Source organism: Tractidigestivibacter sp. (assembly GCF_057241865.1).
The window spans coordinates 1-42,714 of record NZ_DBHHPX010000024.1; the positions used below are offsets into that span (position 1 = coordinate 1).

General features: G+C 64.0%; 63 protein-coding genes and 1 pseudogene. 48 read left to right on the forward strand and 16 right to left on the reverse strand.

The features are described from left to right. Positions 1-211 precede the first annotated feature (211 nt). A complete protein-coding gene (locus ACO59D_RS08530; protein ID WP_485126624.1) occupies positions 212-334 on the forward strand; it encodes a hypothetical protein in 123 nt (40 codons plus the stop codon). Positions 335-417: 83 nt separating this feature from the next. Then, positions 418-822: a hypothetical protein gene (locus ACO59D_RS08535; RefSeq protein ID WP_485126625.1), complete on the forward strand. Its 405-nt coding sequence runs from the start codon at positions 418-420 to the stop codon at positions 820-822. Between the two features lie 138 nt (positions 823-960). Here ACO59D_RS08535 and ACO59D_RS08540 read toward each other — a convergent pair whose 3' ends face one another. After that, complete coding sequence (locus ACO59D_RS08540) at positions 961-1,227, reverse strand: hypothetical protein (protein ID WP_485126626.1); 267 nt, start codon at positions 1,225-1,227, stop codon at positions 961-963. Between the two features lie 492 nt (positions 1,228-1,719). On the opposite strand from ACO59D_RS08540, the gene ACO59D_RS08545 reads away from it, so the two are divergent. The 4 genes from ACO59D_RS08545 (at position 1,720) to ACO59D_RS08560 (ending at position 3,923) form a co-directional block, all read left to right on the forward strand. Continuing rightward, positions 1,720-1,953, forward strand: coding sequence for a hypothetical protein (locus ACO59D_RS08545; protein WP_485126627.1), 234 nt, complete (start codon positions 1,720-1,722; stop codon positions 1,951-1,953). Next, entirely contained in the window at positions 1,950-2,132 is a 183-nt protein-coding gene (locus ACO59D_RS08550; protein WP_485126628.1) for a hypothetical protein, read from the forward strand. The genes ACO59D_RS08545 and ACO59D_RS08550 overlap by 4 nt, the downstream gene beginning before the upstream one ends. 173 nt (positions 2,133-2,305) lie before the next feature. Beyond that, entirely contained in the window at positions 2,306-3,499 is a 1,194-nt protein-coding gene (locus ACO59D_RS08555) for a WG repeat-containing protein (protein ID WP_485126629.1), read from the forward strand. A 61-nt stretch (positions 3,500-3,560) separates the two neighbouring features. Continuing rightward, positions 3,561-3,923: a hypothetical protein gene (locus ACO59D_RS08560; protein WP_485126662.1), complete on the forward strand. Its 363-nt coding sequence runs from the start codon at positions 3,561-3,563 to the stop codon at positions 3,921-3,923. Between the two features lie 217 nt (positions 3,924-4,140). On the opposite strand, the pseudogene ACO59D_RS08565 reads toward ACO59D_RS08560, so the two are convergent. The 3 genes and pseudogenes from ACO59D_RS08565 to ACO59D_RS08575 form a co-directional block, all read right to left on the reverse strand. After that, positions 4,141-4,467 (reverse strand): annotated as a pseudogene (locus tag ACO59D_RS08565) (helix-turn-helix domain-containing protein); the annotation flags it as partial. Positions 4,468-4,617: 150 nt separating this feature from the next. Further along, positions 4,618-4,989 (reverse strand): hypothetical protein, encoded by a 372-nt coding sequence (locus ACO59D_RS08570; protein ID WP_485126630.1) that lies wholly within the window; start codon positions 4,987-4,989, stop codon positions 4,618-4,620. Next, entirely contained in the window at positions 4,989-6,137 is a 1,149-nt protein-coding gene (locus ACO59D_RS08575) for a hypothetical protein (RefSeq protein ID WP_485126631.1), read from the reverse strand. Before ACO59D_RS08575 ends, ACO59D_RS08570 begins: the two co-directional genes overlap by 1 nt. Positions 6,138-6,287: 150 nt before the next feature. Between ACO59D_RS08575 and ACO59D_RS08580 the strand changes: the two genes are divergently transcribed. The 3 genes from ACO59D_RS08580 to ACO59D_RS08590 all read left to right on the forward strand — a co-directional run bounded on the left by ACO59D_RS08580 (position 6,288) and on the right by ACO59D_RS08590 (position 8,220). Further along, the gene (locus ACO59D_RS08580) at positions 6,288-6,491 is read left to right on the forward strand and encodes a hypothetical protein (protein WP_485126632.1); all 204 of its coding nucleotides are present in this window, start codon (positions 6,288-6,290) and stop codon (positions 6,489-6,491) included. A 646-nt stretch (positions 6,492-7,137) separates the two neighbouring features. Then, entirely contained in the window at positions 7,138-7,440 is a 303-nt protein-coding gene (locus tag ACO59D_RS08585; RefSeq protein WP_485126633.1) for a hypothetical protein, read from the forward strand. Continuing rightward, positions 7,441-8,220, forward strand: a complete 780-nt coding sequence (locus ACO59D_RS08590) for an ATP-binding protein (RefSeq protein WP_485126634.1) — start codon at positions 7,441-7,443, stop codon at positions 8,218-8,220. It abuts the gene before it with no gap. Positions 8,221-8,443: 223 nt separating this feature from the next. On the opposite strand, the gene ACO59D_RS08595 is transcribed toward ACO59D_RS08590, so the two are convergent. The 3 genes from ACO59D_RS08595 to ACO59D_RS08605 all read right to left on the reverse strand — a co-directional run bounded on the left by ACO59D_RS08595 (position 8,444) and on the right by ACO59D_RS08605 (position 11,138). After that, a complete protein-coding gene (locus tag ACO59D_RS08595) occupies positions 8,444-10,465 on the reverse strand; it encodes a hypothetical protein (protein WP_485126635.1) in 2,022 nt (673 codons plus the stop codon). 2 nt (positions 10,466-10,467) lie between these two features. Further along, entirely contained in the window at positions 10,468-10,734 is a 267-nt protein-coding gene (locus tag ACO59D_RS08600; RefSeq protein ID WP_485126636.1) for a hypothetical protein, read from the reverse strand. Between the two features lie 128 nt (positions 10,735-10,862). Next, on the reverse strand, positions 10,863-11,138 hold the full coding sequence (locus tag ACO59D_RS08605) for a hypothetical protein (RefSeq protein WP_485126637.1): 276 nt from the start codon (positions 11,136-11,138) through the stop codon (positions 10,863-10,865). 1,462 nt (positions 11,139-12,600) lie between these two features. Here ACO59D_RS08605 and ACO59D_RS08610 point away from each other — a divergent pair. The 37 genes from ACO59D_RS08610 to ACO59D_RS08790 all read left to right on the forward strand — a co-directional run bounded on the left by ACO59D_RS08610 (position 12,601) and on the right by ACO59D_RS08790 (position 34,949). Continuing rightward, positions 12,601-13,218, forward strand: a complete 618-nt coding sequence (locus ACO59D_RS08610) for a zinc ribbon domain-containing protein (RefSeq protein WP_485126638.1) — start codon at positions 12,601-12,603, stop codon at positions 13,216-13,218. A gap of 255 nt (positions 13,219-13,473) precedes the next feature. After that, positions 13,474-14,094 (forward strand): 50S ribosomal protein L3, encoded by a 621-nt coding sequence (gene rplC / locus ACO59D_RS08615; RefSeq protein WP_485126639.1) that lies wholly within the window; start codon positions 13,474-13,476, stop codon positions 14,092-14,094. Positions 14,095-14,139: 45 nt separating this feature from the next. Beyond that, positions 14,140-14,766: a 50S ribosomal protein L4 gene (gene rplD, locus ACO59D_RS08620; RefSeq protein WP_485126640.1), complete on the forward strand. Its 627-nt coding sequence runs from the start codon at positions 14,140-14,142 to the stop codon at positions 14,764-14,766. Beyond that, complete coding sequence (gene rplW, locus ACO59D_RS08625) at positions 14,766-15,068, forward strand: 50S ribosomal protein L23 (protein WP_130812708.1); 303 nt, start codon at positions 14,766-14,768, stop codon at positions 15,066-15,068. The genes rplD and rplW overlap by 1 nt, the downstream gene beginning before the upstream one ends. A 134-nt stretch (positions 15,069-15,202) precedes the next feature. Further along, on the forward strand, positions 15,203-16,039 hold the full coding sequence (rplB, locus tag ACO59D_RS08630; protein WP_130812709.1) for a 50S ribosomal protein L2: 837 nt from the start codon (positions 15,203-15,205) through the stop codon (positions 16,037-16,039). Between the two features lie 29 nt (positions 16,040-16,068). Beyond that, positions 16,069-16,329, forward strand: coding sequence for a 30S ribosomal protein S19 (gene rpsS, locus ACO59D_RS08635; RefSeq protein ID WP_130812710.1), 261 nt, complete (start codon positions 16,069-16,071; stop codon positions 16,327-16,329). Between the two features lie 13 nt (positions 16,330-16,342). Beyond that, positions 16,343-16,702 (forward strand): 50S ribosomal protein L22, encoded by a 360-nt coding sequence (gene rplV, locus ACO59D_RS08640; RefSeq protein WP_485126641.1) that lies wholly within the window; start codon positions 16,343-16,345, stop codon positions 16,700-16,702. Between the two features lie 7 nt (positions 16,703-16,709). Further along, positions 16,710-17,420 carry a 30S ribosomal protein S3 gene (gene rpsC / locus ACO59D_RS08645; RefSeq protein ID WP_130812712.1) on the forward strand — a complete coding sequence of 237 codons (711 nt, stop codon included), beginning with the start codon at positions 16,710-16,712 and terminating at the stop codon, positions 17,418-17,420. After that, on the forward strand, positions 17,420-17,845 hold the full coding sequence (rplP, locus tag ACO59D_RS08650; RefSeq protein WP_130812713.1) for a 50S ribosomal protein L16: 426 nt from the start codon (positions 17,420-17,422) through the stop codon (positions 17,843-17,845). Before rpsC ends, rplP begins: the two co-directional genes overlap by 1 nt. A gap of 5 nt (positions 17,846-17,850) precedes the next feature. Continuing rightward, positions 17,851-18,066 (forward strand): 50S ribosomal protein L29, encoded by a 216-nt coding sequence (rpmC, locus tag ACO59D_RS08655; protein WP_130812714.1) that lies wholly within the window; start codon positions 17,851-17,853, stop codon positions 18,064-18,066. 17 nt (positions 18,067-18,083) lie between these two features. Then, a complete protein-coding gene (gene rpsQ, locus ACO59D_RS08660) occupies positions 18,084-18,350 on the forward strand; it encodes a 30S ribosomal protein S17 (RefSeq protein ID WP_485126642.1) in 267 nt (88 codons plus the stop codon). Positions 18,351-18,431: 81 nt separating this feature from the next. Continuing rightward, complete coding sequence (gene rplN, locus ACO59D_RS08665; RefSeq protein WP_130812716.1) at positions 18,432-18,800, forward strand: 50S ribosomal protein L14; 369 nt, start codon at positions 18,432-18,434, stop codon at positions 18,798-18,800. 14 nt (positions 18,801-18,814) lie between these two features. Further along, the gene (gene rplX / locus ACO59D_RS08670) at positions 18,815-19,132 is read left to right on the forward strand and encodes a 50S ribosomal protein L24 (protein ID WP_242622261.1); all 318 of its coding nucleotides are present in this window, start codon (positions 18,815-18,817) and stop codon (positions 19,130-19,132) included. Positions 19,133-19,234: 102 nt separating this feature from the next. Then, complete coding sequence (locus ACO59D_RS08675) at positions 19,235-19,699, forward strand: Rossmann-fold NAD(P)-binding domain-containing protein (RefSeq protein ID WP_485126643.1); 465 nt, start codon at positions 19,235-19,237, stop codon at positions 19,697-19,699. A gap of 293 nt (positions 19,700-19,992) precedes the next feature. Beyond that, positions 19,993-20,745: a zinc ribbon domain-containing protein gene (locus tag ACO59D_RS08680; RefSeq protein WP_485126644.1), complete on the forward strand. Its 753-nt coding sequence runs from the start codon at positions 19,993-19,995 to the stop codon at positions 20,743-20,745. Between the two features lie 276 nt (positions 20,746-21,021). Next, a complete protein-coding gene (gene rplE, locus ACO59D_RS08685) occupies positions 21,022-21,582 on the forward strand; it encodes a 50S ribosomal protein L5 (RefSeq protein ID WP_130812719.1) in 561 nt (186 codons plus the stop codon). A gap of 69 nt (positions 21,583-21,651) precedes the next feature. Next, positions 21,652-21,837: a type Z 30S ribosomal protein S14 gene (locus ACO59D_RS08690; RefSeq protein ID WP_032110525.1), complete on the forward strand. Its 186-nt coding sequence runs from the start codon at positions 21,652-21,654 to the stop codon at positions 21,835-21,837. An 87-nt stretch (positions 21,838-21,924) separates the two neighbouring features. After that, positions 21,925-22,323 (forward strand): 30S ribosomal protein S8, encoded by a 399-nt coding sequence (gene rpsH, locus ACO59D_RS08695; RefSeq protein WP_032110524.1) that lies wholly within the window; start codon positions 21,925-21,927, stop codon positions 22,321-22,323. Between the two features lie 31 nt (positions 22,324-22,354). Then, positions 22,355-22,891 (forward strand): 50S ribosomal protein L6, encoded by a 537-nt coding sequence (rplF, locus tag ACO59D_RS08700; protein ID WP_485126645.1) that lies wholly within the window; start codon positions 22,355-22,357, stop codon positions 22,889-22,891. 61 nt (positions 22,892-22,952) lie between these two features. Then, positions 22,953-23,321 (forward strand): 50S ribosomal protein L18, encoded by a 369-nt coding sequence (rplR, locus tag ACO59D_RS08705; RefSeq protein WP_130812721.1) that lies wholly within the window; start codon positions 22,953-22,955, stop codon positions 23,319-23,321. A 9-nt stretch (positions 23,322-23,330) separates the two neighbouring features. After that, positions 23,331-23,852: a 30S ribosomal protein S5 gene (rpsE, locus tag ACO59D_RS08710; protein ID WP_130812722.1), complete on the forward strand. Its 522-nt coding sequence runs from the start codon at positions 23,331-23,333 to the stop codon at positions 23,850-23,852. A 2-nt stretch (positions 23,853-23,854) separates the two neighbouring features. Then, the gene (gene rpmD / locus ACO59D_RS08715; RefSeq protein ID WP_032110520.1) at positions 23,855-24,043 is read left to right on the forward strand and encodes a 50S ribosomal protein L30; all 189 of its coding nucleotides are present in this window, start codon (positions 23,855-23,857) and stop codon (positions 24,041-24,043) included. Between the two features lie 11 nt (positions 24,044-24,054). Then, positions 24,055-24,504, forward strand: a complete 450-nt coding sequence (rplO, locus tag ACO59D_RS08720; protein WP_130812723.1) for a 50S ribosomal protein L15 — start codon at positions 24,055-24,057, stop codon at positions 24,502-24,504. Continuing rightward, positions 24,498-25,772 carry a preprotein translocase subunit SecY gene (secY, locus tag ACO59D_RS08725; protein WP_130812724.1) on the forward strand — a complete coding sequence of 425 codons (1,275 nt, stop codon included), beginning with the start codon at positions 24,498-24,500 and terminating at the stop codon, positions 25,770-25,772. Before rplO ends, secY begins: the two co-directional genes overlap by 7 nt. A gap of 62 nt (positions 25,773-25,834) precedes the next feature. Continuing rightward, the gene (locus tag ACO59D_RS08730; protein WP_130812725.1) at positions 25,835-26,461 is read left to right on the forward strand and encodes an adenylate kinase; all 627 of its coding nucleotides are present in this window, start codon (positions 25,835-25,837) and stop codon (positions 26,459-26,461) included. Further along, positions 26,458-27,264, forward strand: coding sequence for a type I methionyl aminopeptidase (map, locus tag ACO59D_RS08735; RefSeq protein ID WP_485126646.1), 807 nt, complete (start codon positions 26,458-26,460; stop codon positions 27,262-27,264). Before ACO59D_RS08730 ends, map begins: the two co-directional genes overlap by 4 nt. Positions 27,265-27,367: 103 nt before the next feature. Continuing rightward, positions 27,368-27,586, forward strand: coding sequence for a translation initiation factor IF-1 (infA, locus tag ACO59D_RS08740; protein WP_075575875.1), 219 nt, complete (start codon positions 27,368-27,370; stop codon positions 27,584-27,586). 124 nt (positions 27,587-27,710) lie between these two features. Further along, a complete protein-coding gene (gene rpmJ, locus ACO59D_RS08745) occupies positions 27,711-27,824 on the forward strand; it encodes a 50S ribosomal protein L36 (protein ID WP_013252436.1) in 114 nt (37 codons plus the stop codon). A 20-nt stretch (positions 27,825-27,844) separates the two neighbouring features. Then, entirely contained in the window at positions 27,845-28,216 is a 372-nt protein-coding gene (rpsM, locus tag ACO59D_RS08750) for a 30S ribosomal protein S13 (RefSeq protein WP_130812727.1), read from the forward strand. A gap of 12 nt (positions 28,217-28,228) precedes the next feature. After that, positions 28,229-28,630: a 30S ribosomal protein S11 gene (rpsK, locus tag ACO59D_RS08755; protein WP_059052952.1), complete on the forward strand. Its 402-nt coding sequence runs from the start codon at positions 28,229-28,231 to the stop codon at positions 28,628-28,630. 18 nt (positions 28,631-28,648) lie between these two features. After that, positions 28,649-29,242, forward strand: a complete 594-nt coding sequence (rpsD, locus tag ACO59D_RS08760; RefSeq protein WP_485126647.1) for a 30S ribosomal protein S4 — start codon at positions 28,649-28,651, stop codon at positions 29,240-29,242. A gap of 23 nt (positions 29,243-29,265) precedes the next feature. Beyond that, a complete protein-coding gene (locus tag ACO59D_RS08765) occupies positions 29,266-30,207 on the forward strand; it encodes a DNA-directed RNA polymerase subunit alpha (RefSeq protein ID WP_130812729.1) in 942 nt (313 codons plus the stop codon). A 33-nt stretch (positions 30,208-30,240) separates the two neighbouring features. Further along, a complete protein-coding gene (rplQ, locus tag ACO59D_RS08770; protein WP_485126648.1) occupies positions 30,241-30,741 on the forward strand; it encodes a 50S ribosomal protein L17 in 501 nt (166 codons plus the stop codon). A 190-nt stretch (positions 30,742-30,931) separates the two neighbouring features. Further along, positions 30,932-31,825, forward strand: coding sequence for a tRNA pseudouridine(38-40) synthase TruA (truA, locus tag ACO59D_RS08775; RefSeq protein WP_485126649.1), 894 nt, complete (start codon positions 30,932-30,934; stop codon positions 31,823-31,825). 28 nt (positions 31,826-31,853) lie between these two features. Next, a complete protein-coding gene (locus tag ACO59D_RS08780; protein ID WP_485126650.1) occupies positions 31,854-32,810 on the forward strand; it encodes a putative manganese transporter in 957 nt (318 codons plus the stop codon). Positions 32,811-32,856: 46 nt separating this feature from the next. Next, entirely contained in the window at positions 32,857-33,648 is a 792-nt protein-coding gene (locus ACO59D_RS08785; protein ID WP_485126651.1) for a hypothetical protein, read from the forward strand. Between the two features lie 218 nt (positions 33,649-33,866). Beyond that, a complete protein-coding gene (locus ACO59D_RS08790; protein ID WP_485126652.1) occupies positions 33,867-34,949 on the forward strand; it encodes a glycosyltransferase family 2 protein in 1,083 nt (360 codons plus the stop codon). A 38-nt stretch (positions 34,950-34,987) separates the two neighbouring features. Here the strand turns inward: ACO59D_RS08790 and ACO59D_RS08795 are convergent, their stop codons facing one another. Further along, positions 34,988-36,142: a glycosyltransferase family 2 protein gene (locus tag ACO59D_RS08795; protein ID WP_485126653.1), complete on the reverse strand. Its 1,155-nt coding sequence runs from the start codon at positions 36,140-36,142 to the stop codon at positions 34,988-34,990. 149 nt (positions 36,143-36,291) lie between these two features. On the opposite strand from ACO59D_RS08795, the gene ACO59D_RS08800 reads away from it, so the two are divergent. Next, positions 36,292-37,299 (forward strand): glycosyltransferase, encoded by a 1,008-nt coding sequence (locus tag ACO59D_RS08800; RefSeq protein ID WP_130812735.1) that lies wholly within the window; start codon positions 36,292-36,294, stop codon positions 37,297-37,299. A gap of 85 nt (positions 37,300-37,384) precedes the next feature. Here the strand turns inward: ACO59D_RS08800 and ACO59D_RS08805 are convergent, their stop codons facing one another. The 8 genes from ACO59D_RS08805 to ACO59D_RS08840 all read right to left on the reverse strand — a co-directional run bounded on the left by ACO59D_RS08805 (position 37,385) and on the right by ACO59D_RS08840 (position 41,955). Next, positions 37,385-37,981, reverse strand: a complete 597-nt coding sequence (locus ACO59D_RS08805) for a DUF3592 domain-containing protein (RefSeq protein ID WP_485126654.1) — start codon at positions 37,979-37,981, stop codon at positions 37,385-37,387. 37 nt (positions 37,982-38,018) lie between these two features. Then, positions 38,019-38,615: a DUF3592 domain-containing protein gene (locus tag ACO59D_RS08810; RefSeq protein WP_485126655.1), complete on the reverse strand. Its 597-nt coding sequence runs from the start codon at positions 38,613-38,615 to the stop codon at positions 38,019-38,021. A 73-nt stretch (positions 38,616-38,688) separates the two neighbouring features. After that, positions 38,689-39,021: a hypothetical protein gene (locus ACO59D_RS08815; RefSeq protein ID WP_485126656.1), complete on the reverse strand. Its 333-nt coding sequence runs from the start codon at positions 39,019-39,021 to the stop codon at positions 38,689-38,691. Between the two features lie 10 nt (positions 39,022-39,031). Continuing rightward, positions 39,032-39,331: a DUF4176 domain-containing protein gene (locus ACO59D_RS08820; RefSeq protein ID WP_485126657.1), complete on the reverse strand. Its 300-nt coding sequence runs from the start codon at positions 39,329-39,331 to the stop codon at positions 39,032-39,034. 66 nt (positions 39,332-39,397) lie between these two features. Continuing rightward, positions 39,398-40,831 (reverse strand): hypothetical protein, encoded by a 1,434-nt coding sequence (locus tag ACO59D_RS08825; RefSeq protein WP_485126658.1) that lies wholly within the window; start codon positions 40,829-40,831, stop codon positions 39,398-39,400. A 47-nt stretch (positions 40,832-40,878) separates the two neighbouring features. After that, a complete protein-coding gene (locus ACO59D_RS08830; RefSeq protein ID WP_485126659.1) occupies positions 40,879-41,169 on the reverse strand; it encodes a hypothetical protein in 291 nt (96 codons plus the stop codon). A gap of 43 nt (positions 41,170-41,212) precedes the next feature. Then, positions 41,213-41,494, reverse strand: a complete 282-nt coding sequence (locus ACO59D_RS08835) for a barstar family protein (protein ID WP_485126660.1) — start codon at positions 41,492-41,494, stop codon at positions 41,213-41,215. Positions 41,495-41,502: 8 nt separating this feature from the next. After that, the gene (locus tag ACO59D_RS08840) at positions 41,503-41,955 is read right to left on the reverse strand and encodes a ribonuclease domain-containing protein (RefSeq protein WP_130813130.1); all 453 of its coding nucleotides are present in this window, start codon (positions 41,953-41,955) and stop codon (positions 41,503-41,505) included. A gap of 171 nt (positions 41,956-42,126) precedes the next feature. Between ACO59D_RS08840 and ACO59D_RS08845 the strand changes: the two genes are divergently transcribed. Then, positions 42,127-42,672 carry a transposase gene (locus ACO59D_RS08845; RefSeq protein WP_485126661.1) on the forward strand — a complete coding sequence of 182 codons (546 nt, stop codon included), beginning with the start codon at positions 42,127-42,129 and terminating at the stop codon, positions 42,670-42,672. Positions 42,673-42,714 lie beyond the last annotated feature (42 nt).

Consider the following 42,714-nt stretch of genomic DNA (forward strand, 5'->3'; position numbering starts at 1 on the left):
AGGTGGCGCTGGGGGGGACTGGCAGGCTCGACGGGATGGCCTGCGACGCGGCGGGCGGGACGCTCGCCCTGCCGCCCCCGACGCGTGGGGGTGGGAGGACGGGGCCTGGCGCCTGGAGCTGCCGCGGGAGAGGCTCGGCGCCTGCGCGGCCTTCGTCGCCTCCGGGCAGTGGCGCCGGTCGCTGCCCGCGGGGGCCAGCCCCTCGCGCGTGGTGTCCGGCATACGCTTCGCGCTCCCCATCACCGAGAGCTGCGCGAGGCTGCTGCGCTCCGCCGCCGACCAGCCCGACGACCGGCTGGGCGTGACCTTCGAGGTGTCGACGGGGGACGCCTGACGCGGCGTCGCGCGTCAGGCAATTGGCTCACAAGTGACCGCGACGGCCGGTAGGGCGGGAGCCCGCGGCGGAAGGGGACGGACATGGCAAGGGAGAAGAAGGCAAGGAGCTACGACTTCACGGGAAGCGGACTCGGCCTGCGGGTGAGGGTCATGGGCGGGCTCTCGCTGGCCGCCGGGGTGGCGTACCTGGTCGGGTTCTTCGTGCTCCTGCTCAACAGACTGGGCACCAACGGCGAGCTCCAGTTCATAGCCGCGGTGGGGGTGGGCTTTCTGGCGATTGGCTGGCTCCTGCTCCTCATGCCGTCCAGGCCGGCCATGGCCGAGGGGGTCAGGTTCACGGTGGTCTACACGCTCGTGATCTGTGTCCTTGTGCTGCTGCTGGGGCTGACCGAGGACGACTGGGGCATATTCGCTGCCTTCGCCGTCGTTGGCACCGCCTTGGCGGTCGGCACCTTGCTTTTGATCAGGGAGGGCAGGACGGACTGACGGGGTGTGCGTGTGTCCGGGGCGGCGGTCCCCGGCGCCGACGGCGCGGCCATGCGCTGCCCGGCCCAACGCCTGCCCATGCATGGTTGGTGGGCAGACATATGGCAAGCATTGCCGTTGCTGTCTGCCGCGCTGGGGCTAGGTCGTGTTCACATGGCGCTCGACGTGCTCCGCCGGCGTCAGAATCTCCGGGCTGTCGACCTTTGCGGCGTCGAAGTCTTGGTCACCCGTGACCAGCACGTCCGCGCCCGTCAGCATTGCCGAGCAGGGCACCGGGTAGCCCTTGGAGTCGCGGATGTCGAATAGACCGCCCTTCGGCTCCAGTGGCGTCACCACGAGCTCGTAGGCAAGGGATTGCAGGAACTCCTCGAGGGCGTGCGCGCGAGCGGGCCACTTGCGGGCCACGATTTCGCGCAACCCCTCTCACGTGGGTGGACAAGGCCAGCTCGCTATGCTTCGACATGTCATCGAGCACGGCCCCGATGGTGGGGGAGGCAGGGGTCGCCCCTGAGAGGATGACGTTCGTGCCCGGCGCGACCCCCATCCCCCAGCCCTTCTCTCGGCGCGCATCTCCCGGGCCATGGCCACGGTGTCCTCCTCGGCCTCGAGGCCGGCCTCCTCTGCCGCGTCCTCCATGGCCTTCCGTAGGCTCTCGAGGGCCTGGGCGTTTGCGTTTCGCATCGTGACCGTGCCGTCGGTGCTCTCGTTGAAGGAGGTCTTGTCGCCGACGCGGGGCCCCAGCACATCGCGTATGGCCTTGGGGGTCGTGGCCTGGGGCGGCCTCGTCGCCTTGCTACGACGAGAACGGCTACCAGCGCCGAGGGCCCCGACATCGCCGCCGACTCGTGCCATGGTTACGGGAGGCTGCGCTCGAAGCCCAAGTCGTACGTAGAGAGCGTGGCATCATTCGACGGCGACACAAGGCGCGAGCTGCTCGACGGGTCGGCCATCAAACCGGGACAGGTGAAAGGCCGCGAGCTGCGTGTGGTCGTGCCCGGTGCTGGGCTTAGCGAAAACCAAGTGCGAGCGTTCAACGCAACGAAGGCGGATGCGGATGCGATGGGTGTTAAGCTTAGCTTCACCATGGGGAAGTGGAGAGCGAGGGCTCTTGTATGGGCACGGTTTATATGAACCTGTACTTCAGCGAGGCCCGCGGCTACGTCGTCGAGCCCTATGCTGACTCACCAGGCACGATTGGCTCGATAAAGGCCATGCGCCCGCCGCACACCTTCAGGCTCCCGACGGACGCCGGCGCCTGGGCCCGCGAGGCGCTGCTGTCCGTGGTGCGCACGGCCAGGGTCGCGCGGTGATGGGCGGCTCGCCGTGGGTCTCGGTCGGCCCGGGGGGCGCTGCGCTGACGCGGCGCGGCCTCCTGCTCGGCTCTGCCGCCGCGGCCGTCTCACTCGCCCTGGCGGGTTGCGCCGGGAAGGCGGGCAGGCCTTGGGAGGAGGAGCCGTCTGACACCTCGGGGCTCTGGGGCTACGTGGACGCCTCGGGCGAGTGGGCGCTCGGCCCCAGGTGGGAGCGTGCCGGCGGCTTCCAGGACGCGGGAGCCCTCGTCGCCTGGGGCGGGGAGGCGGAAGGCGCCCGGCAGTCCCTCTGGGCCACGGTCGTCGGCGCCTCGGGGGCCATGGGCTTCGAGCCCGTGCACATCAGCGACATAGGCTCGCGCGCGTCCAGTGCCGCGTCGTTCAGCTGCGGGCTCGTCCCCGTCACGGACGCCTCCGGCAGCCGCACCTACATGGACCGCTCGGGCGGCTTCCCCGTCTCCCTGGGCGACGGCTACGCGAGGGGGCTCTGGGACGCCCGGGCGTTCAACGAGCCCGACTGCTTCCTCGGCTCCCCGTACGCGCCCGCCTGGTACGGCGGCGACGCCTGGGGCCTCCTCGGGACGGACGGGTCGTGGCTGATCGAGCCGAGCACGGCGTTCCAGGACGCTCCGTCCTCCGGCGTCGGGGCCGGCACGGGCGTGGCGCTGCTGCCCATGCGCTCGTTCGGCGGGTGGGGCTACGTCGCCCCGGACGGCTCGTGGGCGATCAGGCCCGCCCTCGGCTCCGCGCAGGGGTTCTTGGGCCCCATCGCCCCCGCCTGCGACTCCGACGGCCTCTGGGGGGCCCTCTCCGCCGACGGCTCGTGGGCCATCGCGGCGGCTCACTCGGCCCTCTCCGCCTTCGACCCGTCCGGCTCGCGCGCGCTCGCGCGCGACGGCCCCTCGGGCCTCTGGGGTGTGGCTGACGGCTCGGGCTGGGCGTGCGGCCCGTCGTGGTCCGACGCTCGGGCCCTCGGCGATAGCCTGCTCGCGGCGGAGGATCCCCCGACGGGGCTGTGGGGCCTGGCCTCGCCCGACGACGGCTCGTGGCTGGTGGGGCCCTCGTGGCCCGGCGTGGGGGACGTCGCGGGCGGCTCCCTCTCCGGCTGCGTCCTCGCCCGCGACGCCTCCTCGGGGCTCTGGGGGGCCGCGGACTGCTCCTCGGGCGAGTGGGCGCTTCCCCCGACGCTCGCGGCCCAGCCGTACTACGTCGGGGCGGACCGCCTCGCCGTCGCGTCCGCGGACGGGCCGGACGAGCCCCTGGGGCTCGCGGACGCCCTCACCGGCGAGTGGGTCGCAGGACCGCGCTTCGCCAGCGTCTCGTCCTTCGCCGACAACGGTCTCGCCTGTGCGCGGAACGGGGGCTGATTGGCGTCGTGCCCCAGCTTGCCGGGAGGCGGCGTGGCCAGTTACAGGTAAGGAGACCCCTATGATGATGACAGGAAAGAGCTTGCCCCGCCCGCGCGCAGCAGGGAGGCATGCGCTGCGTCTGGCCGTGCTCGCTACCGATGTGGCGTCCCCCGCCCTGTGGACGCGGCCCTCCGGGGGCGCGGTCGACGAGGATGGCTACTGTTACATTGGTGAATCTGACTCCTGGGCGGTCGGCTCCTCGTTCTCCGACGTGGGGCTCTTCTACGACAGCCTTGCCTTGGCATCCGCAGCCGTAAGCGCGGGGCCTGGCACCGTGGCCTACGCGGGCGGCACGCTCGTCCCCAGGACAGGGAACTGGTCCTCGCCGCTGCAGAACAATGAGAAAAGGGACCTGGGGCCCAGTCACGGGGAGGCGAAGTAGGGTGCGTGACAGGGGGTGTGCCGAGGGGGCTCGGTCCGCAGGCAGCTGGACGAGGCCGAGGGGTGGGCCTGTCGTCGTCGAGCGCCGTGCCCCGCCTGGAGAGCCCCATGTTGGTCGTGATCATGAGGCTCCTCCTCCCGCAGCAGGGGGGGGGGTGGTACCGCTTTTCCGAAAGCAAGACTTGACTAAGCACACCGTTGGAGCCCCGCCACACCTCGCTGGAGACAGCTGTATGGGAGAGCCCCAGTTCGGAGGCTATGGAGCGCATCGACCTGCCTTGCCTTGTCCCCTCCTGGATCGCGGCCCTGTCGGCGAGGGTCAGCCTCGAGCGGGGCGAGGTCCTCGGCTCCCTCCCCGTGGCGAGCACGGACTCCACGGTAGCCACCGCCTTCCTGGGCCTGCCCGGCCCGAACCCGAGCCCCGCCGCGCAGGCCCACCTCTGGGCGGTGCGGCGGGGCATCCCGACCTCCTTGGCGGCCTTGCCGGCGTGCGAGCCCTCCCTGACCAGGTCGACGACCCTGTCGCACACTTCCCTACCGTACATTGCATCACGTCCTCTCGCGTGGTGCAACGACCGCTTGAATTCGCCCTGCCTGCTCGTCTGTTTGTAAAACTTGTTGAAGCCTCGCCATGCGGCGGTGCCCTGGATGGGCCGCTTGGAGCTGGAGGTGTAGGGGGTGCTGGTCCTGGCGAACTAGTCTCCCAGCATGACGAGGTACGCATTCCTAGCCCCCTCAGGGCTGCGATGCCTGAAGAACCCGACGATGACGACCTGACCGATCTCGTACTCGGACACGTCTGCTTCTCCCTTCTTGAAAACGAAGCGCACTGGGTTCTCCGGGAAATAGCCGTCGTCGTTGCCAGCTGTCACGTCGACCGACAAGGCATTCGCGTCCGGCTCAACCTCGGTCACGAGGCCACGCACGTAGTAGAGGTGCGCCTTCCCTCCGCTCGTCAGCGACTCATGGTTATGCAGAAAGAGCGTTGCCACGAGTACGGTTGCCAGGGCAACTAACCCACAAACAACCGTCACTCGCAGCACGACGCGATGCTTTTTCATGTCCATCAAGACCTAGTGAAGTGCGTCCCGTAGGTGTCGGTGTACCTGGAGTAGGCAAAGTTCACATGCCTTGCCGCGTATCCCCACCCGTCAGCGACGATTAGGGCCTGCGTGGTGTCTCCGGTATCTTTGCCCTTGATAGTCTGATAGCCAAAGACGGCCATCGAGTGTCCCTCACGACCGTTATCGGTTTTTATGCCAAGGGACACGATTGACGCGTTCTGTGAGTCTGCAATGCTTGTGAAGTCTGAGAATGATGGGCTCAACTCATGTTTATAGGATACGGGACAGTGTATGGTTCCCAAGAACGATGTCAGTGCGAGACCGATTTCGCTGTTGTTGGTTGATCCATATGTGATTTCGCGTCCAGAAGATAAATTCTTTCCTGTGTGGTCGACTTTCGTATCGCTTAGGGCCCACAGCGTGATATACGTCTGAGAGAGACTCTGGTTATAGAAGTCCATTTTGAGGTATGAGGCGGCGACATTTGTCATTGCCGTGACGGCGCAGGCATAGCGTCCTGTCTCATTTTCTATCTCGCCTTCGCCGAATGAAAAGAATTGTTCTCCGAAATGGTTATCACTCAGAATTTGATAGTTTCCGCTATAAGTTTCGTCAATGAAAATCCCATCCCATGTGCCTGGCTTCTTCGAAGACGCCGTCGGCGAGACATGCATGATGCTTCCGGTCGAGCTGATTCCTCTGGACGTTCCAGAGACAACTACGGCATATGTGTAGGGTGACGTTCTTACGGCTACAAGGTCATCGTTCTGTCCATCCGACGGAGATGCCCCGGGCATTCGTGCGACCCCTCGCACATCCGCCGCGCTCTTTGCCGCCGCATATGGGCTGATTACATTAGAATCAAGGGAGTATTCCTCGACAAGCGACTCGTCGATGTTGTCTAGGACGAGGTAACCATGAGGACTGTTATCTTCCGCTGAGACATAGTCGACGATGTACCCGATTGCCTGTCCACTCTCGTCGTATAGCTGTGTCGCGCTCGCCGCCTTGAAAGTCCCCGTGTCATCAAGTGAGTCTGCGAAGTTCTGGGCAATCTCAAGTGCCAGTTCCCTCGTAAGCAGAATCTTGCCATCATTTGCTCCCTCAGCGGACGCAGGACATACGAACGTTAAGGTCGCAATGACCGTCATAGCTATGCATGTCAATCTGATCAAAAGATTCCGTTTCATTGCCAGCCTCCGCTCATCCAGCCCAGCGCGTCTCGGAATCAAAGACTCATTTTCAGGAGATTTTCAAATTTTCCCATGGTGTCGCACATACTTTTGGAATAGGTTCGGCAAGTGGCAGGAATTTCATGGTATGTGGGTGCCTCGTCCTACTCCTGGCGGGCGGACTTCGCCCCGGGGCTCGCCACCGCGCGCGACCCCGGGAGCGGCCTCTGGGGTGCCGTGGACGCCTCGGGCTCCTGGGTCCTGGCGCCCTCGTTCGCCGAACTCGGCTCCCCGGGCGACGACGGGCTCGTGCCCGCGCGCAGCGCCGGCTGAGCGCGCCGCCGGCCAATCCGCAGGAGGGAGCGCCTCACGAGGGGCTCCCGCAGGCCAAGCCATTCGACGGTGTTTTCGCTAGGCTAAAACTGAACACATCGCTGATATCGATCTGAGCACTTCGATGGCGGACATGCCGACCACCGCAATCCGCTAGCTTGGTCGTTGCCGGTGAGTATTCGACCGAGGAGGCAAGAAGGGATGACCGGCATGCACAGACGTATTCTGTGCGGCAGTTGAAAAGGCGGGGCGACTCCGTCGCGGAGATAGCGCGGAAGGTGGGGGGTGTCGCGCAACACCGTGTACGACCACCTGGCGAAGGAGGACCCATCTCCCAGGATGCCGACCATCAAGGAGCGCGCGAAGCTGCTCGACCCGTGGAGGCCGCTCATCGCCAGCTGGCTCGAGGGGGATTGGCTCTCGTGGCGCAAGCGGCGCCACGCCGCCCACCGCGTCTGGGTCCGCCTGCGCGAGGAGGGGGGGCGTCGGGTGCGGGGGGTCGACGGCGCGGCAGTACGTCCGGGCGCCGAAGGCGGGGCTCGCGCCCTGCGACGGTGACGATTGCCTCGATCTGGAGTGGACGCCAGGCGGGGCGCGGGCCGACTCCGGCGAGGCCGACCCCCGCATCCGCGGCGTCAGGGCGCGCATGGGCCACTCCGCGCTGACGCTCCCCCACTCGAGCGTCGGCATAGCCCAGGTCTTTCCCGGCGAGAGCGCCGGGTGCGTCTGCCAGAGGCTGCGCACCGTGTCCGGGTTCGCGGGAGGCGTGCCCTCCCGCGCCGTGCTCGACGACGCCACCGGTGCCGGCCGCCGCGTGTGCGAGAGGGTCCGCACCACCGGGCCGTCCCCCGCGTCCGCCGCGCGCATCGCCGGCGGATCGGTCGTCTACGACGAGCCGGTCGACCTCGCCGAGTACGACCGCATGGCCGGCATCGGGGAGGCGGCCTGAATGGCGACACGCGACAAGGGCGCCGCGGCCGACTTCCGCGGCCTGGCCCGGAGCATGTCCTTCCCGGACGAGGCCGCCGACGCTTCCCCCGACATGGCAAGCGCGGCCCAGGCCCGGTGCGTGGCCGACTTCACCGGGCGCGAGATGGAGGTGCGCGAGCGCAACAAGCAGGCGCGGCCCTGCAGGCGCGCGAGGCTCCCGCAGCCGAAGTCCTTCGACGGCCACGGCTTCTCGCAGGTCGCCCTCCCGGACGGCTGCACCGCCGGCGACCTGCGCTCGCTCGCGTCCGTCAATGACGCGCGGGACTTCGTGTCCCGCGGCCAGGCCGGGCGGGGCAAGACCCACCTGGCGATGGCGGTGGGATCGGCTTGCGCCCAGGCCGGTATGGCGATGCGCTTCCTCACCACGGCCGGGCTCGCGCTCGCGCTGTCGGAGGCGGCCCGCGAGCGCTCGCCCGGGTCGCTCATGAGGGAGCTGGCGCGATGCGACCTACTGGCCCTCGGCGAGTTCGGCTACGTGCCGCCCGACGCCGAGGGCGGCAGGCTGCTGTTCCAGGTGGTGTCGGCGTACTACGAGCGCCGCAGTGTCATCCTCACCACCGACGTCGAGTCCGGCAGGTGGGGCACAGTGCTCGGCGATGACAGACTAGCCTCCGCGATGATTGGCCGCGTGGTTCGCCACGGGCGCCTCGTCGAGCTCGGAGGGCCGCGCCGCCGCCCGACAGGGCCGGCACCCGTCCATCGAAGTGCCCGAATCGGTCACATCGAAGCGCTCACATAATTCTTGACGAAAACACGACGGTTACGACTGCTTGCAGGTTGCCTCCTCCGACGGGTGTGGGCCGAGGGAACCACTGCCATTCCCGGTACTTCCCCCGCCGCGCCACCCTACTCGCCCCCCGGGAAGGCGGGGACGTAGTCGGGGTAGGTGCTCGGGTCGCACATGTACTGGAACCAGGACGGCACGTTCGCGCCCTCCCACCCCACCGACGGGTCGTCCCTCCTCACCAGGCCGCAGCCCGTCCCCGGGTCGTAGGCGGCGCCATTATCCCTTGCCTGCCAATCGAGAAAGTCGGGGTATTCGCGTAGCTGCCCCAGTATCCAAGAACTCTCCGTGTCTTGGCAGAGGTCTCTGAGCACCGGTATGTCGCCTCCTCTGCCAGGTCTCTTCCGGTGATGGCAAAAGAGAAGTTCATCGACAGCATCTCCCTCATCTTTCCTCCCGTGACTGTCTTGCCGGTTTCTGAGGCGTATTCGTTGGCAAGGTCGTCGAACACCCTGTCGACGGTATCCGTGGTGTACACGCCATCCGGATTGGTGAGAAGTCTGCCGTAGTCCGGCTCGCCGCTCAGGTCAAATCCAACCCCGACCTTTGTCATGATGCCTTTGCTCGCGTTGGTGGCGACGTCCGTCTCGATGCCTGTGATCGCCCCGTCCTGAACCGACTCGACGTAGTCGACGAAGTCATCCCACGTGCTGCTGAGAATGTCAATGGAGGTGCTGATCGCCTTCGAGACGGCTTCCATGTCGGCGGCGGAGGCCGCGAGGGCCTGCGTCAGCACCTTCTCGATCCCGTCCCCGCCACTGCGTATGATGTGCTTCTTGAGGGCGTCGGTCGCATGGTCTGCAAGCGACGATTGCACGTCGAAGTTGGCCTTGCTCTTGCGGATGCCCTGCAGCATCTTAACTGCGTCCGTGGCATTGCCGGCCACATACGTATGCGTGCGGGCAGGCGTTACTGAATAGGCGAGACCGTCCAGGCCGGGCAGCACGAAGCAGATCACGACTGCCGATGCCGTGGTGTAGGACTGCTGCTCATCGGCCACGTTGACGGCACGCAGCACCGTGAGGTCGATGTCCGCATGGTCCGCCGAGGTGCTGCGCACCAATGCGGCGTTGTCATCGCTGGCCAGGCCGGAGATGACGTTCGCCCCCTGCACGCGCATCCAGTACCCGGGGTCGTCCGCGTCATCCTGCTTCAGGAGGCCATCGGCCGCCTTGGCCATCCTGCCCAGGAGGGAGCACCTCTCCATCCCGTACGTCGTGCCGGTGAAGTGGGGATCCTGGTAGTCGGGGCCCTTGTACGCCTTGGAGAGGTCCACGCTCTCCCCGTTGGGCAGGTATGAGCACTCGAGAAGCCTGTCGATGCTGCCGGTGTCGGAGCTCCCGTCCATGCTCGCCCACATGCGCAGATAGGCGCCGGCGGCAGCCGTGACATCGGAGTCTGCCACGAGGTCGTCCGGCAGGTGCGCGAGGGCCGAGTACAGGCTGGCGTCGAAGCCGTGCGAGTCCTCCCCGTATATGTCGTCGGCAGACAGCGCCCCATCCGCCAGCGCGGCCGCGTAGGCCACGCACTGGTCGTCCGAGCCGTTGTCCCGGAGCCAGTCGAGCGCCCGCGCATGGACATAGCGCGTGTCGACGTCCTGGGACCAGTCGCCTATGGTCGCGAGCGACCAGCCCTGCCCGGGCACGAAGCTCGCGGAGGCGACGTCGTCGCTGGCCTGTGCCATGCGCTCGGCCTCCTCCTGCGCCTCCGAGTAGAGGGAGGCCGACGTCGACGCGTATTGCATCGTGGCGTCGATCTGCGCCTGTATCCCCTGGGCGGCCGAGTACAGCCGCAGCGCGCGCATCTCGTTCCCCGTGCCCTGGAAGCACGGGTCGTCCATCTGGTCCTCGAGCTCCTGACGGCGACGGTCCAGCTCGTCCTTGTCGCCAGCGAGTTCGTCGGTGTCTATGACGCCGCCGGCGTCGCCGGTCAGGGCCTCGAGGGCGGCGATGTTCGACGCGTTTGCCAGGGCCAGGGACTCGTAGGCCACCACATGCTGCTGCAGGGCGGGAAGCCTGAGCCTGCGCACGTACTCCGCAAACGACGTATAGCCATCGCCGCTCAGTCCCGCCGACTCCCCCATCTGGGACAGCGCGCCCTCGATTGCGGACACCCTGCCGGCTGCCTGGTCGCCTTTGGTGGCAAGCTCCGCGTTCTCGTCGTTGAGAAGGCGAATGGCCTCTGACTTCCTGATGATCATGGTCAGGACCCTCCCTGCCGATACTGCCTGCGGAGCCTCTCGAGCCCCTCGTCGTAGTCCCTCTCTATCCGGTACCGCTCCTGCCTGGCATCCTCGAGCGCGTCATCCAGCCTGTCCATGACCTCGCGCGAGTCCAGGAGGTAGTGTTGAAGCTCGTCGGCAACCAAGGAGGAATCGAGGCCCTGCCTGCATGCGGCCCGCTCCGCCAAGGCCACGATGCGCGGGTATGACAGGCCCTCCTCGTCCCTTTGGGCGTCGAGCCTGCGCATCCTCGCGTCGTTCGCCTCGACGCGTCAGTCGTAGAGCGCATCGAGACGCCGCCGCTGCTCCACGTACTCTTCCTCGTAATCCATCGTTGGCATCGCAGCTACCCCCTTCGGTCAACCCGCCGTGGGCATCAGCCGCCCAGGATGGCCTGCGCAAGGGCCTGGTCCTCCTGGTCGAAGGCCCGGCCGATCGCAGACAGGGCCTCCGCGTCCCTCTCCACGGCACCCTCCCAGGATGACATGCCTGCGCAGACGTCCGCCACCACCTCGTCATGCGCGGGGCCGGAGCCGGGCGCGTCTGCCGCAAGCGACTCGAACGAGAGCGACGCGTACTCCTCCTCGCCGCCCACAAGCGCAGACGCCGCCTCATCGCTCAGCGATGAGTCCGATGCGATCTCGCCGACCAACGCCACCACCTCCACCTTGGAAGTGTCCTTCGAACCTCGTCAGAGGCCCTCGGGCCTTGATGGCATGAAGGGTATCACAACGACCCGTGATAGCCCCTCGGACCTCGGTGGAAGCTGTCAACCGCAGCCTCGGTGCACGGGGCCACGACCGCTTGAGTAAGATGGGGATGGGATAGCCAAGGCAGGGGATGGGCAACGTCACCATCGACGGGGGCGTTCGTGGGTGCCGGAGGCCCTATTCGGCGGTGAGCGGGTGATTCTCTGGGACAGACGTGCCCTCTCGCGCGTTGTCCACAGGCTCCCCATGCCGACGGTCCCAAGCCTCGTCCTTGCGCTCTTCCTGGCCCCGGCTGGGTTGGTGTTGCCCAGGGCGGACGTCGACAACGTCGACGCCTTGCTCGTCACCTGCACGAACGACATCGCGGGCCCGCGCGGCCGACGCGGACGTGGACGTGTCTAGCCCAGAGGCCGCCGCGGACGGCGCTGACAATGGCCCCGAGCAGGGCTCGGCTGCGCGCAGGAGGGCCCAGTTCGATTGAAGTCACCAGGCCCGACGGGACAACCATGAAGACTCGAGGGGATGCGATTGCCGTCGATGCGGACGAAAACGGCAATGTGACAAACGCCTATATCCAGGAGTACAAGTCTTCGGAGGCTGCGTCGTTAATCAGAATGGTGCTCTGCGACCCGCAGGTTGGCCCTGCCGTACAGTGGGAAACCTGTGGCTTAGGTGCAGTTGGCCATGGATGTTGCTGAGAAAACCTCAGGCCACGGGATTGCGCTCTTCTCTGGGCGCGCAAGTAAGGCGCAGATTCCCGTTGGGGGGTCTGCCAAGTGACGAGAACGCGCGACTGGCGGGACGGCTGCCTGTGCTGCTCGGCGAGGGCCATTCCCGATGGCAGGATTCCGCCATCGTGCGTACGCACGACAGGGACTATCTGCCAATCCAGCCCTCCAAGAGCCCGTTTCTGGCAGAGAACCGCCATCGTGCGTACGCACGATGCCGACTTGCTGCCATGGTCCTCCCGGCCAACTGGGGAGACGCCGGGGGCTTGGCAGAATTCCTGGGTCATGCGTACGCACAATCCCCCTCCGTTGCCACGACCTCCCGGCCAACTGGGGAGACGCCGGGGGCTTGGCAGAGAACCGCCATCGTGCGTACGCACAATCCCCAATTGCTGGCCAGCGGAGGGCGCCTCGGCGGCCTGGTGGCACTACCTGGCGAGGTGACAACCTCGCTACCTGCGGTTCCTCTCAGCGATAAAGGCCGCAGACAGAAGTGGGACCGCAGATTTGCCGCCGGAGGCCAGCGCTTGGCCAGCGCCTGCGCAAGCACGCCTCGCGCCTCTTCATCGAGGACCAGTAAGGCCAGCAAGGGTTGATGAGATTGCAAAGTCCGCGTGGCTAGGGTAGTCTCTATGGGTACTGCCTATGCGATGGATGCCCAAACGAGGGGGGTCGCATGTTTTGTCCTCAGTGCGGAAAGAGGCTCGCTGGAACCGAGAAGTTCTGCCCCAGTTGCGGCTTCAACCTTGCCGTGTCCCCTAACAGCGTGTCCACCGGCAGCGCTGCGGGCGCTCGGCCCGCTACGCCTGGTCCGACCCAGCAGCCAGCGCGTACCTCCGCTCCCGTTGTGGCCTCAGAGCTCGTGACGCTCACTGCTGCATTGCTCATAGGCATCGCCGCCCTCATGCCGTTCCTTGTGTCCTCGGGCTTCGGCTACGACTACTCCGTGGCCCTCGCCGATGCCCCCGACGGCACCGTGCTGGTATTTCTCGCCATCGCAACTGCGGTGCTGTCCATGGTGCACAAGCGCGTTGCCACACTCGTCCTGTCTTCCGTCACTACGGCGCTCGCGCTCTTTGAGATTTGCTCGATCTCTCTCATCATGATGCGCTCGACGTACTCCATAAGCTACGTGAACCTTGGGTCTGGCTTCGGCCTGCTTCTGGTGGGCATCGTGGTGGGGATAATCTCCATCGTCCTCCTCTCGGTGGACGTTAGGCGCGAGAAGCGCGAGCGCGCATGGGCCATGGGTACGTTCATTCCCGCCAACGGAAACCCCCCGTACCAAAAGTAGGGGACCCATGCCGCCTCTGGGCCTAGGTGACCCATGGATACGCCCGACGGCGCGGAATTCGAATCCCCAGCTCTTGGGGTCAAAAAAATCTGCGGAGACATTGTGAATGCCCTGTCTTGTATGTAAACTAGACAGGCTGCGCTAAGGGGGGAGGTGTGTCTCGCCCCCGTGTGGAGCACATACAGGACGTGGTCCGCTGGGGAGGGCAGAGGAGCTGCCCCGATGTCCCATGACCACCGAAGGTAAGGAATGAGCATGGTCAGCACGATCCTTGGCCGCAAGCTCGGAATGACGCAGGTGTGGGATGAGGACGACAACGTCGTGCCCGTCACCGTCATCCAGGCTGGCCCCTGCACCGTCTCGCAGGTGAAGACGAAGGCGACCGACGGCTACGACGCCGTCCAGATTGGCTTCGGAGACATCAAGTCCAAGCATGTCAACAAGCCCATGGCTGGTCACTTTGCCGCCCACGGCGTCGAGCCTATGCGCTACCTGCGCGAGGTCCGCGTTGAGAACGGCGAGGAGCACCACACCGGTGACGTTGTCACTGTTGCCGACTTCACCGACGTCAAGGCCGTCGATGTCATCGGCACCTCCAAGGGCAAGGGCTTCCAGGGCACCGTCAAGCGTTGGAACTTCTCTCGCGGTCCCATGACCCACGGTAGCCGCAACCAGCGCAAGCCTGGCTCCATCGGCCAGTGCGCCTACCCCGCCCGCGTCCGCAAGGGCCTGCACATGGCCGGCCACATGGGCGACGAGCGCGTCACCGTCAAGAACCTCAAGCTCGTTCGCGTCGACGCCGAGCAGAACCTCATGCTCGTCAAGGGCGCTGTCCCCGGCGGCAAGAACGCCCTCGTCCAGGTCCGCATGGCCTAAGGGCCCACGCGAGTAGGCACACACTTAGGCTAACAAGGAGGACTCATGTCCAAGTACGACATCAAGAACGTCGAGGGGCAGGCGGCCGGCCAGGCCGACCTCTCCGATGACGTCTTCGGCATCGAGCCGAACATCCCGGTCATCCATCAGGTCGTGGTCTGCCAGGACGCCTGCATGCGTCAGGGTACCCACTCCACCAAGAACCGTCACGAGGTCTCCGGCGGCGGCCGCAAGCCTTGGCGCCAGAAGGGCACCGGCCGCGCGCGCCAGGGCTCCATCCGCGCCGCCCAGTGGACCGGCGGCGGCGTCGTCTTTGGCCCCACCCCCCGTGACCACTCCAAGCGCGTCAACAAGAAGATGGTCAAGCTCGCCATGAGGTCTGTGCTCTCCGGCAAGGTCGCCGACTCCGAGCTCGTCCTCGTCGACGCCCTCTCCTTCGAGAAGCCCTCGACCAAGCAGGCCAAGGCCGTCCTCGACGCGCTCGGCGTCTCGGGCAAGCGCGTGACCGTGGTCATTCCCGACGACGACGTGAACAGCTACCTCTCCTTCCGCAACCTGGAGAAGGTCAACTGCATCGCCGTCTCCGAGGCCAACACCCGCAGCCTCATCGATAACGGTGCCCTCGTCATGCCCACCGACATCGTGAAGCAGCTCGAGGAGGTGCTCGCATAATGCAGTCCATCTACGACGTCATCATCCGCCCCATCGTCTCCGAGCGTTCCTACGACCTCATGGAGCAGGGCAAGTACACCTTCGAGGTTGCCAAGAAGGCCCCCAAGGAGGAGATCGCCGAGGCCGTTGAGAAGCTCTTCAATGTCCACGTGGTCAAGGTCAACACCATCAACGTGCGCGGCAAGGCCAAGCGCGTCCGCTATCAGGTCGGCATGACCCGCAGCTGGAAGAAGGCCGTCGTGACGCTCGCCCCCGGTGAGCAGATCGAGATCTTCGCCACCCAGCAGGCTGACGCAGAGTAGCAATTCGGCCCGGCCCCCTCGGGGTCCGGGCTGTCATGCCGCGCATGATGGATACGCGCGGTACCGTGGTAATCCGGCGTCACCCAGCCAATCCCTGAGCGGGGTGGCCAACGGAGACAGAAGGGAAAGAAGTAATGGCAGTCAAGCACCTCAAGCCCACGAGCGCTGGCAGGCGTTTCCAGACGGTCTCGGACTTCTCCGAGATCACCGCCTCCAAGCCCGAGAAGTCGCTCCTTGAGCCGCTGCGCAAGAAGGGCGGCCGTAACAACAACGGTCGCATCACCGTCCGCCACCAGGGCGGCGGCAACAAGCGCATGTATCGTCGCATCGACTTCAAGCGTCTGAAGGACGATGTGCCGGCCAAGGTCGCAACCATCGAATACGACCCCAACCGCTCGGCGCGCATCGCACTTCTCCACTACGTCGACGGAGCCAAGGCCTACATCCTGGCCCCCGAGGGCCTCAAGGTCGGCGATACCGTCATCTCCGGCAAGGCCGGCGTCGACATCAAGCCCGGCAACTGCATGCCGCTCTCCGAGATCCCTGTCGGTACGCTCGTCCACAACGTCGAGTTCCAGCCCGGCAAGGGTGCGGCCATGGCCCGCTCCGCCGGCACCTCGGTCCAGCTCATGGGCAAGGACAACGGCTACGCAGTCCTGCGCCTCCCGTCCTCCGAGCTTCGCCGCGTGCTCCTCACCTGCCGCGCCACGATCGGCGAGGTCGGTAACGCAGAGCACTCCAACATCGTCATCGGCAAGGCCGGCCGCAACCGCTGGGCAGGCGTCCGTCCCACCGTCCGTGGTACGGCCATGAACCCTGTCGACCACCCGCATGGCGGCGGCGAGGGCAAGAACCACACCTCTGGCCGTCCCTCCGTGACGCCCTGGGGCAAGCCCACCAAGGGTTACAAGACGCGCGACCCCAAGAAGGCCTCCAACAGGCTCATCATCCGTCGTCGCAAGTCCAAGTAGCAGCACACGAGTAGTAGGAGAAAGAAAGCATGAGCAGAAGTCTCAAGAAGGGCCCGTTCGTGGAGACTCGCCTCCTCGCGCGTGTCACCGCTATGAACGAGGCTGGCAAGAAGGACGTCATCAAGACCTGGTCCCGCGCTTCCACCATCTACCCCGAGATGGTCGGCCACACGATTGCGGTTCACGATGGTCGCAAGCACGTCCCCGTGTACATCACCGAGTCCATGGTCGGTCACAAGCTGGGCGAGTTCGCTTCCACCCGCACCTTCCGTGGCCACAAGGCTAACTAGGGGGTAAGCTCGAATGGCTAACACCGATTCCAACGAGGTCAGGGCCGTCGCACGCTACGTGCGCATCGCCCCGCGCAAGGCCCGCGTCGTCGTAGACCTCATCCGCAACAAGCCCGTCGACAAGGCTCTCGAGATTCTGCAGTTCACCAAGCGTGCGGCTGCCTATGACATCTCGAAGGTCCTCCGTTCCGCCATCGCCAACGCCGAGAACAACAACGGCCTCCGTGGCGACGACCTGTACGTGAAGCGCTGCTACGTCGACGAGGGCCCCACGCTCAAGCGCATCCGCCCCCGTGCCAAGGGCTCCGCGTCGCGCATCAACAAGCGCACGAGCCACATCACCGTCATCGTCGCTCCCCGAAAGGAGGCGTAGGGAAAGCATGGGTCAGAAGGTTCAGCCTACAGGTTTCCGTCTCGGCATCACCGAGGACTGGCGTTCCCGTTGGTACGCCGATAAGAACTATGCCGAGAAGCTCGGCAACGACCTCGAGATTCGCAAGTTCCTCGGGAAGCGCCTCGAGAAGGCAGCCCTTTCCCGCGTCGACATCGAGCGCGCTGGCGACAAGGTGAAGGTCACCCTGTACACCGCCCGTCCGGGCATCGTGATTGGCAAGAAGGGCGCCGAGATCGACGCCCTGCGCTCCGGCCTCGAGAAGGTCGCCAAGGTCGGCAAGGGCCAGGTCGCCGTTGACGTCGTCGAGGTCAAGCGCCCCGAGCTCGATGCCAGCCTCGTCGCTCAGTCCGTCGCCGAGCAGCTCGAGCAGCGCGTCGCCTTCCGTCGTGCCATGCGCAAGGCGGTCCAGTCCGCCCGCAAGGCCGGTGCCAAGGGCATCCGCATCCAGTGCTCCGGCCGCCTGAACGGCGCCGAGATGGGTCGCCGCGAGTGGTACCGCGAGGGTCGCGTGCCCCTGCACACCCTGCGTGCCGTCATCGACTACGGCACCGCCACCGCCCGTACCACCATGGGTGCCTGCGGTATCAAGGTTTGGATCTATCAGGGCGAGAAGCTGCCTGGCCAGCCCAAGCCCACGCCGGCTCTCGAGGGCTCTTCTCGTCCCCGCCGCGCCCGCAATGAGAGGAGGAGCCGCTAATGCTCGCACCGAAGCGCGTTCTTCACCGCAAGGTCCAGCGCGGTTCCATGAAGGGCCACGCCAAGGGCAACACCAAGCTCTACTTTGGCGATTACGGCCTGAGGGCCGAGGAGGCTCATTGGATTACCAACCGCCAGATCGAGGCCGCCCGTGTCGCCATCACCCGTGAGATGAAGCGTGGCGGGAAGATCTGGATTACCATCTTCCCGGACAAGCCCATCACCAAGAAGCCGGCCGAGACCCGCATGGGTTCCGGTAAGGGCAACCCCGAGGAGTGGGTGGCCGTCGTGAAGCCGGGCCGCATCATGTTCGAGATCTCGGGCGTCGATGAGGCTGTTGCCAAGGAGGCCCTGCGCCTCGCCCAGTACAAGCTGCCCATCAAGACCAAGATCGTCACCCGCGCCGACCAGGACGGGGAGGAATAGTCACCATGAAGTACAAGGACATCCAGGCCCTCTCGGACGAGGAGCTTGCCAAGAAGCTGGACGACGGCAGGGCCGAGCTCTTCAACCTCCGCTTTCAGATGGCCACCAGCCAGCTGGACAACACCGCTCGCGTCAAGCTCGTGAAGCGCGACATCGCTCGCGTCCAGACCGAGATTCGCGCCCGTCAGATCGCCGCGGAGAAGTCCGCCGCGCAGAAGTAGCAGGAGAGAGATAAGACATGGCAGAGACCAAAAGCAGGAACGCCCGTAAGGTTCGCACCGGGACCGTCGTCTCGCTCTCCGGCGACAAGACCGTGACGGTGAAGATTGCCTACCGCAAGCACCACCCCAAGTACGGCAAGATGATGACCAGTACCAAGAAGCTCCACTGCCACGACGAGAACAACGAGTGTGGCCTGGGCGACACGGTGAAGGTCATGGAGACCCGCCCGCTGTCCAAGACCAAGCGCTGGCGCGTCGTCGAGATTGTCGAGAAGGCCAAGTAAGTAGCGAACACCCAGGGTTCCCCATGTGCGTCGCCTGTGTGGGCGCACCTCTGGCGGGATATAGGTTCGGAGGAACATCACATGATTCAGATGGAGACCATGCTCAACGTCGCTGACAACAGCGGCGCCAGGCGCGTCAAGTGTGTCAAGGTCCTCGGTGGCTCCAAGCGCCGCTACGCTGGCCTCGGTGACGTCATCATCGGCGCGGTCCAGGAGGCAACTCCCGGCTCCAGCGTCAAGAAGGGCGACATCGTGCGCTGCGTCATCGTGCGCACCAAGAAGGAGGCCCGCCGTAAGGACGGCAGCTACATCCGCTTCGACCAGAACGCCTGCGTCCTGGTCGACAAGGAGGGCGAGCCCAAGGGCACGCGCATCTTCGGGCCCGTCGCCCGCGAGCTGCGCGACCGCAAGTACATGAAGATCGTCTCGCTCGCACCCGAGACGCTGTAAGGAGGCCTGGACACATGCCTAAGATGAACGTCAGGAAGGGCGACAAGGTCGAGGTCATCACCGGCAAGGACAAGGGCAAGCAGGGCGAGGTCCTGCGCGCCATGCCGAAGGATTCCAAGGTCATTGTCGATGGCGCTGCCATTGTGAAGCGTCACACCAAGCCCACCGCCATGAACCAGCAGGGCGGCATCATCGAGAAGCCTGCCCCCATCCACGTCTCCAACGTCATGCTCGTTTGCCCCGTCTGCGGCAAGCGCACGCGCGTTGGTCACGACGTCGATGACAATGGTCGCAGGGTTCGCGTCTGCAAGAAGTGCGGCGCGAAGTTCTAGGCCATAGGGCGCAAGGCACGCACGAACCACGAGCCCGATTGCCGCTGCCGCGGCGGTCGGGCTCGTTCCTATCGAACTGCTTTGCAGACAAGGGGAGGATGCATGCCAAATGTGGGACGGGTGCTGGTAAGGATCCCGGTCACACCGGGAGAGGCCAGGGCGACGGAGGAGGCGATGCCAACCGCGTCGTTTGACTTCGCCGCCTTTGTGGGAGACACGAGCAAGCTTCCCAGGACTCCCGAGGTTGACCTGGCGGTTGAGCGCGTGTCCGAGGCGGACGTCATCATCGGCAACGTGGCGCCCTCCCTTATCTGTGCCTCCCCTCGGCTCCAGTGGATACAGCTGGGGTCAGTGGGTTTCGAGGAATACCTTGCCGAGGGTGTGCTTGACCCAAAGACGTTGGTCGCAAATGGCACGGGCGCGTACGGGCCAACCGTTGCGGAGCACTCGCTCGCGATGGTGCTCTCGCTGATGAAGCGCCTGCCCGCCTACCATGATGACCAGCGTGCGCACGCTTGGGCAGACGAGGGAATGGCATCCTCCCTGGACGGGGCGCGCTTGACGTGACCTGCCCCCGAGCCCCTTCCCGCAGACGACCCCCTGTAGGATGCGCCCAACCTCATCATCACGCCTCACGTTGCAGGGTTCTGGCACCTGCATGCCACCCTCGAGCGCGTGGTGGCCATAGCGATAGGCAACCTCGGCCGCTACGCTAGGGGAGAGGAACTCACAAACCTCGTGCGCGGCTAGGCAATGCGCCCTATACTACTATGGGTGTACCCGCGTGGGATCCGCGTCCCATCGCCCACGGGGTGCGTATACATCGGACGCGCAAAGTCCGACCAACGGAAGGGAGCACAATGTACGGATACGGATATGGCTACGGCAGCCCAAGCTATGGTTATAGCCTTGGCAACGCGGGTGGGATCTTCGGCACCCTCATGGTGATCGCGTTCGTCGTGGCAATCGTCTTGGCGGTCCTTGGGTACCGCAAGTACGCAAGCGACGGGGCCGAGCGGAGCTTCAGCATCAAGGACAGCAGCACGTGGGGGCCATTCCTGCGCTTCGACAAGCTTGTCATCGACAAGATCTTGAAGGCCCTCTACATCTTCACCGCCATCTTCATCGCGCTGCTCTTCTTGGCGCTTGCCCTTGCCTCGCTGGCGGCTGGAGTCGTGGTGTTTCTCGTCACGCTCGTCGTCTGCGTGATCCTCTGCGTGATCTGCGAGCTCCTCGTGCGCGTGGGGTACGAGTCAGTCATGTTGAGCGTCATCATCACGCGCAACACCTCTGACATCAAGCAGATGCTGCGCAACCGTCCGGAGTCGCAGCTGCCACCCTTCGGTACGACCCCGGTGCCGCCGACGAACCCGGTGCCGCCTGCGGAGCCCGTGACCGAGGCACCTGCTCCCGAGGCTCCCGCAGCAGCCGCTCCCGCAGCGCCTGTGGTCCCCGTGCCTCCCACAGAGCCCAAGGACGAGTCCGCTCCGGCCCCCGAGTCTCCCGCTCCAGCCGAGAAGGCTGACGGCGGCGCTGCGTTCTGCCCCGAGTGCGGCGCCAAGGTCGAGCCCGGTGCCCGCTTCTGCCCTGATTGCGGGACCAAGCTCAACTGAGCCAAGCCACACAGGCTCGATTGATTGCTTTGCGACGGCCCTTCTCGCGCAGGCGGGGAGGGCCTTATCGTGTTGATACTGAGGAGAATTTCCCAGCGTGAAAGGCGAACGTGCCCACAGCTGGCACAAAAAAGCCGGAAACACTATCATTTGACCTCGCGTCGCTGGCAGGGGCTATGCTGTCTCGTGGCGTGGTACATGGCCCCTGGGGTTGCCAACCCAGGGGGTGCGAGAAAGAAACCCCGCACGTAAACCACCAAGATCAAAGGAGTGAACATGGCAGAGGAGAAGTACGTGCCCCGCCTCAAGCAGAGGTACTACGACGAGGTTCGCGATGAGCTGCAGAAGCAGTTCAACTACGCGAACGTCATGCAGATCCCTCGTCTCGAGAAGATCGTCGTGAACATGGGCGTTGGCGAGGCCGCAACCGATTCCAAGGCAATCGACGGTGCCGTTGCCGACCTGCGCGTCATTACCGGCCAGCAGCCGCTCGTCACGCACGCCCGCAAGTCCATCGCAACCTTCCACCTCCGTGCCGGCCAGGCCATCGGCGCCAAGGTCACCCTTCGCGGCGACCGCATGTGGGAGTTCCTCGACCGCCTCATCGCCGTTGCCATCCCGCGCATCCGCGACTTCCGTGGCCTTTCGCCCAAGAGCTTCGATGGGCGCGGCAACTACTCCATGGGCGTCACCGAGCAGCTGATCTTCCCCGAGATCGACTACGACAAGATCGACCGCACGCGCGGCATGGACATCACCATCGTGACCACCGCTCCCACCGACGAGGAGGGCAAGGCGCTTCTCGGCGCCTTCCATTTCCCGTTCAGGGCGGAGTAGACCAAACCATTGCAATGACCTCGCCCGGGATAGCCCCGGGCGGTCAGGATGCACCATGAAGGAGGATTTGTGGCTAAGACATCGATGATCGTCAAGGCGAACCGCGAGCCGAAGTTCTCGACGCGCAAGCAGAACCGCTGCCAGCGTTGTGGGCGTCCCCACTCCGTCTATCGCAAGTTCGGGCTCTGCCGCGTGTGCTTCCGCGAGCTGGCGAGCAAGGGCGAGCTTCCTGGCGTCCGCAAGGCGAGCTGGTAGGACGCAGGGCTCCGGCGTCCAGGCGCCCATGCCATGGGTTTGGGCGAACCGGACACGCAGGTTCATCATGACGAAGGAGAAGGATCAATGAAGATTACCGATCCCATTTCAGACATGCTGACGCGCATTCGCAACGCGAACTCAGCGGGCAAGGCCGAGGTCTCCATGCCCTCGACCAAGGTGCTCGTGGAGATTGCCCGCGTCATCAAGGAGGAGGGTTACATCGAGGGCTACGAGGTGGAGGACACCAAGCCCCAGAAGACCCTTCACATTACGCTTAAGTACGGCAACAGGCGCGCCCGCGTCATCCGCGGGATTCGCCGCATCTCCAAGCCGGGCCTTCGCATCTACTCCCAGGCAGACAAGCTCCCTCGCGTCCTGGGCGGCCTCGGCACCGCCGTCATCTCGACTTCCAAGGGCATGATGTGCGACCGCGACGCCCGCAAGCTCGGCGTCGGCGGCGAGGTCATCGCCTATATCTGGTAGAACTCCCGCTGAATCAAGATAGGAGGAGACAATGTCTCGTATTGGTAAGAAGCCTGTCCAGATTCCGGCTGGAGTCACGGTGACCATCGACGGTGCCACCGTCTCGGTCAAGGGCAGCAAGGGCGAGCTCACCCGCACCTTCTCCGAACTCGTGAGCGTTACTCGGGACGGTGACGTCCTTACGGTCTCCCGCGTTGACGAGTCCAAGGAATCCAACGCACAGCAGGGCCTCGTCCGCACCCTCGTCCACAACATGGTCGTGGGCGTCTCCGAGGGCTTCGAGAAGAAGCTCGAGCTTACGGGCGTTGGCTATCGTGCCGCGCTCAAGGGCAAGGACCTCGACCTCTCCCTCGGCTATTCCCACCCCGTCATCTTCGCCTGCCCCGACAACATCTCGTTCGAGGTGCCCGACAACACCCACATCACGGTGAAGGGCATCTCCAAGGAGCAGGTGGGCCAGGTTGCCGCCGAGATTCGCGAGAAGCGTCCGCCCGAGCCGTACAAGGGCAAAGGCATCCACTACGAGGGCGAGCACATCCGCCGCAAGCTCGGCAAGGCCGCCAAGTAGCACGTAGGACCAGGCACAAGACCATCACCCCGTCAGGTGATGGCGTGACTAAGGAGAAGGAATGAACAAGCAGCAGAAGAAGGCGGCGGGTCTCGCGCGCCGCAAGCGCCGCGTCCGCGCCAAGATCTTCGGTACCCCAGAGCGTCCTCGCCTCTGCGTGCACCGTACCAACGCCAATATCTATGCGCAGGTCGTCGATGACACCGTGGGCAAGACCCTGTGCTCTGCCTCGACCCTTGACCCTGAGTTCCGTGCGACCGGCAAGGTGGGTTCCAACAAGGAGGCTGCCGAGTTCGTGGGCCAGCTTGTTGGCAAGCGTGCCCTCGAGAAGGGCATCACCACGATCAGATTCGACCGTGGCGGCCGCATCTATCACGGCCGTGTCCAGGCTCTGGCAGACGGTGCCCGCAGCGCGGGCCTGAAGTTCTAGGAGGATTCAATGGCACGTGATCGTAAGCGCCAGCAGGACACGGACCTTCAGGAGCGCGTCGTCTACATCCACCGCGTCTCCAAGACCGTCAAGGGCGGCCGTCGCATGTCCCTCGTGGCTCTTGTCGTCGTCGGCGATGGCAAGGGCAACGTGGGTCTGGGCATGGGCCGCTCCACTGAGGTGCCCCTGGCAATCCAGAAGGGCGTCGAGGACGCCAAGAAGAACATGTTCAAGGTCCCCATCACCGATGCGGGCAGCGTCCCCCACGCGATCGAGGGCCACTACGGAGCAGGCCGCGTTCTCATAAAGCCGGCTATCGAGGGTACTGGCGTCATTGCCGGCGGCCCCGTTCGCCCGCTCTTCGAGCTCGCAGGCATCACCAACGTCCTTTCCAAGTCTCTCGGCACCAACAACGCCATGAACATCATCAAGGCCGCTGCCGAGGGCCTCAAGGAGCTCTCCAGCCCCCAGGAGACCGCCGAGCGCCGTGGCATCACCGTCTCCGAGATGTTCGTCGGGAAGGAGAACTAGCGATGGCAGAGAAGAAGCTCACCGTCACCCTCGTCCGCAGCGCCGTGACGCAGGTGAAGAAGGACCAGACGGCCACCTGCCGCGCCATGGGCCTTCGCAAGATAGGCGACGTCGCCGTCCTGCCCGACAACCCCAGCGTCCGAGGCATGATCTTCAAGGTCAAGCACCTCGTGACCGTTGAAGAGAACTAGGAGTCACCCAAATGCAGCTCAATGATCTGCGCCCCGCAGAGGGCTCCAGGAAGAACCGCAAGCGCATTGGTCGCGGCAACTCTTCCGGCCACGGCACCACCGCCGGTCGCGGCACCAAAGGTCAGCTCTCCCGCTCTGGCGGCGGTAAGGGTGCCGGCTTCGAGGGCGGCCAGCAGCCGCTCGCCATGCGCCTTCCCAAGCTCCCTGGCTTCAGGAACCCCAACCGCGTCGAGTACGCACCCGTCAACGTCGCCCGCCTCCAGGAGGTCTTCGAGGATGGCGACACCGTCGACGCCGAGTCCCTGGTTGCCAAGGGCATCATCAAGCGCACCTATGTTCCTGTGAAGGTCCTCGGTGACGGCGAGCTCACCAAGAAGCTCACTGTCAGGGTGGACAAGGTTTCCGCCTCTGCCAAGACCAAGATTGAGGCGGCCGGAGGAAAGGTCGAGCCGGCGTGCTAAACGGAATCGCCAACGCTTTCCGAGTGCCGGAGCTGAGGAAGAAGATCCTCCTCACCGTGGGGGTCCTCGTCCTCTATCGCTTCGGTGCGTACCTTCCCGTGCCCGGAGCCCCGTTCCAGGAGATGCTGAGCGCGTATGCCGCCGGCGTCTCCAGCGGGGCCATGGCAGTGCTCAACCTGTTCTCGGGCGGCGCGCTCTCGCGCATGTCCGTGTTCAGCCTGGGCATCATGCCCTACATCACCGCCCAGATCATCCTTCAGATGTTCCAGGCAGTGGTGCCATCGCTGGGGGAGCTTGCCAGGGAGGGTGAGTCGGGGCAGCGCAAGATTACGCAGTACACCCGCTACCTCACCATCGCCCTGGCGCTTCTCAACGCCATCGCCTACCTCTTCTACTTCAAGAGCTATGGTGTGACGTTCTCCCAGATGGGGATTCCCGAGGCACTCGAGAACGCCATCGTGGTCTTCACGATGCTCGTGGGCGCAGTGATCATCATGTGGCTGGGCGAGGTCATTACCCAGCGCGGCGTTGGCAACGGCATGTCGCTCATCATCTTCGCGAACATCATGTCGGGCCTGCCTTCGGCGCTCATCTCCTCGGTGACCACCAACGGCAACGCCCTCCTCACGGCCATCACGCTCGTTGTGATCGTCGCCATCGTCCCGCTCATCGTGTACATCGAGCGCGGTCAGCGTCGCATTCCCGTGCAGTACGCCAAGCGCGTGGTGGGCCGTAGGGTCATGGGCGGGCAGAACACCTACCTGCCCATCAAGGTCAACACGGCTGGCGTCGTGCCCATCATCTTCGCCTCTGCCGTGCTGTACTTCCCGGCCCAGATCGCGGTGTTCTTCCCTGGCATCGACTGGATCCAGACGGTCGCCAACGCGCTCTCCTCGGGCTGGCTCAACTGGGCCCTCTCGGTGGTCCTCATCGTGCTCTTCGCCTACTTCTACACCTCGATGGTCTTCAATCCCGAGGAGACGGCCGACCAGCTGCGCAAGCAGGGCGGCTTCGTCCCGGGGGTCAGGCCTGGCGCAGCAACGGCGGCCTACATCAAGAGCACGATCGACCACGTCACGCTTCCTGGTGCGCTCTTCATGGCCGTTCTCGCCGTGGTGCCCACCATCATCTTCTGGTTCACCAACGACACGCTCATCCAGTCGTTCGGCGGAACCTCGGTGCTCATCATGGTCGGCGTGGCCATGGACACCATCGCGTCACTCGAAAGCCAACTCAAGATGCACAACTACGAGGGCTTCTTTAAGTAGGCAAACCGTAGCGCTGGGTGCCGGCCATGGGGCCGGCACCCTTCTTTCGAAGGAGGATGCACATGAACATCGTATTGCTCGGTGCACCGGGTGCGGGCAAGGGCACGCAGGCGCAGAAGCTCGTGGAGGAGTTTGGCCTCGTCCACATCTCCACTGGCGACCTCCTACGCGCTGCCGTCAAGGCGCAGTCCAAGCTTGGCCTCGAGGCAAAGTCCTACATGGATGCCGGCAAGCTCGTACCCGATGCGCTCGTCATCAACCTCGTGAAGGAGCGCCTGATGGCCGACGATGCCCAGGCCGGCTTCATTCTCGACGGCTTTCCCCGCAACACTGCGCAGGCCGTGACCCTTGACTCCGAGCTCGCGGCCATGGAGCGCGACCTTGACGCCGCGCTTCTCGTCGACGTCAAGCCCGAGGTCATTGTCACGCGGCTAAGCTCCCGCCGCACCTGCCGCTCTTGTGGCTACACCGCACCTGCGGGTGTCGACGTGTGCCCGCGCTGTGGCGGCGAGATGCACCAGCGCGACGACGACAAGCCCGAGACGATCCAGAGGCGCCTTGATGTCTATCAGACGCAGACGGCCCCCCTCATCGAGTACTATCGTGGACACTCGATTCTCAAGGAGGTCGATGGAGACAGGCCGGTCGACGAGGTCTATGCCGACGTCAAGGCGCTCCTCACCGCATGATCCACATCAAAGAGCCTGAACAGATCGAGCAGATGAAGGCCGCCGGGGCTGTGTCCAAGGCGGCCCTTCGTCGTGCCGGGGAGATGGTTCGTCCCGGCGTCACCACGAAAGAGATCGACCAGGTGGTCGAGAGCTACATTCGCCTGCACGGCGCAACCCCAACGTTCAAGGGATACGGTGGCTTTCCCGCAAGTATCTGCGCCTCGGTGAACGAGCAGATTGTCCATGGCATCCCGTCGCCTGCCGTTGCGCTGCAGGACGGTGACATCATCTCGATTGACACCGGGGCCACGCTTGGTGGCTGGGTAGGAGACAACGCCTGGACGTTCTATGTTGGCAATGTCTCTGATGAGAGCAAGGGCCTCTGCGAGGTTACGCGCGACTGCCTCCGGGCGGGCATCGAGCAGGCCGTTTTGGGCAACCGCCTTGGCGATATCGGCGCTGCCATCCAGGAGCTCGCCGAGTCCCATGGCTATGGGGTGGTTCGCGACTACGTTGGGCACGGCGTGGGCCATGTCATGCACGAGGACCCCAACGTCCCCAACTTCGGCAAGCGTGGACGCGGGGTTCGCCTGCAGGTTGGGATGGTCATCGCCATCGAGCCCATGATCACCATGGGTGCCTACGACTCGCATACGCTCTCGAACGGCTGGACAGTGGTCACCGACAACCACCTTCCGGCCGCGCATTACGAAAACACGGTTGCCATCACCAAGGATGGGCCCATCATCCTCACGGCTGACGAGATCGGGCCGTGGTGCAACATGCAGGGCGGGGATGGGACGTCTAGCGCCCTCTCGTAGCGCAGATCTGCGCCTACGTTGTGCGATTTGAGTGCAACGTGGACGTTTGTGAGGATTTTAGGTAAGATATTTGGTCGCTGTCACAGCGTTGAGAGGGTTGAATTTGAGCAAACAGGATGCTATCGAGCTTGAGGGCAAGGTCGTCGAGCCACTGCCTAACGCCATGTTCAACGTCGAGCTTGAGAACGGTAAGACCATCCTCTGCACCATCTCGGGCAAGATCCGGATGAACTACATCAGGATTCTTCCCGGGGACAAGGTCGTGGTGGAGATCTCTCCGTATGACCTCACGAGGGGCCGCATCACCTACCGCTACAAGTAGGCGTTGCGCGCAGCGATTGGTTATTCACGCCTGCGGCTGGGCGAGAAGATATAGGCCAGGCAGCACCACCTGCCGGGCATGATGCACTACCAGTACAGGTACTTACTACTGGAAGGAAAGACACATGAAGGTACGTCCTTCGGTCAAGAAGATGTGCGACAAGTGCAAGATCATCCGTCGCCATGGCAAGGTATACGTAATCTGCGAGAACCCGCGCCACAAGCAGCGTCAGGGCTAGTAACTGAGAGGAGATTCACGTTGGCCCGTATCAATGGCGTCGACCTTCCGCGTGACAAGCGCGTCGAGGTCGGACTTACCTACCTTTACGGCATCGGCCAGACCAGCGCTACCAAGATCTGCGCGGCTACCGGTGTTAATCCCTCCACTCGAGTCAAGGACCTGACGGAGGACGAGGTCACCAAGATCCGTGACTACATCGATGCCAACTACACCACCGAGGGCGACCTTCGCCGCGAGGTGAGGCAAAACATCGCCCGCCTGATGGAGATTGGCTGCTACCGCGGCCTTCGTCACCGCAAGGGCCTCCCCGTTCGCGGCCAGCGCACCCACACCAACGCTCGCACCCGCAAGGGCAAGAAGCGTCAGATCGGTGCAAAGAAGAAGGCGTAAGGGGATAACACAATGCCGCAGAAGAAGAATGCCCGCACCACCCGCGTGCGCCGCTCCGAGCGCAAGAACATCGCGGTTGGCCAGGCTCACATCAAGAGCACCTTCAACAACACCATCGTCTCCATCACCGACCCCCAGGGCAACGTGATCTCCTGGCAGTCTGGTGGCACCGTTGGCTTCAAGGGCTCCCGTAAGTCCACCCCGTTCGCGGCGCAGCTCGCCGCCGAGGCCGCTGCCAAGGCAGCCATGGAGCACGGCCTGCACAAGGTCTCCGTGTTCGTCAAGGGCCCCGGTTCCGGTCGCGAGACGGCCATCCGTTCCCTCCAGGCTGCTGGCCTTGAGGTTTCGGGCATCCAGGACAAGACCCCCATCCCGCACAACGGTTGCCGTCCGTGCAAGCGTCGTCGCGTGTAGCTAGGAAGGACACCACTAATGGCAGTTGACAGGACGCCTGTCCTCAAGCGGTGCCGTCAGCTCGGCATCGATCCCGTCGTCATGGGAATCAACAAGGAATCTCACCGCCAGCCCAGGCAGCGCCGCCGCCAGGAGAGCGAGTACGGCACACAGCTCCGCGAGAAGCAGAAGGCCAAGTTCATCTATGGCGTTCTCGAGAAGCAGTTCCGCAGCTATTACAGGCTGGCTCTTAAGCGCGAAGGCATCACGGGCGACAACCTCATGGCCATCCTCGAGTCCAGGCTCGACAACGTCGTGTTCCGCCTTGGCTTCGCCCGCACCCGCAAGGAGGCCCGCCAGACCGTGCTCCACGGTCACATCACCGTGAACGGCCACCGCGTGGACATCCCCTCCTGCCAGGTGAGGGCCGGTGACGTCATCGCCGTAGCACCCAAGGCCAAGGACCTTCTCCCCATCAAGGAGGCCCTTGTCTCCTCCGAGCACATGGCTGTGCCGGCCTGGCTTGAGGTCGATATCGAGAAGCTCCAAGGCACCGTGCTCCAGCTTCCCAGTCGTGACCAGATCGACCTCGACATCGATGCCCAGCTCATCGTCGAGCTCTACTCCAAGTAAGCCGGCACAGTTTGGAGGTAGTAATGTCCGAGTTCATCCGGCCCACAGTGTCGGTAGAAGAGATCAATGACAACCTCGCACGCGTGAGCGCGGAACCGCTCGAGCGTGGCTATGGTGACACGCTGGGCAACTCGCTGCGCCGCGTGCTGCTGTCCTCTCTCGAGGGCGCAGCCGTCGAGGCCATCCAGATTGATGGCGTGCAGCATGAGTTCACCACCGTGCCGGGTGTCTACGAGGACGTCACCGATATCGTCCTCAACGTGAAGGGCCTCGTGTTCCGTGCGATGGGCACCGGCGAGGAGGCCACCGCCTCCATCAACGTCGATGGCCCCATGACGGTCACCGGCGGGGACTTTGACATCCCCACGGAGTTCACGCTTGTGAACCCCGACCACGTTATCTGCACCCTCGGCACCGACGCGCACCTCTCCATGAAGATGCGCATTGGCATTGGCCGTGGCTACGTCTCTGGTGACGACAACGAGCGCGAGAGTGACCCCATCGGGATCATTCACGTCGACTCGCTCTACTCGCCCGTGCGCCGCTGCGCCAAGTTCGTCGAGCCCTGCCGTGTTGGTCGCCACACCGACTACGACCGCCTGCTGCTTGAGGTCGAGACCAACGGCTCCATCAGCCCGCGTGACGCCATCGTCGAGGCCGCCAATATCATCAACCAGCATATGACGGCCTTCATGGGCCTTGCGGACGTCGACGAGCCACAGGAGGACGAGTCGATCTTCGCGACGGGCGCCGAGGAGGACAACGCCGAGCTCGACAAGCAGATTGAGGACCTGGACCTCTCCGTCCGCTCCTACAACTGCCTGAAGCGCGCCGGCATTCACTCCGTACGCCAGCTCGTGGAGTTCTCCGAGAACGACCTTCTCAACATTCGCAACTTTGGCGTCAAGTCCATCGAGGAAGTCAAGGACAAGCTTGAGTCCATGGGACTGTCCCTCAAGGCTTAGGCTGCCGCTCGCATCGCATAGGAGAAGCTAGACATGAGGCATAACAAGAAGAGGGGCATGAAGCTCGGCACCGATGCCAGCCATACCAAGGCAATGAAGAAGAGCCTGGTCTCTGCCCTGCTTGCCAACGATCGCATCAAGACCCTTGAGTCGCGCGCCAAGGCCATCCGTCCCGACGTGGACAGGGTCATCACGTGGGCCAAGAAGGGCGACCTGCACTCGCGCCGCCTTGCCATCGCCAAGATCGGCGACAAGGAAGTCGTACGCGAGATCTTCGAGAAGGCCGCTCAGGGCATGTGGGCCGACCGCAACGGCGGTTACACCCGCATCATGAAGCTTGGCCCCCGCAAGGGGGACGGCGCTGAGGTCGTCATCATGGAGCTTGTGACCGAGGCCGTCGCGCCGAAGGCCAAGGCTGAGCCCAAGGCCACGGTCACCAAGGTTGCTCCCGCACCCGCCCCTGCCGAGGAGCCCAAGGCCAAGGAGACCAAGGCCGAGGAGCCTGCCTCCGAGGCTGAGGAGAAGTCCGAGTAGGGCATCCTCCCATCGAGGCGATAAGGGTCCCGTCCAAATTGGCCGGGACCCTTTCAGCTAGTTGTCGGGAAGGTGCACGACGATGGGATAGCTCGCAGAGGGGCTGGGGTCCCTGCCCTGCCTGGGGAGCGTGCGTCTCGTGGTAAGCTCCATGCGTTGCAATCGTCTGCCGAAAGCGGGGCCCAACCACATGACAGGTGCACTACCCAGCCACCCGAGCGCCGCTCCGTGCGCGCCACCCACGCACAGGCCCGACCGTACCGAGCGGGACGTCCCCCTGGTGGAAGGGGTTCCTGCCGCAGGGACGCTCGTGCTTCTCGTGGGATATCGCGGCACTGCGTTTGCGGGGTTTGCCGAACAGCCCGCCCAGCGAACCGTTGCCGGAGAGCTGCGTCGCGCCCTCTCGACCGTCCTTCGTCGCGAGGTCGAGCTGGTCTGCGCCGGACGCACGGACTCTGGCGTTCACGCGTTGGCGCAGTACGCGAGCGTTCCCGTAAGCGAGAGGGAGCTTGGGCTTGCGGGGCATGCGCTCTCTCGCTCGATTGTGGCGTTGACGCCCGACGACATCTCGATACGGTGCCTCTACCGCGCCGATGCGCGCTTCTCGGCGCGCTTTGATGCGGTTTCGCGCTCATACCGTTACCGCATTGCGACGGGCGACGCACGCCCCGTGCTCGCATGGGATCACGCGTGGTGGCACCGGGGGAACCTGGACGCGGACGTCATGCACGAGGCGGCGGCCTGCCTGGTGGGGGAGCATGACTTCAGGAGCTTCTGCAAGGCCACCTCGGCCGAGGGGAAGTCCACCTGCCGCTACCTCGAACGGGTGGAGGTCTCGCGCATCGAGGAGGCGGGCGAGCCCCTTGTCGCCATAGACGTTACGGGCAACGCGTTCCTTCATAACATGGTACGCACGATTGCCGGCACGCTCGTCGAGGTTGGAAGGGGGCATCGCGAACCCTCGTGGGTCTCCCAGGTGCTTGCCGCTCGCGACCGAGTTGCTGCGGGACCGTGCGCTCCGGCGCAGGGGCTTACGTTTGTTCGAGTAGAATACCCCGATGGACTTCTTGCGCCCTGGGTGTAGCCCAGTGCCCTCTCATGGAGGATGCGTCTTGGACATATTCGTCGACGTGATCATCGAATCGGTGCTCGACACGCTCGAGCTGGTCCCGTTCCTGTTTGTGACCTACGTGGCCATGGAGGCCCTCGAGCACTCCGCCGAAGGCCGCATGCAGGGCCTGGTTACCCGTGCCGGCCATGCGGGCCCCGTGGCGGGTTCCCTTCTCGGTGCCATCCCGCAGTGCGGCTTTTCAGCCATGGCCGCCACGCTCTTCTCGGGCGGCGTTGTGACGGCGGGCACGCTGGTGGCCGTGATTCTCTCGACCTCGGACGAGATGGTGCCCGTGTTTCTCGCTCACCAGGAGCCCGTGGGGCGCCTGCTCTCGATCGTGCTGCTCAAGGTAATCGTTGGCCTTGTCGTGGGCCTCCTGCTCGATGCGGTGATGCGTGCCGTGCGCCATGTGGGCAATCCCGAGCCGCGCATTCACGAGCTCTGCGAGCGGGCCCACTGCCACTGTGATGACGATGGGGGCGAGGAGAGCGACGCCGTGGAGGAGGCCAGGCAGGGCTCTGGCGAGGTGCGCGGCTGCCACCATCACCACGGGCATGGCCGCTGGGGCATCGTACGCTCTGCTGCTATCCATACCGTGCAGGTGACCGGCTTCATCCTGTTTATCACCTTCCTCTTCGGCCTGCTCATCGAGGTCATGGGGGAAGACGTCCTCGCACGGCTTCTGGGCAGCCACCCCGTGCGCGCAACGTTGCTGGCCGCCCTTGTCGGGCTGATTCCCAACTGCGGAGCCTCTGTGGCCATCACCGAGCTCTACCTCGATGGCGTCCTGAGTGCGGGCCCCATGGTTGCGGGGCTTCTCGCCTCCGGGGGCGTTGGGCTTCTCGTGCTCTTCCGCACCAACGACAACCTGCGCCAGAACGTCGCTATCACCGCGTTCGTCTACGCGGTCGGGGTTGTCGTGGGACTTATCGTCTCCGCATCAGGTATTCTCTTCTAAACGCCGGGATGCCCGGCTCCATGCGTAGGCTAACGAAAGGGGTTCCATGGCTAGGCAGCGTGAGCGATTCGAGCGAATCGACGTACCTCGCGACAACCCGCATCGCAACCTCATTGCCGCCATCGTGCTTGTCGTTGTGTTTGTCGCCTGCGGGATTGTGGTTAACACGGCTTGGCAACGAGCCCAGGCGCAGTCGCACTTGGGAGACAGGGGCCTAAGCTCCTCGGTGAGCAAGACCTCTTCCATCTCGGATCTGGGCTATACCGTCTCGGAGCACAGCTTCATGGGCGTCCTGCTCCTCACGACGGACAGCCTGGACGCGTCCCAGAGCGGTGGTGCCAACCTCTCCTCGGCAGAGCTTCTGGTCTACGACAAGACCGCTGCTACGGGTACGCTCGTCTCCATCCCCACCAACGTGAGGGTCTCCTACAACGGGCAGGACACGACGCTGGCCGAACTCTTCAACAGCGCGGGTGCGGCTGCGTGTGTCTCGCCGCTCTCGACGGCCGCGAACCTGCCGGTCACGCATGTGATTGTCTCTACGAACTCGGTGTGGGACGAGGTGCGCTCGCTCGCCGGCGTGGGGGTCAACTCGCTGATAAGCCGTGCCTCCGAGTTCCTCTCGTCCATCCGTACCGACATGTCTACGCAGGAGATCCTCGATCTTGCCGAGAAGGTCCAGTCGGCAGGGACCGATGGCCTCTCGAGGCTCGACGCTCCGGTTACGGACGAGACGACCACTGACGAGAGCGGCAACAGCGTCTCGACAGGCAACAGCGTGATTGACCAGGTATCGCTTGGCCTTGCCGTGGGCACGCTTGTGAGCAATGGGGAATAAAGCGATTCGGGCGTGAGCCAAGCGCTCCGATTGGGGCGGCGAACGGTGGCAAGGAGCCACAGACTGTGTCCCTCTCCTGCACATTGTTTGTAGTAATGGTAGTTGCCCGGGTTTGTCACGCAGGCTTCACGAACGGCTGATACTCTTTCCTCAACATTTGATGGGGCTGTTACGTAGTCCACCAAAACGGTCTTCGGGGAGGAGAGTCGCGCCAGAATATGCCAGGCTCTGTGCACAGAGAACCCGTTGTCTCGGTTGTCGTCGCCACATGCGATAATGCCGCCACGATTCGGCGAGCCCTCGAGAGCATCCAGAACCAGACGCTGAGAGACCATGAGACCATCGTGGTGGACGATGGCTCGACGGATGGGACGCCGAGCGTCGTCGACACCATCGCGGAGCGAGACCTTTCCATTTCGCTGGTGCAGGCCGATGGGTGCGGCCTGGCAGGGGCCCTTGACCTTGGTGTGTCTCGTGCCCGTGGCCACTATCTCGTGTTCTTTGACGCGGGCGGATGGGCAAACCCTGACATGCTTGCCGACCTCGTGAGTCTTGCGGAGGAGTCCTCGCTCGAACTTGCCATCGCGGGCTTCTCGGCATCTGTCCTGCGAGACGGGCGACGCCAGGATTCCCTCGAGGCAGGCCAGCCTCTGCACGTCTTCCCAACCCAGCATGACTTCCGGGCTGGTGCCTGGCAGCTCTTTGAAGGCAATCTCCTCTCGTCGCCCTGCGCAAAGCTGTTCCTGCGCTCGCGCGTCCAGCAATTGGGCCTCTCGTTTGCCGACGGGGACGGCGATTGCAACGACGCCCTCTCGTTCATGGCCGGCTACGTGCGCGACGTCGAGCGCGTTGGCCTCACCGGACACATCAACTACTACGTCGAGGGCCGCTCGCCACAGCGTCTGCCGGGCTTCTCGGTGCGGGACTATCGCGCACTCGAGCGACAGTACGGAACGCTCGTGGGCCTCTACCACCACTGGGGACTCGACGGGGATCCCACCAGCATGGGTCTCATCCAGAATCGCTATTTCGAGTGCCTCGTTGACTGCGTCACCGGGGTCTTCTCGGACAGGTCGGGCCTCTCCGCCGAGGAGCGGCGGCAGCTGGTGGGGGAGATGGTCTCCTCTGACCGCGCGCGTCTTGCCGCCGATGTGGCGCGTCCGCGCGGCGTGGGCGCAAAAGCGATGCAAGGTCCCATCAGATCCGGCAATGCGGGGCTCGCCTACACCGAAGGCTTTCTCGCCTCGTTCATGAGGCGCGGTGGCGAGAGGGGCTTGGGCCCGTTCTGCACGTCGCTATGAGACAAGGGGACTGCCCCCTTGTCTCATAGCGTCATCCACTACCCCTTGCTGCCGATGCGCCCCCGTCGGTGTCGCATGAAGCTCGCAATCGAGAACCACGTGTAGCTGGGGCTTGTGTGGCGCAGGCGATACCATACCTCGCCGGCCGCCGCGGGCAGCATCGAGAGCCGCCCAACCTGTGGGTCGGGCCTGCCCGTGAACTCGCAGAAAAGCCGCTTTGCCGCTGGCGTCACCAGCGGCTGCCCCATCACCAGGCCGTAGTCAAGCCTCTGGTATGTTTGCGCTATCGCCTCGCGCACGCCGGGATAGCCAAGGCCAACCGCGTCGATGGTAAGGCCGCAGTAGCTGATGGCTCGCTTGGCCTGCGCCGAGAGGACCCGCTCGTCTGTGACCCCAAGGCGCTCGACAATGTCTTGCATATCGTTCCAGCGCTCGATGGGCAGCAAGGGGTCGCGCCGCGTGGATGACACGAGCTTCTCCTCGGTGTCCTCGCGGTAGTTGTAGTAGGGGCGATTGACGTATGCAATGCGATCCGTCTGGCAGAGGGTCTCCACCAGGAACGGGTTGTCGGCCCAAGCGGCCCCAGGGTACTCGCGGAAGCGAATGCCGCGCCCATCGAGAAAGGCCTTGCGATACAGGGCCGTCCAGATCGAGGGGTGATGCTCGAGCAGGGCGACGCCGTCCCCAATGGCAAAGGGCTGGCGCGGCGGATTCACGCGGTCCTGGTACAGGCAAACCGTGCGCAGCTCATGGGGGGTCCCTGCGTTAAAGATTCGCCAGTAGGATGACTTCACGATGTCCACTGGGCCACCATCGAGCGAGTCGGCAAAGTCGAGAAGGTCGCCAAACATGTTGCCGGTGAGGTAGTCGTCTGGTTCGACGATGGCCACGTAGTCACCAGTGGCACTATCAAAGCCGGCATTGCATGCCGCTCCGTAACCGGCGTTGGGCTTGTCGATTACGCGCACGCGGGGGTCTCTGGCAGCATGCTCTTGCATGATGCCGAGCGAGCCGTCGGTCGAGCCGTCATTCACGCAGATGACCTCGACGTTTGCGAAGGGCTGCATCTGGATGCTTGTGAGGCACTGGTCGAGGTAGCGCTCAACGTTGTAGGTGGGCACCACAACCGACACCTTGTGCGCAAAGCGCCTCTTGCCCCTGGGTGCCCTGCTGCCTGCATTCGTGGCTTCCACGTGACCTCCCTGCCGCCGACCGCCACGGTGGGTCCGCGGCCGTACCTTATAATACAGTGACTTGAGCGGTTCGGTGTCGGCCTGCCACGTGGTCCCCTGCCGAGACACGCCTCGCATATCGCACTGACCACCGCGACCTTGGATGGCACATGGATCGTCTCGCAATCGTGATAGTCACCTTCAAGCGACAAGAGCTCCTGGGGCGTCTCTTTGACTCGATCGCGGAGCTCACCGTTGCGCCATGGCGCGTTGTGGTGGTGGACAACGAGGATTCGGCCAAGACGGCCCAGATGGTTGCGGACTTCTCGGCGCGCGTTGCCTCGCAGTGGGGCGGGACCTCTTCAGAGCCCGACTCTGCGGGCGGGACGACACGAGTGGTCTACGACCCGCAGGAGACCAACACTGGGGGATCTGGTGGCTTCTCAGAGGGCGTGAGACGTGCCTTCGAGCTTGGAGCAGAGTGGTTCTGGGTCATGGATGATGACGTGGCTGTGCTTCCCGATGCCCTAGAGCGTCTTGAGCCATGGTCGGCCAGGTATGATGTGGTGCAGGGCCAGCGCTACGACTATGATGGCACGCCCTTCTTCTGGCAGCACCATTTCCTGACGTCGCTGTGCATCTACAATCCGCTTTCGCGTGCTGGCTTCAACGGTGCGGACCATATAGACGTAAACGTGATGTGCTTCGAGGGGGCGCTCTTCCGGCGCTGCGTTGTTGAGAAGATAGGCCTGCCCGACTACCGCTTCTTCATCTACTACGATGACGCCGTCTACGGCTACCTTGCCAGCAAGGTGTGCCAGCCCGTGCTGGTGCCAGACTTTGTGCTGAGAAGAACGCGAGAGGTACGTCACCAGGAGGTCGGTGCGTCCGGCATGCGCCAGATCTCTTCAACCTCTGATATGACCCGCTACCACATCATGCGCAACCGCGGCTACATGGCGCGCTACTTCATGCTGCACGGTGACTACAACCCCGTGGGTTACGGCTTTGGCACGTTCCTCTCGTTTGCCAAGGAGTTCCTGCGCTTGGCCCTGGTTGACCGCGGGCATTTCGGCCCCAGCTGGGCAAGGCTTTGGGCGGGCTACAAAGACTCCAAGGAGGCCTTGCGCGACCCTGCGTGGGAACCGATGCCGCCGCTGGGGCAGGGAGTGCGGTAGGGGGTCGTGAGTACGTTGTGCGGGCTTCGTCACGCGGCGGCAATGGCTCTTGTCCTCCTTTCCCTTCCGCGGGTGCGGGCCGCGATTAGGCAATGCTGACCGCAAGCCAAGCAAAGAATGCGCCCAAGGCGGCCAGCCCTATCACCCAGATGCGGAGGTTCATGATCCCCACCCGGTACCTGCGCACGGGCCTCTGCACGTAGGCGCGCGAGGGGTCGGAGGGGTCGTACCACACGTCCACGCCCGACCCCACCGGGTAGAGGGCGGAGAGCGCGCTCATGGCGTACCAGCCGTCGTTGGAGCGGGTGTCCACGAGCCTGTCGGCTATGGCCGGCCCCCTGAACGTCCTCGGCAGGCCCTCCCTGCTCGTGCAGTTGCACCTCATCCCGGGCGCGAAGGTGCCGGACTCGAACCTGGGGCCCTCCACCTCGTAGCGCACGCCCCCGACCTCGTAGGCGCACCTGGGGATGAGGTTGTTGCCGTAGGCGACGTGGCCTCCGCCCACGACGGTGCCCACGGCGTGGGCGGTGCAGCCGGCCGACTCGTCCTGCCTGCGGAGCATCCAGGCGAGCGGCACGGCCAGGGCGGCCGCGAGGGAGAGCATGACGATCGCCGTCAGGCGCATCTCCTCGGGCGATGCGCCGGCCGCGAGGAAGTGCGCGATTGCATGTGCGTCTGGCATATCGTCCTCCCACTCCCAAACCCTCGTCGCACGGCAGTCATGCCGAGAAGATCGATATCCAGAGAGAGAACAGCCCCGCGGCGGCCAGCCCTATCACCCAGCCCCGGAGGTTCATGATCCCCACCCGGTACCTGCGCACGGGCCTCTGCACGTAGGCGCGCGAGGGGTCGGAGGGGTCGTACCACACGTCCACGCCCGACCCCACCGGGTAGAGGGCGGAGAGCGCGCTCATGGCGTACCAGCCGTCGTTGGAGCGGGTGTCCACGAGCCTGTCGGCTATGGCCGGCCCCCTGAACGTCCTCGGCAGGCCCTCCCTGCTCGTGCAGTTGCACCTCATCCCGGGCGCGAAGGTGCCGGACTCGAACCTGGGGCCCTCCACCTCGTAGCGCACGCCCCCGACCTCGTAGGCGCACCTGGGGATGAGGTTGTTGCCGTAGGCGACGTGGCCTCCGCCCACGACGGTGCCCACGGCGTGGGCGGTGCAGCCGGCCGACTCGTCCTGCCTGCGGAGCATCCAGGCGAGCGGCACGGCCAGGGCGGCCGCGAGGGAGAGCATGACGACCGCCGTCAGGCGCATCTCCTCGGGCGAGTTCCCGGCAGCCAGGAAGTGCGCGATTGCATAGGCGTCTGGCATATCGTCCTCCTAAAGATAAGGGAAATTGCAGCAACAAAGTTAGGCATCGTCGAGCATCCAAAAGGGGCATGGGTTAGGCGCTATTGATAATCTCAATCCCAACTTGTGCATACATCCTGTCTAGACTCTCTTCGAGGTCGAGGCGAGCGGTGTTGATCTGGCTCTCAAGTGAGGAAAGCTCGTCGGGGAAGTATCTTCCCAAGGCGTACGACAGCTCTTCGATGTCGGAGAGCACGTGCCTTGCCGACGATTGGACCTCTTCGTTTGCCGCGGCTACGTTGTTGCGAGCGGCAACAAGCTCGCCAATGCGCCTCTCGGTATCGGCACGTGTCCTGCTCGGGAGCACTTCTGACGAAGAGTTGGAGTGTGCGTAGTGCGCATTTGCACCAGCGATTGCCTCTGGCATCGTCACTCGATCATCGTGCCGCGATGTTGCCATCGTTGTCGACATAGAGTTCCCCAAGTTGGCTGAGCTGCTTCTTGAAGGCAAGCTCCTCCTCGTCCTGGAACCCAATGAAGAAGACGGTGTCAATTGCGCTGTGGTCAAAGAAGTAGAGGGAGTCCACACCGGTCAGCCCCTCTGGGAAGAGGCATCCCGAATAGTCGTAGACATGCGTGTCACCACGTCTGGCCTGCACGCGGCCGGTAATCATAAGGCGCTTGTTACCATCTTTGAGAAGGACAACGGATCCAACTGGTAGGAGGTCCTCGTACATTCCAATCCGTCCTTTCTGACTGAGCCCAGCATGTTCAAGGAAACTAGATAGTGCAGGAATCGCAGGTTAATGGAATACGCTGTTCCAGCATTTTACAGAGTAGTCCTTCACTGCGGCAGGGAAGCCACCCCAATCGATATTTACGGATAAGCCAGCGCCCACACCTGCCCCTGCCCCAATTTCGAAGCCCGCCGAGTGCCGGGTGACCTCTCCTCCAGCCTTAACGCTTGCTCCTCCGGCCCCTCCCTCGGCCTTGACATCTAGCTTTATGCCGAGGACGGTGACTCCCCCAGAGAGTTCGCCTTTCACGGCGTAGGCACCGGCCTCGGCCTTTGCCGTGACCCCACCTGTATCAATTCGAGCGTTTGCTTTCGCCTCGGCGGTGAGAATCTTCATATTGCCATTGGCGTGTACGTTATTGTGCTTGTCGCCAGCTTGGATGTTACCTCCCATATCAAAGACGGATCCGGAGATCTTACCACCAGCATAAAGGCTGGGACGAATGTTCCCTTCGTCATCGAAGAGAGTACCGCCAAGCTCTCCCTTTGCAGTTCCCGTAAGAAGTTTTCCCTCTGCGTCCGCCTTCGCCCCATTGGTCTCTAGGGCGGCCTTGCCATGCAGCCACGTATATTCACCCTGTATATATGCGCCTGCTTTCGCTTCTGGTTTCCCCTCTCCGGTAAGCTTGAACTTTCCAAATGTTCCCGCTTTTGCGCTTGTGTCGTTTATTGCCCCGCTCAGCGTTCCCTTTACGGCCCCAACGCGAAGGCCAACCGACTGCATGTCGGATTTCTTGAGCGTCACGTCATTAGTCAGCAGGTCACCAACGGTCTCAAAACCTTCGTAGAGCTTGGCTTGGTCGACAGGGAGATACGCCTCGAGCCCCCGCACTCCCCATGAGTGGGTTGCGTTGTAGGAGGAGACTGAGAGTTGTGCCGTATCGAATGGCGCTCGATCCACCCCCTCGTAGATGCGCTGGGCCGCCACTCCGTAGGCGTCGTAGGCCTCTAGGATCGACTCGTAGTGATGAATGATGAGGTTTTGTGCCTCGATCAATAGTGAGTAGTAGGCACTGATTGCAGAGTCGTCTATGGTGATGACACTGCAGAGCATGCTTGCCCTATTGAGGTTGTCGATGGTCTCGTCGCGCTCGTCCTCAAGCCGACGAATTTCCTCCCGGGCCTGGTCAATGCGGTCCTGTGCCTCGTCCGTATCAAGGACCCCAGGGCTTGTCTCCGGCAGACAATCAATCTCGGATGCATTGTCCTTCTCTGCCTCCCTGAGTGACTCAAAGAAGACCTTGTACGCATGGAGAACGGGAACCTGTCCGCGAATCTGGGAGATAAGTGCCAGGGGCGCCTTTCCTGAGAAGCCCGCGAGGTGGATGCTGTTGAATTTGTCTATCTCTGCATCGCAACGGTCAATCTGCTTGTCTAGCTCGGTCACGTTCCTTTCAAGCACATCTGTTGCAGCCGTTTTATTGATTCGCATGAACTTCACCGGACTTCGTACCGTGGCGGGTGAGACACTTGGAGGCGAGCGCCCAATCAAGCCGTTGGCTGGCTGGAGAGCATGTTGCTCGCGGCAGCGTTATCGGCCTCCTGCAGCTGGGCGTATATCTGGTTGACCGCATCAGCGTTGCTGGAGACGGTCTGCTCCCACTGCGACAGGGCAGTTGGAATCTCCGCGCACACATCGTCATGAATCGCCGAGGCAGGGACCTGGACATCGTTGCAGATCTCCGTGAGGGTGAAGCTGACGAACTCAGCCTCGTTGCTCATCAGCTCTGCGACAGCAGATTGGGCAGCGGCGGCGCTGGCGATGATTGGAACCCCCATGGCTCCCCCCAAGGTATCGATCGATAGGATTTTTCGACTCACTTTAGCACTTCTCGTACATCGTGAGATGCACGTTGGGGTTTTCCAGGGCTACGCGAGCAACCACCGCGCAAAGCGTCCCAAAGAAGGCGCGGCGCTTGGGATCGGGGTCATCGCGGTAGCGCACCACGTCGACGCGGGTGCTCTCGGTCATGTCGCCAAGACAGTCCTCAAGGGCTGCGAAGTTGTTGCCAAAGTAGTCGGGGAACCTGAGCTTCTTTGCAATCTGCTGGAATATCTCCTGCTCGGAGGCGGGGCCCGCCTCGCGGATCTTCACGGTTGCCACGTCTTCTCCTAATAGAGCTGCTCGAAGGTCTGGTAGTGGTCCGGCGTGTAGTATATGAGCCCATCGTTCGAGTACACGATGCGCTCGGCTCCCCGTCTTCCACCCTGATAGTTTATGTCACACTCATGCCATGTTCGGTCTGGGGCGTCTGGCAGCAAGTGATCGTCGTTGTAGAAGACGCTTCCGCCGATGCTCTTGCCGGGGCACACCTCGTCAAGATTGCCCTTCTGCGGGTCCCAACCGGCCTTGCGCGCCCTTGTCTTTGAGATGAAGTTCTGTGGCAGCTCCCCATAGGTATGCAGGTAGAGGGCTACGTCTTCCTTGCTCGTGTAGCTGCCGTCCCGCTCAATGGCGGTGGCGGAGGACGAGACGCCCCCCTCGCTTGCCCCGGTTTCGCTGCAGGCGAGAAGGGCAGCGCCAAGTGTGGTTGCCAGCAGCACCGCCAGCAAGATGTGAGCCATGTTGCGAAGCTGTCCCAAGCAAAGGTCTCCGTAGTCGTGTGTGTCTTCGCGATTGTACGCTGCCAGGGCTCGCGGCGTCCTCCTAATGTGGCTGGCCAAATCTAGACACGCTTGAGCATGAGCTGCCGAAAGCCCGACAATGTGCCAGGGGGCACGGGAGGGGCTTGTTGCATGAACAAGACAACGAGAAAGAGGTACGGCCCCAAGTTCAAGATGCGGGTCGCGCTCGACGTGGTCAGGGGTGACAAGACGCTGTCCCAGGTGACGAGCGAGAGCGGCGTGGTGCCGTCGCTGGCGGCCGAGTGGCGCGACCAGCTCCTGGATGAGGGCGCCGCCGACGTCTTCGGCAAGGCCCAGAGGGCGCGCGAGGGGAAGGCGAGGGAGGAAGCCGCGAAGAGGGAGCACGACGAGCTGCCGGGGACGATCGGGCAGCCCGCCGTCGAGCGCGACCTCCTCCGCCGGTCTTGCGACGGGTGCGGCCACGACCCGGGAGAGGTCCCTGGCGGCCGCCGGCAGCCACGACGGCCTCACGCGCAGGCACGCCTGCGAGCTGCTGGGCGTCGCCAGGAGCAGCGCCTACTACGAGCGCGGGGACAGCGGCAGCGCGGCCCCCGCGGACGACGGGCGCCTGATGGCCGAGATAGACCGCGTCCACGTGGACAACCCCCCTACGGCGCGAGGAAGGTGGCGCTGGTCCTGCGCACGGAGGGCTGTTAAAGTCAACCCTAAATCTGCCAATCAGGGCAATACATCTGCACC

Coding starts and splice junctions, on each gene's coding strand:
- ACO59D_RS08535 (WP_485126625.1), top strand. CDS start 418: ATGGCAAGGGAGAAGAAGGCAAGGAGCTACGACTTCACGGGAAGCGGA.
- ACO59D_RS08550 (WP_485126628.1), top strand. CDS start 1,950: ATGAACCTGTACTTCAGCGAGGCCCGCGGCTACGTCGTCGAGCCCTAT.
- ACO59D_RS08560 (WP_485126662.1), top strand. CDS start 3,561: ATGATGATGACAGGAAAGAGCTTGCCCCGCCCGCGCGCAGCAGGGAGG.
- ACO59D_RS08570 (WP_485126630.1), bottom strand. CDS start 4,989: ATGGACATGAAAAAGCATCGCGTCGTGCTGCGAGTGACGGTTGTTTGT.
- ACO59D_RS08575 (WP_485126631.1), bottom strand. CDS start 6,137: ATGACGGTCATTGCGACCTTAACGTTCGTATGTCCTGCGTCCGCTGAG.
- ACO59D_RS08585 (WP_485126633.1), top strand. CDS start 7,138: ATGGGCCACTCCGCGCTGACGCTCCCCCACTCGAGCGTCGGCATAGCC.
- ACO59D_RS08590 (WP_485126634.1), top strand. CDS start 7,441: ATGGCGACACGCGACAAGGGCGCCGCGGCCGACTTCCGCGGCCTGGCC.
- ACO59D_RS08595 (WP_485126635.1), bottom strand. CDS start 10,465: ATGATCATCAGGAAGTCAGAGGCCATTCGCCTTCTCAACGACGAGAAC.
- ACO59D_RS08600 (WP_485126636.1), bottom strand. CDS start 10,734: ATGCGCAGGCTCGACGCCCAAAGGGACGAGGAGGGCCTGTCATACCCG.
- ACO59D_RS08610 (WP_485126638.1), top strand. CDS start 12,601: ATGTTTTGTCCTCAGTGCGGAAAGAGGCTCGCTGGAACCGAGAAGTTC.
- rplC (WP_485126639.1), top strand. CDS start 13,474: ATGGTCAGCACGATCCTTGGCCGCAAGCTCGGAATGACGCAGGTGTGG.
- rplD (WP_485126640.1), top strand. CDS start 14,140: ATGTCCAAGTACGACATCAAGAACGTCGAGGGGCAGGCGGCCGGCCAG.
- rplW (WP_130812708.1), top strand. CDS start 14,766: ATGCAGTCCATCTACGACGTCATCATCCGCCCCATCGTCTCCGAGCGT.
- rplB (WP_130812709.1), top strand. CDS start 15,203: ATGGCAGTCAAGCACCTCAAGCCCACGAGCGCTGGCAGGCGTTTCCAG.
- rpsS (WP_130812710.1), top strand. CDS start 16,069: ATGAGCAGAAGTCTCAAGAAGGGCCCGTTCGTGGAGACTCGCCTCCTC.
- rplV (WP_485126641.1), top strand. CDS start 16,343: ATGGCTAACACCGATTCCAACGAGGTCAGGGCCGTCGCACGCTACGTG.
- rpsC (WP_130812712.1), top strand. CDS start 16,710: ATGGGTCAGAAGGTTCAGCCTACAGGTTTCCGTCTCGGCATCACCGAG.
- rplP (WP_130812713.1), top strand. CDS start 17,420: ATGCTCGCACCGAAGCGCGTTCTTCACCGCAAGGTCCAGCGCGGTTCC.
- rpmC (WP_130812714.1), top strand. CDS start 17,851: ATGAAGTACAAGGACATCCAGGCCCTCTCGGACGAGGAGCTTGCCAAG.
- rpsQ (WP_485126642.1), top strand. CDS start 18,084: ATGGCAGAGACCAAAAGCAGGAACGCCCGTAAGGTTCGCACCGGGACC.
- rplN (WP_130812716.1), top strand. CDS start 18,432: ATGATTCAGATGGAGACCATGCTCAACGTCGCTGACAACAGCGGCGCC.
- rplX (WP_242622261.1), top strand. CDS start 18,815: ATGCCTAAGATGAACGTCAGGAAGGGCGACAAGGTCGAGGTCATCACC.
- ACO59D_RS08675 (WP_485126643.1), top strand. CDS start 19,235: ATGCCAAATGTGGGACGGGTGCTGGTAAGGATCCCGGTCACACCGGGA.
- ACO59D_RS08680 (WP_485126644.1), top strand. CDS start 19,993: ATGTACGGATACGGATATGGCTACGGCAGCCCAAGCTATGGTTATAGC.
- rplE (WP_130812719.1), top strand. CDS start 21,022: ATGGCAGAGGAGAAGTACGTGCCCCGCCTCAAGCAGAGGTACTACGAC.
- rpsH (WP_032110524.1), top strand. CDS start 21,925: ATGAAGATTACCGATCCCATTTCAGACATGCTGACGCGCATTCGCAAC.
- rplF (WP_485126645.1), top strand. CDS start 22,355: ATGTCTCGTATTGGTAAGAAGCCTGTCCAGATTCCGGCTGGAGTCACG.
- rplR (WP_130812721.1), top strand. CDS start 22,953: ATGAACAAGCAGCAGAAGAAGGCGGCGGGTCTCGCGCGCCGCAAGCGC.
- rpsE (WP_130812722.1), top strand. CDS start 23,331: ATGGCACGTGATCGTAAGCGCCAGCAGGACACGGACCTTCAGGAGCGC.
- rpmD (WP_032110520.1), top strand. CDS start 23,855: ATGGCAGAGAAGAAGCTCACCGTCACCCTCGTCCGCAGCGCCGTGACG.
- rplO (WP_130812723.1), top strand. CDS start 24,055: ATGCAGCTCAATGATCTGCGCCCCGCAGAGGGCTCCAGGAAGAACCGC.
- ACO59D_RS08730 (WP_130812725.1), top strand. CDS start 25,835: ATGAACATCGTATTGCTCGGTGCACCGGGTGCGGGCAAGGGCACGCAG.
- map (WP_485126646.1), top strand. CDS start 26,458: ATGATCCACATCAAAGAGCCTGAACAGATCGAGCAGATGAAGGCCGCC.
- rpmJ (WP_013252436.1), top strand. CDS start 27,711: ATGAAGGTACGTCCTTCGGTCAAGAAGATGTGCGACAAGTGCAAGATC.
- rpsK (WP_059052952.1), top strand. CDS start 28,229: ATGCCGCAGAAGAAGAATGCCCGCACCACCCGCGTGCGCCGCTCCGAG.
- rpsD (WP_485126647.1), top strand. CDS start 28,649: ATGGCAGTTGACAGGACGCCTGTCCTCAAGCGGTGCCGTCAGCTCGGC.
- ACO59D_RS08765 (WP_130812729.1), top strand. CDS start 29,266: ATGTCCGAGTTCATCCGGCCCACAGTGTCGGTAGAAGAGATCAATGAC.
- rplQ (WP_485126648.1), top strand. CDS start 30,241: ATGAGGCATAACAAGAAGAGGGGCATGAAGCTCGGCACCGATGCCAGC.
- truA (WP_485126649.1), top strand. CDS start 30,932: ATGACAGGTGCACTACCCAGCCACCCGAGCGCCGCTCCGTGCGCGCCA.
- ACO59D_RS08785 (WP_485126651.1), top strand. CDS start 32,857: ATGGCTAGGCAGCGTGAGCGATTCGAGCGAATCGACGTACCTCGCGAC.
- ACO59D_RS08790 (WP_485126652.1), top strand. CDS start 33,867: ATGCCAGGCTCTGTGCACAGAGAACCCGTTGTCTCGGTTGTCGTCGCC.
- ACO59D_RS08800 (WP_130812735.1), top strand. CDS start 36,292: ATGGATCGTCTCGCAATCGTGATAGTCACCTTCAAGCGACAAGAGCTC.
- ACO59D_RS08805 (WP_485126654.1), bottom strand. CDS start 37,981: ATGCCAGACGCACATGCAATCGCGCACTTCCTCGCGGCCGGCGCATCG.
- ACO59D_RS08810 (WP_485126655.1), bottom strand. CDS start 38,615: ATGCCAGACGCCTATGCAATCGCGCACTTCCTGGCTGCCGGGAACTCG.
- ACO59D_RS08815 (WP_485126656.1), bottom strand. CDS start 39,021: ATGCCAGAGGCAATCGCTGGTGCAAATGCGCACTACGCACACTCCAAC.
- ACO59D_RS08820 (WP_485126657.1), bottom strand. CDS start 39,331: ATGTACGAGGACCTCCTACCAGTTGGATCCGTTGTCCTTCTCAAAGAT.
- ACO59D_RS08830 (WP_485126659.1), bottom strand. CDS start 41,169: ATGGGGGTTCCAATCATCGCCAGCGCCGCCGCTGCCCAATCTGCTGTC.
- ACO59D_RS08840 (WP_130813130.1), bottom strand. CDS start 41,955: ATGGCTCACATCTTGCTGGCGGTGCTGCTGGCAACCACACTTGGCGCT.
- ACO59D_RS08845 (WP_485126661.1), top strand. CDS start 42,127: ATGAACAAGACAACGAGAAAGAGGTACGGCCCCAAGTTCAAGATGCGG.